The sequence below is a fragment of the Streptomyces sp. NPDC002499 genome (assembly GCF_053595415.1).
Genome location: NZ_JBSFXO010000019.1, coordinates 1 through 57671, shown reverse-complemented (window position 1 = coordinate 57671; position 57671 = coordinate 1). Strand labels below are relative to the sequence as shown.

Below are 57671 nucleotides of genomic sequence, written 5' to 3'. Positions count from 1 at the left end.
CCAGTCCGCCGGTTTGGCGATCTCCGTCCGGGTCGGCAGGGTGTTCGGGGAGGTCCACACGCGGTTGAAGCCGTCCATGCCGACCTCGTCGACGACGGCTCGTACGAAGCGCTCGCCGTCCCGGTACTGCCTGAGCTTGGCGTCCAGGCCGAGCAGCTTGCGCAGGGCCGTGTCCAGCCGGGAGGCGCCCTTGGCGCGGCGCTGCTGGAACTTCTCGCGGATCTCGGCGACCGACGGCACCACGGCAGGGCCGACGCCGTCCATCACGAAGTCGGCGTGCCCCTCCAGGAGGGACATCACGGCGGTCAGGCGGGCGAGGATCTCGCGCTGCGCCGGGGTCTGCACGATCTCCACGAAGGAGCGTCCGCCGTCGTCCTCCTCGGCCTCGGGGCGACCGCCCGCGAGGGACTGGGCGGCTTCCCGGATGCGCTCCAGGACCGTCATGGGGTCGACGTCGGTCTCCCCCAGGAACGACTGGATCTCGCCCTCCAGGTGGTCGCGCAGCCAGGGCACCGCGCTGAACTGGGTGCGGTGCGTCTCCTCGTGCAGGCAGACCCAGAGACGGAAGTCGTGGGGCTGTACGTCGAGTTCGCGCTCCACGTGGACGATGTTCGGGGCGACCAGGAGCAGTCGGCCGCCGCCGTGCTCGCCGGCCGGGAGTTCACGGGTGGCCGGGGCGAAGGTCTCGTACTGGCCCAGCACGCGGGAGGACATGAAGGACAGCAGCATGCCCAGTTCGACGCCGGTGACCTTGCCGCCGACGGCGCCGAGGACCGCGCCGCCGGGGGTGTTGCCGCGCCGTTCCTGCATCTTGTCGAGGAGGGGCTTGAGGATCTCCCGGAAGCCGGCGACGTTCGCCCGGACCCAGCCCGGTCGGTCGACGACGAGGATGGGGGTGTCGTGGATGTCCTCCGAACCCATCCGGGTAAATCCGCGGACGTGTTCCTCGGAGGCCTTCGCGTGCCGGCGCAACTCCGCCACGACATCCCGGGCCTCGTCACGGCTCACCTCGGGGCCCGGCCGCGCGAGCCGCGTCGCGGTCGCCACCGCGAGATTCCAGTCGACCATCTCTGCACCACCGATGCTCGTCATGCGTCAACGGTACGTGAGCGTTCCCACTTGGGGCAGGCCGTGGGGGTTGGTGGGGTTGGCGGTCGGTTTGGATCGGCGGCCGGCGTTGATGCTGAGGCGATTGCGTCGGCAGGGGTTCAGGCCGGTCCGGCCGCGCCCGGCGCTGCAGGCTGTGCCCACCCGTTCCGCCCTGCGGAACGACTGCCCACAGCGGAAGCCGGGCGGTCGGCTGCTGCCCGCGGCGGCGGATCGGCCGACGCGGCCGTCAACTCGCTAGTGGCAGCCGCACGCCGCCAGGGCCGTTGCCGTGCGGTCCAGGGCTGATTGGGCCGCGGAGGCGCTCGTGGTGTCGGAGGTGAGGAAGGCGAAGGCCAGGAGGTGGCCGTCCCGGTCCACGACCGTGCCCGCCAGGGTGTTCACGCCCGTGAGGGTGCCGGTCTTGGCTCGTACGACTCCTGCCGCGCCGTCGGCGTAGCGGGTGCTCAGGGTGCCGGTGAAGCCGGCCACGGGGAGGCCGGTGAGGACGGCGCGGAGTTCGGGGTGGGCGGGGTCGCCGGCCTTGACGAGGAGGGCGGTCAGCAGGTCGGCGGTGAGGCGGTCGTCGCGGTCGAGGCCGCTGCCGTCGTTGAACCGGGCCCCCTTGAGGGGCAGTTGAAGCTTCTTCAGGACGCTCGCGATGGCCGCGGCGCCGCCGTCGAAGTCGGCGCGCTTGCCGGTCGCGACGGCCGTCTGGCGGGCCAGTGCCTCCGCGATGTCGTTGTCGCTGTTGGTCAGCATCCGCTCGACGATCGACGACAGGGGCGGCGAGGAGACGGCGGCGAGCGCCTGCGCGCGGGACGTCGCTTTCGAGGGACCGGGGGACGACGTCTTGATGCCGTGCTCCGCCAGGAAGCCGGCGAACTTCTCGGCCGCGTCCCCCGCCGGGTCGGTGTCCCGGGTGACGGGGCCGCTCGTCGAATCGTTCGGACGGGCCTCGTCGGCCATCAGGGAGGTGACGAGGGCGAGGTTGCCGTCCTCCCCGATGGGGTGAAGTTCGGAACCGGCGAACAGGGTGGTGTCGTAGGAGAGCGTGACGTCCTTGATGCCGCGCTTCTTCAGGGCGGCGGCCGTCCGGTCGGCCAGGGTGCGCAGGCTCGCCCAGCCCTCGGCGTCCTTGTGCGCGGTCAGGGTGGGGTCGCCGCCGCCGACCAGGACGAGTTCGCCGGTGTCGGGCTCCAGGGCGGTGCGGGTGGTGAGGCGGTGGTCGGCGCCCATCGCGGACAGCGCGGCGACGGCGGTGGCGATCTTCGTGGTGGACGCGGGTGTGAGGGCGTCGTCCGCGCCGGTGCCGTAGAGGCGCTTGCCGTCGGTCAGGTCGACGACCGCGGCGGTGCGCCGGGCGCCGAGCGCGGGGTCGGCCAGGAGGGGCCCCAGGACGTCGGCGAACGCCTTTCCGGTCGGATCCGACTTCACGGTGTTCGCGGCGCCGCCGAGGCCCCTCAGGACGGACGCGGCGCTCGGGGCGGCGTCCGGCGCCGAATCGGCCGTACCGGATGCACCAGAATGACCACCGTGATCTGCGCCACCCGTGCCGTCCAGGGCGGCTGCCCGGTCCCGCTCGGCCGTACGCTGACCGGTGGAGTCCCAGGGACCTGCGGTGACCACCACCAGGACGGCCAGTGCCACACCGGCGCCGGTGGCGCCCGCGGTGTAGCGCCGCAGCCCGCCGGGCTTCGGCCTCGTGATCCGCGCGAGCTGCGGTTTCGCAGCGGCCACGGCTTTCGCGAGCCGCGGTCGCAGGGCGCCCGCGGCCCGTTCGAGATGTGGTTGTACGGCGCCCGCGGCCCGTGCCAGACCTGGTCGTACGGCGTTCACGACCCGCACCGCATGCGGTCTCGCGGCCCGCCACGGCCTCAGCTCTGGCACGAACACCAGCCCCTTTCGCGATCACTCCCGTGCGTGAGGGACACTTAACCACCAGAACTATGTGTTGATCATGGAGGAGCCACCGGTGGAGTTCGACGTCACGATCGAGATCCCGAAGGGTTCGCGGAACAAGTACGAGGTGGACCACGAGACCGGTCGGATCCGCCTGGACCGTCGCCTCTTCACCTCGACCGCCTACCCGACCGACTACGGATTCGTCGAGAACACCCTCGGCGAGGACGGCGACCCGCTGGACGCGCTGGTCATCCTGGACGAGCCGACCTTCCCGGGCTGCCTCATCAAGTGCCGCGCGATCGGCATGTTCCGGATGACCGACGAGGCCGGCGGCGACGACAAGCTGCTGTGCGTACCGGCGACGGACCCGCGCGTGGAGCACCTGCGGGACATCCACCACGTCTCCGAGTTCGACCGCCTGGAGATCCAGCACTTCTTCGAGGTCTACAAGGACCTGGAGCCCGGCAAGTCCGTCGAGGGCGCCGACTGGGTGGGCCGCGTCGAGGCCGAGGTCGAGATCGAGCGGTCCTACAAGCGCTTCAAGGACCAGGGCGGGCACTGACCCTCCGGCAAGTCCCGTGATCGGGCCGTACGCGTGCGCGTGCGGCCCGTTCGTGTGCCTGTGCGCATACTGAGGGCCACAGGAGGTGTCGTACAGGGAGTGTTACGCACGTGACGGACACGGAGGACCGCAAGCCGCAGTCGGACGAGGTCAGGATGGCGTTCGCGCCGCCGGCCGGGGTCGAGGTGACGGACAGCGAGTCGGAGACCACGTCGGAGTTCGCCGTCCCGGCGGGGCTCGACGTGACGCACGCGCCCGTGCCCGAGGCGGAGGGCTCGGCGTTCGACGACCCGCGCGGCTACAGCGCCAAGGACTCCCTGGCCGCGTTCACCCCGGCGACCGGCATCCCCGTGGTCAGCCTGACCAAGGACGCGCCCTGGCAGGACCGCATGCGCACCATCCTGCGGCTGCCGGTGACCGAGCGGCCCGCGCCGGAGCCGGCCCAGAAGCCGGACGACAGCGGCCCCGCCGTCCCGCGCGTGCTCGATCTGACCCTGCGTATCGGCGAGTTGCTGCTCGCGGGCGGTGAGGGCGCCGAGGACGTGGAGGCCGCGATGTTCGCGGTCTGCCGGTCCTACGGCCTGGACCGCTGCGAGCCGAACGTCACCTTCACGCTGCTGTCCATCTCGTACCAGCCCTCCCTGGTGGACGACCCGGTGACGGCGTCGCGCACGGTGCGCCGCCGGGTCACCGACTACACCCGCCTCGCGGCCGTGTTCCGGCTGGTGGACGACCTCAGCGACCCGGAGACCGAGATCTCCCTGGAGGACGCCTACCGGCGCCTGGCGGAGATGCGCCGCAACCGGCACCCGTACACCACCTGGACGCTGACCGCGGCCAGCGGGCTGCTCGCGGGGGCCGCCTCGGTGCTCGTCGGCGGTGACGTGCTCGTGTTCGTCGCGGCCGCGCTGGGCGCGATGCTCGGTGACCGGCTGGCGTGGCTGTGCGCGGGGCGCGGGCTGCCGGAGTTCTACCAGTTCACGGTCGCCGCGATGCCTCCGGCGGCCATAGGGGTCGCGCTGACGGTGGCCCACGTGGACGTGAAGGCGTCCGCGGTCATCACCGGTGGACTGTTCGCGCTGCTGCCCGGGCGGGCCCTCGTGGCGGGCGTGCAGGACGGGTTGACCGGGTTCTACATCACCGCCTCGGCACGGCTCCTGGAGGTGATGTACCTCTTCGTGGGGATCGTCGCCGGGGTGCTGGTCGTCCTGTACTTCGGCGTCAACCTGGGCGCCAAGCTCAACCCGGACGCGGCCCTGGGGATCGCCGAGCGGCCCTGGTGGCAGATCGGCGCGTCGATGCTGCTGTCGCTGACCTTCGCGGTGCTGCTCCAGCAGGAACGGTCCACCGTGCTGTGGGTGACCCTCAACGGCGGGGTCGCGTGGTCGGTGTACGGCGCGCTGCGCTACCCGGGCGAGCTGTCGCCGGTCGCGTCCACGGCGGTGGCGGCCGGACTGGTCGGTCTGTTCGGGCAGTTGCTGGCGCGCTACCGGTTCGCGTCGGCGCTGCCGTACACGACGGCGGCGATCGGGCCCCTGCTGCCCGGCTCGGCCACCTACTTCGGGCTGCTGTCGATCGCCCAGAACGACGTGGACAAGGGGCTGGTGTCCCTGGCCACGGCCGCGTCACTGGCCATGGCCATCGCCATCGGGGTCAACCTCGGCTCGGAGATCTCCCGCATGTTCCTGCGGATCGGCTCCCCGGAGAAGCGCCGGGCCGCCAAGCGGACGAGGGGCTTCTAGCCCCTCCGGCCGCCCTAGTAGCCCTGGTTCTGTCCCGGGCCCTGACCCTGTCCCTGGCCCTGATTGCCGTACGGGTACTGCTCGTTGGGCCGGCCCCCGTACTGCTGCTGTTGCTGCGGGTACGTCTGCTGGGGGTACTGCTGCTGCGGGTACTGCTGGGCGTAGTAGTTCTCGGGTGGGGTGGGCTGCTGCGGCGCCTGCTGCTGGTAGGGCTGGTCGGCCGATGGGATGCGGCGCAGCTGGGTGGTCGCGTCGTCGATCACCGGGGGCTGCTGCTGTCCCGGCAGGGGCTGCGCGGGGTTCTTCTTCGCCTTGGAGCGGGCCCGCATGAACTCGATGATGATCGGGACCACCGAGATGAGGACGATCAGGATGAGCATCGCCTCGATGTTGTTCTTGACGACGTCGATCTTGCCGAGCCAGGAGCCGAGCAGGGTGACGCCGGCGCCCCACAGGACACCGCCGATCACGTTGAAGATCACGAACGAGCGGTACTTCATGCCGCTGACGCCGGCGATGATCGGCGTGAAGGTGCGCACGATGGGCACGAAGCGGGCCAGGACCAGCGACTTGGGGCCGTACTTCTCGAAGAACTCGTGCGCCTTGACCACGTTCTCCTGCTTGAAGAGGCGGGAGTCGGGGCGGCTGAAGAGCGAGGGGCCGACCTTCTTGCCGAACATGTAGCCCGCCTGGTCGCCGAGGATCGCGGCGACGCAGATCAGGGCGATGGCACCCCACAGGGGGAAGTCCAGCTGGTTCGAGGTGATCAGCAGGCCGGCTGTGAACAGCAGCGAGTCGCCCGGCAGGAAGAACCCGATGAGCAGGCCCGACTCCGCGAAGACGATCAGGAGCAGGCCCCAGATGCCGAACGTGTCCAGCAGTTGGTTCGGATCGAGCCAGCTCGGGCCGAGGGCGATCGTCGTCACGGTTCCGGTGCTCCTGAGGGGTGGAGGGAGGTACGGCGTCCTGCTGCGGGCGCCCAAAGCTATCAACGCAATGTGTCCGCCCCAGGTTCCACCGGTGACTCCAGGGTGCACTGTGCGCCGGCTGGGGCGAAGCTGTGAGGCTATGGGCATCGAAGAATACGGCGGCGGCCAGGGGCCGCAGGCCGACGTACTGGTCGTGACGACGAACGACGTACCCGGTCACCGGGTCCAGGAGGTCATCGGGGAGGTCTTCGGGTTGACCGTGCGCTCACGGCATCTCGGCAGCCAGATCGGGGCCGGACTGAAGTCGATGATCGGCGGCGAGCTCAAGGGGCTCACCAAGACGCTCGTGGAGACCCGCAACCAGGCCATGGACCGGCTCATCGAGCAGGCACGCGCGCGTGGTGCCAACGGAGTGCTGGCGTTCCGCTTCGACGTGACCGAGGCGGCGGACGTCGGGACGGAGGTGTGCGCGTACGGGACGGCGGTGGTCCTGGTCCGCGAGTAGCAACGCCCGGACCAGGCCACCAGGACCCGGCACGCCCCCTAGGAGGCGTGCCGGGCCGCGTTCGCCGTGATCGCGTCCCTGAGGTGCTCGGCCAGACCCGGCCCCATGGAGTCGTAGAACGCCTTGAAGCGCTCGTCGGAGACGTACATCCCGGCCAGGGACACGTGCATCTCGTACGGGCAGTCGTAGAACCACGTGGTGATGTGCCGCCGGTGTTCCTCCGCGAGGTCCATGGCGGCCTCACCGATGGCGGGTTCGCCGGCGGTCACCAGGGCGGCGTAGCGCTCGCCCCAGGCGTCGACCTCGGCCTGCATGCGTTTCCAGTCGTCCTTGGTGTAACGGGCGGCCCGGCGCTGCGACTCGGCGTAGGCCCCGGTGCCGCCCCAGCGCGCCTCCGCCTCCTCGGCGTACTGGTCGGGGTCCTTGTCACCGAAGACCTCGAAGCGTTCCTCGGGCGTGAGATTGATGCCCATTCTGCGTGCCTCCATGGCGTGCTCCACGGCCTCGGCCATCTTCTGCAGCTTCTCGATCCGGGCGGTCAGCAACTCGTGCTGGCGGCGCAGTTGCGCGCGCGGGTCCGCCTCCGGGTTGTCGAGCAGGGCCGCGACCTCGTCGAGCGGGAAGCCGAGCTCCCGGTAGAACAGGATCCGCTGCAACCGGTCGAGGTCGGCGTCGCTGTAGCGCCGGTGGCCCGCGTGGCTGCGCTCGCTCGGGGCGAGCAGGCCGATGTCGTCGTAGTGGTGCAGGGTGCGCACCGTGACGCCGGCGAAGCCCGCGACCTGTCCTACGGAGTAGCTCACTTCGTCCGCTCCCTTCTGGGTACGCGCTCCACGGTGGGTCCTCACGCCGCGTGAGGTGCAAGCCTGTTTTTCGAGGTGCTACGCCGGTTCTCTCCGGATGTCGCGCCCGATTTGTCCGCTTATCGTGGGCGCGTGGCCCAGGACCCCGCGCTCAAGGCGCCCGCCGACCGGGCGAAACCGGCGACTCCCGCGCGCGTGCTGCTGCCGTCGATCCTGCCCGCCCTGGTCGTGGGCGTGGTCGCGAGCCTGCTGTTCCTCGGGGTGAGCGCGCTGGCCGAGCAGTTCCAGCACGTCCTGTGGCGCAACCTGCCGGACGCGCTGGGCGTGGGCCGGTACTCGGTGCTGTGGATGCTGGTCGTGCTCACCGCGACCGGCCTGGCGGTCGGCCTGGTGGTGTGGAAGGTGCCGGGGCACGCGGGCCCCGACCCGGCGACCACCGGCCTCGACGCGCGCGTGCTGCCGCCCGTGGTGCTCCCGGGGCTGCTCCTCGCGACCGCGCTGATGCTCGCGGGCGGGCCGAGTCTGGGTCCCGAGAACCCGATCATCGCCGTCAACGTGGGGCTCGCGTTCTGGCTGGGCACCCGGTTCGTGCCCCGGATGCCGGGCGCGATGTGGCCGGCGCTCGCGGAGGCGGCGACGATCGGCGCGCTGTTCGGCACGCCGGTCGCGGCGGCGCTGGTGATCTCCGAGGCGCTGGCCGGGCGGTCGCTCAAGGCGCCGCTGTGGGACAACGTCTTCCCGCCCCTGGTCGCGGCGGCGGCCGGCGCCCTGACGACCACCCTGGTGGCCCATCCGAGCTTCGACCTGCATCTGCCGGAACTCGGCCGGCCCGGCTGGGGCGATCTGCTGTCCGCCCTCGTGATCGCCTCGCTGGCCGCGCTGCTCGGCATGTGCGCGGTCCGGGCCTTCCCGTACGTCCACGGCGCCTTCCAGCGCCTCGGGCACCCCATGCTGGTCCTTCCGGCGGGCGGGCTCGTGCTGGGCCTGCTGGCGGCCCTGGGCGGGCATCTGACGCTCTTCAAGGGGCTGGACGAGATCGCGGAGCTGGCGCGCGATCCGGACGGCTGGTCGGCGGGCGAGTTCGCGGTGATGACGGTGGTGAAGCTGGCGGCGCTGCTGGTCGCCGCGTCGAGCGGGTTCCGGGGCGGGCGGATCTTCCCAGCGGTGTTCGTCGGCACCGCCTTCGGGCTGTGCGCGCACGCCCTGGTCTCCGGGGTCCATCCGGCCGTCGGCGTCTGCGCGGGCGTCCTCGGCATGCTCCTGGCCGTCACCCGGCAGGGCTGGGTGAGCCTGTTCACGGCCGCCGTACTGGCGTCCTCGGGGGCGATGCTCGCGCTGCTGTGCATCGCCTCGCTGCCGGCCTGGCTGCTGGTGACCGGGCGTCCGCAGATGCAGTTGCGCGAGGACGGAACTCCGGTGCGCTGACAGCCGTTCGATATCCGTTGATCGTCCCAGGAGGCAGGCCCATGCCGTTGCACAAAGGTCCCGAGCAGCCCGACGAACGCCCGCTGTCCGTCAACCCCTTCTTCGGGGAGGCGAATCCGGTCGGCGGCATGACCGAGGCGCCACCGAAGCACCGGCTGCCGGACGCCCCGATGTCACCGTCGTCGGCGTACCAGCTGGTGCACGACGAGCTGATGCTGGACGGCAACTCCCGGCTGAATCTGGCCACGTTCGTCACCACCTGGATGGAGCCCCAGGCGGGCGTCCTGATGGCGGAGTGCCGGGACAAGAACATGATCGACAAGGACGAGTACCCGCGCACCGCCGAGCTGGAGAAGCGCTGCGTGGCGATGCTGGCGGCGCTGTGGAACGCGCCGGATCCGGCCGCCGCCGTGGGCTGTTCGACGACCGGTTCCAGCGAGGCGTGCATGCTCGCCGGGATGGCCCTCAAGCGCCGCTGGACGCAGCGCAACGCCGACCGCTACCCGTCCCGGGACGCCCGCCCCAATCTGGTCATGGGTGTCAACGTGCAGGTCTGCTGGGAGAAGTTCTGCAACTTCTGGGAGGTGGAGGCCCGTCAGGTGCCCATGGAGGGCGACCGCTACCACCTCGATCCGCAGGCCGCCGCCGAGCTGTGCGACGAGAACACCATCGGAGTCGTCGGCATCCTGGGCTCCACCTTCGACGGGTCCTACGAGCCGATCGCGGAGCTGTGCGCGGCCCTGGACGCCCTCCAGGAGCGCACCGGACTCGACATCCCGGTGCACGTCGACGGCGCGTCCGGCGCCATGGTCGCGCCCTTCCTCGACGAGGACCTGGTCTGGGACTTCCGCCTCCCGCGCGTGATGTCGATCAACACCTCGGGGCACAAGTACGGGCTGGTCTACCCGGGCGTCGGCTGGGCGCTGTGGCGCGACAAGGAGGCGCTCCCCGAGGAGCTGGTCTTCCGCGTCAACTATCTGGGCGGCGACATGCCCACCTTCGCCCTCAACTTCTCCCGCCCGGGCGCCCAGGTGGTCGCGCAGTACTACACGTTCCTGCGCCTGGGCCGGGACGGTTTCCGGGCGGTGCAGCAGACCACCCGGAACGTGGCACGGGGGCTCGCCGACCGGGTGGCGGCCCTTGGCGACTTCCGGCTGCTCACCCAGGGCGACGAGCTGCCCGTCTTCGCCTTCACGACGGGCCCCGACGTGACGGCGTACGACGTCTTCGACGTGTCCCGGCGGCTGCGCGAGAGCGGCTGGCTGGTTCCCGCGTACACCTTCCCGCCGAACCGGGAGGACCTCTCCGTGCTGCGGGTGGTGTGCCGCAACGGCTTCTCGGTCGACCTCGCCGACATGTTCATCGAGGACCTGACCCGGCTGCTGCCGGAGCTGCGCCGCCAGTCGCATCCGCTGACCAGGGACAAGACCGTGGCAACCGGTTTCCACCACTAGGGGCTGATTCGCGCCTGCCCGACGAAGGACGGCAGCTGTTCACCGGACGTTCGAACAGCGGACAGTTCATACGGTCATCAGTGAGCACATGCCACTCATGGCCACCGCACAAGCATCCGACAGCAATCCGGTCGAACTCGAAGACGTAGCCGGCTGGTTTCCGCCCCTGGACCAGATCCTGTTCACCTGGCTCCTGGAGCGGCAGGAGGCGCAGGGCTGCCGGGGCGACCTGCTGGAGCTGGGCGCGTACCTGGGCAAGAGCGCGATCCTGCTCGGCCACCACCGGCAGCACGGCGAGGAGTTCACGGTCTGCGACCTCTTCGGCGGCGAGGCGCCGGACGGGGCCAACCGGGCCGAGACGAGGAAGTCGTACTCCTCGCTCACCCGGCAGGCCTTCGAGCGGAACTACCTCGCCTTCCACGACACCCTGCCCAGGGTGATCGAGGCCCCCTCGTCCGTGATCCGGACGGAGGTGGCCCCCGGGACCTGCCGGTTCGTCCACATCGACGCCTCGCACCTGTACGAGCACGTCCGCGACGACATCGGCGCGGCTCGCGACCTGCTGCTGCCCGACGGGATCGTCGTCCTGGACGACTTCCGCTCCGAGCACACCCCGGGCGTCTCGGTCGCCACCTGGGAGGCGGTGCTCAACCGCGGACTGCGCCCGATCTGCCTCAGCACCCAGAAGCTGTACGGCACTTGGGGCGATGCGGAGCCGGTCCAGGAGGAGCTGCTGGCGATGCTCAGGGAGCGGGCGGACTGCGGGCTGAGCGTGCAGCCGGCCGCGGGCCACCGGCTGATCCGCACCCGCGCCCACAAGGACCTCCGGCCGCCGCCCTTCCCGCCCTCCCGGTACCACTCGGCGCCCGAGACCCCGCAGCAGGCGACCGCCGCCCCGGCCTCCGCTCCCCCGCCGCGCCGCCCCCGGTCCCGCTCCCGTCGGATCGCGGTGGACCTGCTGCCGCCGATCGTGACCCGGGCGGTACGGCGGGCCCTTGCCGCTCGTCCGGCCCGCCCGGCGCGTCGGAGCCCTATCGGCTGAGGCGGGCGAACCTCCGTACCGCCAGCGGGAAGAACACCGCGAGCAGGCCCAGCGGCCAGACCACGGCCGCCCAGATGTGCCCCGTCTCCCCGCCGGGGCCGCCCAGCAGATCCCGTACGGCCGTCGCGGTCTGGGACATCGGGTTCCACTCGACGACCGTGCCGAGCCAGCCGGGCATCGAGGCGGGGTCGGCGAACGCGTTGGACAGGAAGCCGACCGGCCAGACCAGGATCTGCACGGCCTGGACCATCTCCGGTTTGCCCGCGACCAGGGCCAGTTGGATGCCGATCCAGAGCATGGCGAACCGGAAGAGCAGCAACAGGCCCATGGCGCCCAGGAATTCGGCCGGCGTGCAGTGCACGCGCCAGCCCAGCGCGAACCCGACGCCGACGAGGATCGTCAGGCCCAGCGCCGACTGGAGCATGTCGGCGGCCGAACGGCCCACCAATACCGCGCCGTTGACCATCGGCAGCGAGCGGAAGCGGTCGATCACGCCCCGGTCGAGGTCCTGGGTGACGGCGAGCATCGTGCCCTCCAGGCCGAAGGCCATGGTGAGCGCGAGCATGCCGGGGACGAGGAAGTCCACGTAGTCGCCCTCGATGCCGCGTCCGCCGCCGACCAGGTAGCCGAACATCAGCAGCAGCATCACGGGGAAGACCAGACCGACCAGCACCTGCACGGGCTGCCGTGCCCAGTGGGCGAGTTCACGGCGGGTCATGGTCCAGCAGTCGGTCAGCGCGTACGCGGTCATGCGGCGGCCCCCTTCGCGACGGACTCCTTCTTCGTGGCGGACGCCGTCGTGGTGACGGTCTTTGAACGGTCGTCGTCCTGATCCGTCAGCCGCAGGAACACCTCGTCCAGGGTGGGCCGGCGCAGGGCCACGTCCTCCGCCTCGATGCCGGCGTCCTCCAGGGCGCGTACGACGCCGGAGAGCGCGGCCATGCGGTCGGTGACCCGGGCGCTGAGCAGGCGGCGGTCGGGGTCGACGGAGACGTCGTCCTTGGGGACCGGCAACAGGGCGACGGCGGCGCCCAGTTGACCGGCGTCCCGGAGGACGACGTCGATGCGGTCGCCGCCGGTGGCCGACTTCAGTTCGTCCGGCGTGCCGTCGGCGATCACCCGGCCGCCGTCGACGACACAGATGCGGTCGGCGAGCTGGTCGGCCTCCTCCAGGTACTGGGTGGTCAGCAGCACCGTCGTACCGCCACCGGTCAGGGAGCGGACCGACGCCCACACCTCGGCGCGGCCGCGGGGGTCGAGGCCGGTCGTCGGCTCGTCCAGGAACAGCACCTCCGGGTCGGTGATCAGGGAGGCGGCCAGGTCGAGGCGGCGCCGCATGCCGCCGCTGTAGGCGCGGACCTGTTTGCGGCCGGTGTCGCCGAGGCCGAAGCGCTCCAGGAGTTCGTCGGCACGCGCGCGTGCGTGACGGGCGCCCAGGTGGTGGAGGCGGCCGAACATCTCCAGGTTCTGCCGGCCGCCGAGCTCCTCGTCGAGCGCCGCGTGCTGGCCGAGCAGGCCGATGCGCGAGCGGACCGCGCGGGCCTCGGTCACGACGTCGTGGCCGGCCACCTCGACGCGTCCGGCGTCGGGCCGCAGCAGGGTGGACAGGATCCGGACCAGGGTCGTCTTTCCCGCGCCGTTGGGGCCCAGGACTCCGTGCACCGCGCCGCGGGCGACCGTGAGGTCGAGCCCGTCCAGCGCGGGTTTACCGCCGTAGGCCTTGCGGGCTCCGTCGACGGTGATTGCGGTGTCGGCCACTGCCACTCCCTCTCCCCCAGCCGCCCCTGCCCGGTAGCGCTCAGCCAGGCAGGGACATCTAATCAAACTTGACTACTTCATCGACAGTAACGCCGCCGAGCCGATTGGTCAAACTTGATTAGCGGTCGTCCTCCGGATGCCGGTCCCCCGTCGCGTACGGGTTCTCCTGGCCCTCGACGAGGACGCCGACGAAGGGCTCGCCCTCACCGGTGAAGGTGTAGGCGCCGCCCTCGATGCGGTCGATGAGCCCTTGGGTCCAGGCCGAGTCGGAGTCGGCCGTGTGGACCCAGAGGTTCATGATCTCGCCGATGTGGCCGAGCTGTTCGGGGCCGTCCTCGGGGATGTAGTGCTCGGTGACGGCGCCCCGCCAGGCCCCGATCCGGCGGATGCGCTCCTTGAGGAGGGTCACCGCCTCGTCCCGGGTCAGCTCGACCAGGAAGCCGATGGCCGCCGACTGGATGTCCATCTTCTGGTCGTAGGCGACCAGGGACTCCCGCAGCAGCCGGAAGAACTCCTCGGTGCCCCAGTCGGTGATCTCGTACTCGGTGCGCGGCGGTCCGCCGGACGTGGACGGCGCGATCTCGTGCGCGTGCAGCAGTCCCTGCTTCGCCATCTGCTTCAGGGCGTGGTAGATCGAGCCGGGCTTGGCGTTGGACCACTCGTGCGCGCCCCAGTACTCCAGGTCGTTGCGCACCTGGTAGCCGTGGGCCCGCCCGTGCTGACGGACCGCACCGAGCACGAGGAGACGGATCGCTGACATGGGGCCAGCGTAGGACCAGCCAGGGGCCGTCCCTGGGTCAGCCCCAGCTTGCGCCCTGCTCCTGGGCGACCAGTTCGAAGGCCGTCTTTCCGTCGAGGGACTCGCGGATGATGTCGGCGTGGCCGGCGTGCCGGGCGAGCTCGCGGATCAGGTGCAGACAGAGCCAGCGCACCGAGACACGGCCCTCCGGCGGGAACCAGGGGTCGTTCGGGAGCGGGAAGGTGTCGTCCAGGCTCGGCACCGAGCGGACGTACGCCTCGGTCTCGGCGGCGACCTTCTCCCAGTAGGCGAGCTGGGACTCGACGGTCTCGCCGTCGACGAGCCGGAAGTTCTCGTGCCAGTTGGTCTCGTCCCGCTTGACGGCCGGCGGCTCCTGCTTGGCCCGTGCGATCCAGCCCTGCTCGACCTCGGCGACGTGCTTGAGCAGGCCGGAGAGGGTGAGTTCGCTGGCGCTCGGCCTGCCGGCGGCCTGCTCGTCGGTCAGCCCGAGCAGCGCCCTGCGGATGCCGCCGCGCTGCTCCTCGATGAACGCGAGCAGCGCGCCGCGCTCGTCGCCCTGGGCCTCTGCGGGAACGTGAGTGACCATGACCGGCCGCCTTTCGTCGGGTCTGTTCAAGGATTCCCCCTGACACCGACGAAGCTACGGGCCATTGAGGTCAGCTTCTGTCCTCAATGGCCCGCGCCCGAAGAGCTAGAACGGGAAGCCGCTGCGGCCGTGCTGGACCGAGATCCACTTCAGGGTGGTGAAGGCGTCCAGGGTCGTCTCGCCGTTCAGACGGCCGAGGCCCGAGCTCTTCTCGCCGCCGAAGGGGACGAGGGGCTCGTCGTGGACAGTGCCGTCGTTGACGTGGAACATGCCGGTGTCGATCTGCTTGGCGAAGGCGACGCCCCGCTCGATGTCACCGGTGTGGACGGCGCCGCTCAGGCCGTACGGCGTGTCGTTGACGAGGCGGACCGCCTCCTCCTCGCCGTCGAAGGTGATGAGGAACGCGACCGGACCGAAGACCTCCTGCTGGAGCAGGGCCGAGTCGGCCGGGACGTCGGCCAGGACGGACGGCGCGACCAGATTGTCGGTGGTCGTGCCGTGCAGCAGCGCCGTCGCGCCCTCGGCGATCGCCTGCTCGACGACGCCCGAAATGGCCTCCGCCTGCGAGGAGTTGATGACCGGGCCGATGACGGTCTGCGGGTCGCGCGGGTCGCCGACCTTGAGGGTCTTCACCTTGGTGACGAACTTCTCGGTGAACACGTCGGCGATCGAGCGGTCCACCAGCACGCGGTTCGCGGCCATGCAGACCTGGCCCTGGTGGACGTACCGGCTGAAGACCGCCGCGTCGACCGCGTAGTCGAGGTCGGCGTCGTCGAGGACCACGATCGCGCTGTTGCCGCCGAGTTCGAGGACCGAGCGCTTGAACTGGGAGGCGCAGACCGTGGCGACGTGGCGGCCGACCTTGTCGGAGCCGGTGAAGGAGATGACCTTCGGGATCGGGTGCTCGATGAAGGCGTCGCCGATCTCCGCGATGTCCGTGACGACGACGTTCAGCAGGCCGCCGGGCAGGCCCGCTTCCTCGAAGATCTTGCCGACCAGGGTGCCGCCGGCGATCGGGGTGTTCTGGTGCGGCTTGAGGACGACCGCGTTGCCGAGCGCGAGGGCCGGGGCGACCGACTTGATCGACAGCAGGAAGGGGAAGTTGAAGGGGCTGATCACACCGACGACGCCGACCGGCTCGCGGTAGACGCGGTTCTCCTTGCCGTCGATCGGCGACGGGAGGATCCGGCCCTCGGGGCGCAGTGCGAGGTGGACCGACTCGCGCAGGAACTCCTTGACGAGGTGCAGTTCGAAGCCGGCCTTGAGGTACGTGCCGCCGAGCTCGGCGATGATCACCTCGGTGATCTCCTGCTCGCGCTCCTCGATCACGCGCAGCGCCTTCTCGAAGACGGCACGGCGGGCGTAGGGGTTGGTGCGCGCCCACTGCTTCTGGGCCGCCGCCGCCGACTTGTAGGCCTCGTCGACCTCGTCGACCGTGGCTATGGTGATCGAGGCGAGCTTCTCGCCGTCGTACGGGTTGAAGTCGATGATGTCCCAGGAACCTGTACCCGGGCGCCACTCACCGTCGATGTACTGCTGAGCCAGGTCGGTGAAGTAGGACGACATGTGATCCCTCAATCGCTAGCAGACACCTGCACCACGTCACGGTCTGATCACGTGTCATCGTACTTGTGCGCTAAGCGAGTTGGGGACGGAGAGCAATCTTCTGGGGAGAACCCTGGGAGGGTCTGGGGAGATCCCTAGGAGAGCTGGAGCAGACCCCTCAGGAGGTCGCGGCTCTCGTCGGGGCCCGGGCTGTCCTGCTGGAGCTCCTTGAGGGCCTTCTCGTACTGCGCCACGTCCTCCTGTTTGTCCAGGTACAGGGCGCTGGTGAGCTGCTCCAGGTACACGACGTCCGACAGGTCGGACTCGGGGAACGACAGGACCGTGAACGCGCCGCTCTCGCCCGAGTGCCCGCCGAAGCCGAACGGCATGATCTGTAGCCGCACGTTGGGCCGCGCGGAGATCTCGATCAGGTGCTGGAGCTGACCGCGCATCACATTGCGGTCGCCGTAGGGACGGCGCAGGGCGGCCTCGTCCAGGACGATGTGGAACTCGGGGGCGTTGTCCGCGGACAGATACTTCTGCCGCTCCAGACGCAGCGCCACGCGCTTCTCGATGTCGGCCGGGCTCGCGCCCTTCATGCCGCGCCGCACGACCGCGCGCGCGTACTCCTCGGTCTGTAGCAGACCGTGCACGAACTGCACCTCGTAGGCGCGGATCAGCGACGCGGCGCCCTCCAAGCCCACGTAGGTGGGGAACCAGCTCGGCAGGACGTCCGAGTAACTGTGCCACCAGCCCGCGACGTTGGCCTCCCGCGCGAGGGAGAGCAGCGACATGCGCTCGGCCTCGTCCGTGATGCCGTACAGCGTCAACAGGTCCTCGACATCGCGTGTCTTGAAGCTCACCCGGCCCAGCTCCATCCGGCTGATCTTCGACTCCGAGGCGCGGATCGAGTACCCCGCCTGCTCTCGCGTGATGCCCTTCGCCTCACGCAGTCGCCTGAGTTGCGAGCCGAGCAGCATGCGCCGCACCACCGATCCTGGCTCTCCCGCGCTCACGTTCGCCAGCCTCCCCAACCGTCTTCAGGGGCCGCAGTCTGCCACTAAAACACTTCGAGCAGTACTCGTCCGATTACAGAGACGGCAATAAGTCAAAGATTCTGCACAGGTAAGGGGGAGGTGTTGGCAAGTAGGTCGCCGGAAGATGGCGGAAAAAATGGCCAACAAGCGGTACGGGAGGGTCCAATTCGGTCGCGTGCACGTGCATCTGCCCTTGCATCTGCCCTACGCATCCGAAACCATGGTCTCGCGCCACCGCTGCATCGCAACGACCGCGAATTCCCGGGAGTGCCTCGCATGGGGACGAATGGATCGACCATGCTCGAGCCGTTACGGCAGGGCCTTCCGCCGCTTGATCCCGCGGCCGTGTCCGACGCCGCGTCGTGTTCGCTGCCCGCCCGCTACGAAGCGGTGGGGGACGCGAGACGCTTCACGCGCCGGACACTGGACCAGTGGGACACGGGCGAGCGGTTCGACGACGTCTGCCTGGTGGTCTCCGAGCTCGTCACCAACGCCCTGCGGCACGCCCTGCCGGCGACCTGCGTCCGGGTGGACCACGCGCCGCCCGTGCGACTGCACCTGATGCGCTGGACCGAGCGGCTGGTGTGCGCGGTGCGCGACCCCAGCCAGGACTCCCCCGTGGCCCGCGAGACGGACGACTTCTCGGCCGAGTCGGGCCGTGGCCTGTTCCTCGTCGACTCCTTCAGCGACAGCTGGGGCTGGCACCCGCTGGCGGGCACGCTCGGCGGCAAGGTGGTCTGGGCGCTGTTCCAGCTGCCGGCCACGCCCGCGCCCACCACCGAGTGAGGCACCGCGGCGCTTTTTCGCGCCGCGGTTCTACGCGCGTCAAAGGTCCGGGCGTTCCCGATCGCCCGGAATCACCTCAGGGCGGGCAGTGCGTCAGCCCGCGACCAGGTGGTCGAACTCGCCGTCCTTGACGCCGGCCAGCATGGCCTCGATCTCGGCGCGGGTGTAGACGAGGGCGGGCCCGTCGGGGAAGCGCGAGTTGCGCACCGCGACCTCGCCGCCGGGCAGCCGGGCGAACTCCACGCAGGAACCCTGCGAGTTGCTGTGCATGCTCTTCTGCCAGGCCACCCCGTTGAGATCCGTGGCAGCCATGCCGTTGTACACGTCCCGGTCCACAGGTCGCTCCCCGGTGGTGCGGTGGCCCCTGGGGCCATTGATGCAGTGGTCAACTGATCCGGATCATAACCCTGTTCACGTGCAAATGCATGAGCAGATGCACGTGCACGCGGGGTGTTCTCTCGGTTACAGCTTTGACGACCCCTTTGCCGGAGTTGAACCGACGTGTGCCCCGGGGTCCCCGGACCATGCGATGCGGTTCACCGGGATCGAATCCCCCGTGCACTAGGAAGAGACGCAGACCGGGCCGTTCCTGTTCCAGGGTCCGTGAATCGATCCAGTGCGCGAGGCGTGGACGTTCGGGTGGGGCCGGTGACCGGGAAGTCTGTTCAGCGACCTGAACCGTAACTCACCTGCTGGTATACGGCAGCAGCGCCATCTCCCTCGCGTTCTTGATGGCCCGCGCCAGCTGCCGCTGCTGCCGAGCCGTGACCCGGGCGACACGGCGGCTGCGGATCTTGCCGCGATCCGAGATGAACTTCCGCAACAGGTCGGTGTCCTTGTAGTCGATGTACGTGATCTTCGCCTGGTCCAGCGGATTGGGGCGGCTGCCCGCACTCCTGCGGTCGGACCTGCGGTCGGTGGTGCGGGGCATCAGACCTCCAGAAAGGCGTCGAAGGCGGGCGGGAGCCGCTTCCAGGCGGTGCGGCCGGCGGCGTACTCGGTGTCGGTCAACAGGCAGGACTCCAGCAGCTGTTCGAGGCCGTCGCGGTCCAGGCCCGGCGAGGTGAAGACCAAGTGCTGGCAGCAGTCGCCGTGTTCGGCGTGCCAGTCCAGCGCGGCGGCTGCGCGGCGCACCGGCGGGACCATGTCCCAGGCCGCGTCGGGCAGCGAGGCCAGCCACGGACCCACGCTCTCCACGCACAGCGCGCCGCCGGCGGCGTCCCAGTGCAGCAGCACGTCGGGCTTGTCGGCCAGCCAGAACCGGCCCCGGCTGCGGGCGGCCGCGCAGGTCAGGTCCTCCAGGGCCGCGAAGAGCCGCTCCGGATGGAAGGGCCGGCGCCGGTGCCACACCAGGGTCGACACCCCGTGCGCGTCGGCCTCGGCGGGCAGCAGCGCACAGGCGGGATGCTGGGCGGCGGCCGCGGCCTCCACGTCGAAGCCGGCCAGGGCGGCCCGGGCGAGCGGGGAGGATCGTGCAGGTCGTGCGCCTTCCGATGCAGGTGCAGGTGCACCGGAGGGCCGGGGCGCCGGATCGGCGGATGGCTGGAAAACGCCCGTCACATCCCCGGAGTGGCCGCCCCGGACGGGGACTTGACGGGCTGTCGGATGCAGCTGGGCGAGCAGCTCGCGGTCCTCGTCGTCGGCCTCCGGGGAGTCGAGGACGGCGAGGACGGGGGCGTACTCCAGCTGGCGGGCGAAGGTGTCGGCGACCGTGCGCTGGTCGGTGGCGGCCGCGGCGAGGCCGCGTTCGGCGAGGTCGTCGCCGTTGCCGAGGTAGGGCAGCAGCAGCGCCGGGTCCACGGCGGTGATCACGCCGGTGACGGTCAGCCCTCCGGCCGCCACCACCTCGGCCATCGCCTTGGGCTCGACGGAGTCCCACAGCTCGACGACGGCGAGCCGGGTCAGCCCCGCGTCGGCGAGGCGGCGCAGCTCGGGGACCAGGTCCTCGCGCAGGGCGCAGCAGGCGCAGTCGTTGACGAGGGGCGCCTCGCCCGCGGAGAGCAGCCCGGTGGCGTCGCTGATGGTGCGAACCACCGTGCCCGCGGCGGCCGTTGCGAGGTCGTGGTGGAGTACGACACTGCCCGGCACGTCGGCCAGCAGCCGGGCGACCGTCGCCCTGCGCGCCTCGGCGTGCAGCCCGCCGACGATGACGACGGACAGACTCACGACGCCCTGCCCCGCTTCCCGAACCGTCGCTCGAAGCGCTCCACGCGCCCGGCGGTGTCCAGCACGCGCGCGGTGCCGGTGTAGAAGGGGTGGCTGACGTTCGAGATCTCGACGTCGACGACCGGGTAGGTGCGGCCGTCCTCCCACTCGATGGTCCGCCCGCCCGCCGTCGCCTCGTCCGCCAGCGTCGAGCGGGTGAGGAAGGCGTGGCCGGCGGCCCGGTCGCGGAAGACGACGGGACCGTAGGAGGGGTGGATTCCGTTGCGCATGGGGGTCAGCGCTCCTCTCGGAAGTCGACGTGGCGGCCTGCGACCGGGTCGTACTTGCGCAGGGTCAGGCGGTCGGGGTCGTTGCGCCGGTTCTTGCGGGTCACATAGGTGAAGCCGGTCCCCGCGGCGGACCGCAGCTTGATGACCGGGCGGAGTTCGTTGCGTGCCATGGTGCTACCTTACTGAAAATGAATTCCATTAACACCACTCGTGGTGACAACGATCGAGGAGAGGTACGTCACCCATGTCCGCGCACTGCATGCTGACCGGCGCCCGCCCCGGCTTCGGCAACCGCATCTCCCACTCGCACCGGCGGACCTCCCGCCGCTTCGACCCCAACATCCAGACCAAGCGCTACTGGCTGCCGAGCGAGGGCCGGCACGTCCGGCTGCGGCTGAGCACGCGCGGGATCAAGACCGTCGACGTGATCGGCGTCGAGGCGGCCGTGGCCCGGATCAGGGCGCGGGGGGTGCGGGTCTGATGGCGAAGAAGAGCAAGATCGCGAAGAACGAGCGGCGCCAGGAGCTCGTCGCCCGGTACGCCGGACGCCGCGCCGAGCTGAAGGAGATCATCCGCAGGCCGTCCTCGACGGAGGCCGAACGGCTCGCCGCCCAGCGGGAGTTGCGCAGGCAGCCGCGCGACGCCAGCGCGACGCGGGTGCGCAACCGCGACCAGACCGACGGGCGGCCCCGCGGCTACTTCCGCGCCTTCGGGCTGTCCCGGGTGTCTCTGCGCGGGCAGGCGCATGCCGGGTATCTGCCGGGGGTGCGCAAGTCCTCCTGGTAAGCCTCACAGCTGCTCCCCATGGCAGGAAGAGCGAGGGCTGGTAGCTTGCTGCGGGCGTTGCGGCCAACCGGCCACGGCTTGCCCGGGCCCGCGCGTCCGGGTCCTTTTCGAGCCGGGCCGGCTGTGCCGCGGGGTGCGTCCGGGCCGAGTCGAACGGGGTCCCGTGCGGTGGCTGCGCGTGCCGGGGCCGGTCTGCGGTCAGGGTCGGTCCGCGGTCAGGGTCGGCTCCGGAGGCGGGCCGCCGCTCGGCCGAGCCGTGCGGGCCGGGTCCCGCGACGCCGAGCTGATCCGAAAGACCGGTCCTAGAGCTTGGGAGTTACCAGTGACTTCGGCGACTACGAAGGTGCGGATCGTGGCCGCGGCCGCGGGTCTGGCGGGCGCGCTCGCGCTCACCGGGTGCAGCGACGGCGGTTCGGACGACGGCGCCTCGTCGAACCCCAGCGCGTCCGCGACCTCCACGGCGACCGCGGACACGGGCGGCGGCTCCGGCGACTCCAGTGCCTCCGCCTCCGGTGATTCCGACGGGACGACCGCGTCCGACGGTCTGCAGGGCAGTTGGCTGGCCACCACCGACGGCAAGGCCGTGGCGCTGGTGGTCAACGGCAAGCAGGCCGGGCTCTTCTCGACCGGCGGGACCGTGTGCAGCGGGACCGCGGGCGAGGAGGCGGGCATGCAGATGATCCACCTGACCTGCACCGACGGCAGCAAGCAGCGGGCGACCGGGATGGTCGACTCCGTGAACAAGTCCGCCCTCGCGGTCACCTGGTCGGGCAGCCTCGGCAAGGAGACGTACGCCAAGGCGGAGGGCGGACAGCTGCCGTCGGGGCTGCCGACGGCGAGTCTGGGGCAGTAGCGCGGCGGCAGGCCATCGGCTCGGTGGTCAGCCGGCGGTCCGCCGACGGTCGGTCTGTCGGCCGCGATCCGCTGCGATCCACCGCGGTCCGGGCGGGGGGCGGGCAACCGGCTCGCACATTCGTGCGTGATGATCCATGCACGCGTCTCATCGACGTCACTCCCCCGAAGCACCCGAGGACCCTCATGCGCGCCACCCGGATCACCGTCGCCGCCTTCGCCGCGGCCCTCCTTCTGACCGCCTGCGACGACGGTGGCGGTGACGGCGGGAGCGACAGCGGCGCGAGCAAGGCCGCCGGTGGCGGCTGCACGCTCGACTCCGTCGGGGTGCAGGTCGACGCGAGCCCGGCCCCGGCCGCCGGCGACAGCGGCAACGTCACCGTGACGATCACCAACCGCGGCTCCCGGTGCACCCTGGACGGCTACCCGGGCGTCGACCTCACCGCCGGCAAGACCTCGGCCAAGGTCCCCGAGGACAAGGCCTCCGCGGCCGAGAAGCTGACGCTGGCCAAGGACGCGACGGCCTCCTTCACGATCACCTACGTGCGCGGCGAGGCGGGCGGCGCGAAGAGCCTGGCGGTGAAGACGGGCACGTTCACTCTGCCCGGCGCCGACGCCGACCACGGCTTCGCGTGGTCGTACGGCGAGGTCGCGCTCAAGGGAGACGCGGGCACGCCGGACGCCTCGGTGACGGCGTTCACGCAGGCGGGCGACTGACGGCGGAGGCGGGGGTAAGGGTCGGCGAGGCACCGGCGGGGGTGCCGGCAGGCGGAGCGCCCGCGGGACGCCTCCGTCGTACGTCGCTCACGGGAGCCGGGGCCGGGCGCCGACCTGGGCCCGGTCGGCCGCCTCGGCGCCCTCGGTCCAGCCCGCCGCGTCGGTCACGCCCCGCAGCCGGGTCGTGGTCGTCTCGGGGAACATCCGGTCCGCCTCCGCCGTGACCGCGACCTCACGCGTCGCCAGCACCGGGAGCAGGTCGTCGGTCACCTGGGTCTCGGCGGCAGCCGCGAGGCGGGTGCCTATCCGGTGCGCGTAGGCCGCGAGGAACGACTGCCGGAAGCTCTTCGTACGCCGCCGGCCCCCCGCGCGCTGCGCCGCCTCCGCCTTCGTCATGGCCGTCTGGGCCTGGACCAGCAGGGAGGCGTAGAGCAGTTCGACCACCTCCAGGTCGGCCTCGAAGCCGACGACGGTGGAGAAGGCCAGCGGTTCGTTCCACACGGCACGGCAGTGGTTCGCGTCGGCGACCGCGTCCAGCAGCACCGCCTTGGCCTGCTCGTACGGCGGCTCGACACCGATCCGGCAGGCGCCGGGCGCGTCCTTCGCGGGCCCCTGCGCGGCGAGCAGCGCCTCGTCGATGCTGTGCCGGGCGGTCAGCTCCTGCGCCTTGGCGGTGAGCGCCTCCGCCTCCTCGGGGAACCCGGTCGCCTCGGCCTTGGCCAGCAACGCCCGGATACGGGTGAGCATGCGGGACTCGGGCCGGGGCCGACCGCCGGCCCGCTGATCGGGTCTGCCGTGCTGCTCGTCGAGGGGTTCGAGGCTCGGCAGGCGCAGCAGCAGGCGGTACAGCTCCAGGACCGCGGTGGCGTGCGAGAAGCGGTCGGCGCGGGGCGGTGCGTCGCCGGGGCCCGGGAGCGACTCCACCTGCGCGGTCCAGCGAGGCCCGCGCGGGCGGTCGTCCGGCGCCTGCTCACGGATCAGGGCCGATACGAGGTGGATGTGTACGTCGTCCAGCTCCCGGCGGACGATCCGCACGACGTCGGCGGGCTGCCAGCCGCGCCGCCAGGCCGCTGCCACGAACTCCCGGCCCCGACGGGCGAGTTCGGCGTCGGCCGCCGGGTCCGCGGCCAGCACGGACGCGCCCGTGTCGAGGGCGGAGTCGGCATCGGCGGCGTAGAGGGCGGCCGCGAAGGCGCGCTCGACGGGGCTGGTCGGCGTACTGGTCACGCTTCGATCGTGACACGGGGCACTGACAGGGCGGCGCCGGGTCAGCCGCGGTGGAGCGCCAGGGCCGTGGGAACGGCGGCCGCCGGGTCGAGGTGGAGGAGCCAGGTGGCGTCGGAGTGGCACATGAGCCGCAGGTGCGCATCGCCATTGGCCGACTGGAGGTCGGCGGTGACCAGGGCGCCGAGTTCCACCGCGCTCGCCACGTCGTACGCCCCCTCCGCCAGGCGCCGGCGGAGCAGCACGGCCAACTGCTCGGCGACGTCCGGGAACCCGTAGTGCTCGGTGAGCAGCCGGGCCGTCGCGTCGACGATCTCGGTGGCGGTGTTCGTCGTCAACGTACGCATGGCAGCCGAGTCAACCACCGTCGGCCGGAGCCTCACACGGTGTTCTTCAAAAGAGGAGTCCCCTTTCTGTCAACCCGAGGTTGACACCTTCAGACTGTCAACCTACGGTTGACACATGACGACGAAACCGACCATCACGTCCTCCGTACGTCTCGACGACATCATCGACGCGATCAAGAGGGTGCACGTCGAACCCCTCGACCAGCTCCAGGACGCGGTCATCGCCGCCGACCACCTCGGCGAGGTGGCCGACCACCTCATCGGCCACTTCGTGGACCAGGCCCGGCGTTCGGGCGCGTCCTGGACGGACATCGGCCGGAGCATGGGGGTCACGCGGCAGGCCGCGCAGAAGCGGTTCGTGCCCAAGGAGTCGACCGACCTCGACCCGAACCAGGGGTTCGGCCGGTACACCACACGCGCGCGCAACGTCGTGGTGGTCTCGCACAACGCGGCCAAGTCCGCGCGCAACTCCGAGGTCGTCCCGGCCCACCTGATCCTCGGCCTCACCGCCGAACCGGACGGCCTGGCGGCCAAGGCGGTCGTGGCCCAGGACGTCACCCTCGACGCACTCGTCGAGGCCGCGACCGCGGCGCTGCCGGCCGGCGTCGAGTCGCCCCCGGAACTCGTCCCCTACGCCTCCGACGCCAAGAAGGTCCTCGAACTCACCTTCCGCGAGGCCCTGCGGCTCGGCCACAACTACATCGGCACCGAGCACATCCTGCTGGCCCTGCTGGAGTTCGAGAACGGCACGGGCGTCCTCTCCGCCCTCGGCATCGAGAAGACCCCCGTGGAGGCCGCGCTCAGCAAGGCGCTCGCGGGGTATCTGAAGGCGCCGGGCGGGGTGAGCGAGGAGGACTGAAGGGGCTGACGGGGGCTGACGGGGGCTGAAAGGAGGGGCACAGGGCTCAGGGGGCGGTTGATCGCGAGGGCGTTGTCAGAGGCGGCTGCGACACTCGCAACCATGACCGATCGCTGGGCGCTCGCTCCGGCCGAGGGTGGTGGCGTGGAGGCCGCGCCCCTCGGTCCCGACGGGGTGCTCGCGGGGCCGGCGCGCCGGGAGGCGGAGCCCGGGGCCCTCGTGCGCGGGCTGCCGGAGGTCACGCGGTGGGTGTGGCGGTCCACCGCCGAGATGTATCCGCGGCTGCTCGCCGCCGGCGTACGGGTCGAGCGGTGCTACGACGTCGAGGACGCCGAGACCCTCCTGCTCGGCCACGAGGGGCGGTACGGGGAACCCCGCTCGGCCGCCGCCGCCCTGGCCCGGCTGCGCGGCGGCCCCGTACCCGCCGACCCGCCGACCCGCTCCGCCGAACCCAACGCCCAGTCCCCGCTCTTCGAGCCGCAGAGCATCAATCTGCCGCTGCCCGACCTCGCCGCGGTCTACGCCGAGCAGCAGCGACGGCACGACACGACCGCGCACCCGGACCGGATGCGGCTGCTGACGGCGGCCGAGTCGGCGGGGATGCTGGTGGCCGCCGAGATGAACCGCTCGGGGCTGCCGTGGAGCGCCGAGGTGCACCGGCAGATGCTGCACGAGCTGCTGGGCGAGCGGTACGCGGGCGGTGGCGAGCCCCGGCGCCTCGCCGAGCTCGCGGACGAGGTGTCCGCCGCCTTCGGGCGCCGGGTCCGGCCGGATCTGCCCGCCGATGTCATAAAGGCGTTCGCACAGGCCGGCATCAAGGTCAGGTCCACCCGCCGCTGGGAGATCGAGTCCGTCGACCACCCGGCCGTGAAGCCGCTGGTCGAGTACAAGAAGCTGTACCGGATCTGGGTGGCGCACGGCTGGTCCTGGTTGCAGGACTGGGTGCGTGACGGGAGGTTCCGGCCCGAGTTCCACGCGGGCGGCACGGTCACCGGACGCTGGGTCACCAACGGCGGGGGCGGGTTGCAGATCCCCAAGGTGATCCGGCGCGCGGTGGTCGCCGACCCCGGCTGGCGGCTCGTCGTCGCCGACGCCGACCAGATGGAGCCGCGGGTGCTGGCGGCCATCTCGCGCGACCCCGGCCTCATGGAGGTGGCCGGCCGGGAGACCGACCTCTACCAGTCCGTCTCCGACCGCGCCTTCTCCGGCGACCGCGCCCAGGCCAAGCTCGCCGTGCTCGGCGCGGTCTACGGTCAGACCTCCGGCGACGGCCTCAAGAACCTGGCCGCGCTCAGACGCCGCTTCCCCAAGGCGGTCGCGTACGTCGACGACGCCGCGCGGGCCGGTGAGGAGGGCCGGCTGGTGCGGACCTGGCTCGGGCGGACCTGCCCACCGGCGGCGGGGGCCGACGAGGACGCGGAGGAGGCGGGCATCCCCGTCGGGGACGACGACTCCGACGCCCGCCAGTGGACGCCGGGTTACGCCTCCACGGACGCCCGCGCCCGAGGCCGCTTCGCCCGCAACTTCGTCGTCCAGGGCAGCGCAGCCGACTGGGCCCTGCTGCTGCTCGCCGCACTGCGCAGGACCTGTGCGGACATGGCGGCCGAGCTGGTCTTCTTCCAGCACGACGAGGTGATCGTGCACTGCCCCGAGGAGGAGTCGGAGACGATCGTGGCGGCGATCCGCGAGGCGTCCGACCTGGCGGGACGGCTGACGTTCGGGGAGACGCCGGTGCGGTTTCCGTTCACGACGGCAGTGGTGGAGTGCTACGCGGACGCGAAGTGATCAGTGAGGTGATCAGTGGGGGCCGGGTTCGCGGGCGGTTTCGATCACGGTTTCGGTGACGGTCTCGGTGACGGTCTCGGTGCCGGTTTCCACGCCGGGGGCGACGGCCAGTTCGCGGGCGAAGTCGCGGACCAGGTCGTGGGGGGCGTAGCGGCCGTATGCCGTCTCCTCCAGGAGGGCCACGTCCACGAGGCGGTCGAGGGCGGCCTCGGCGCGGCGGGCGTCGATACCGGCCAGGCGGGCGAGGAGGGGTGCGCCGTACGCGGGGAGGTCGAGGGTGCCGATGCCGCGCAGTACGAGGGCCGCGTCCCGGTCGGCCCGGCGGGCGGAGGCGGCAAGTGCGTCGTGGGCCACGGCCAGGGAGCGGCGGACGCTGAGGTCGTCGTACTCTAGGTGGTTCAACCGGCCCTGTTCGTCGGCCAGTTGGCCGGCCAGGGCGTCCGGGGTGAGGGCGCTGCGGGCGGCCAGTCGGGCGGCGACCACGCGCAGGGCGAGCGGGAGCCGGCCGGTGAGTGCGACGAGGGGGTGGGCCGCGTCGAGGCCGGCGCGTCCGCTCACCGCGCGCAGCAGCGCGGCACTCTCCTCGTCCGACAGCGGTGCGAGCGGGAAACGGTGGGCACCGTCCAGCGCGGTCAGCGGCGAACGGCTGGTGACGATCACCGCGCAGTCGGCTCCGCCGGGCAGCAGCGGTCGTACCTGCGCGGCGTTCACGGCGTCGTCCAGGACCAGGAGGGTGCGGGTGGGGGCGAGGAGTGAGCGGAGCAACGCGGCTGCCGCGTCCGGGTGTTCGGGGATGCGGCGGGGGTCGGTGCCGAGGTCGTGGAGGAGGGTGGTGAGGGCTTGGGTGGGGGTGAGGGGGGTCATGCCCGGGGTGGCGCCGTGGAGATCGACGTAGAGCTGACCGTCGGAGAAACGTTCCTTCAGGGTGTGGGCGAGGTGGAGGGCCAGGGCGCTTTTGCCTATGCCGGCCATGCCGTTGATGACGGTGATGGTGGGGGCGGGGGCTAGTACAGGGGCGGTGGGGGTGGTGAGCCCGTCGGGGGTGTCGTGCAGGGCGTTGCGCAGGGCGGCGAGGACGGCGGCCCGGCCGGTGAAGTGGGCGGGGGCTGGGGGAAGTTGGGCAGGTGGGGGTCGGTCTTCGCGCGTAGAGAAGAGGACCGTGCCAGTGGTGGCTTCCCTGAGGACCTCCACGTGGGCCTCGCGTACCGTCGGGCCCGGTTCCACGCCGAGTTCCTCGATGAGGCGGGTGCGGAGGTCGCGGTGGACGGCGAGGGCTTCGGCCTGTCGGCCGGTGCGGTGCAGGGCGAGCATCAACTGGCGGTGGTACGCCTCCCGTAGCGGGTGCTCGCCGGCCAGGGCCGCCAACTCCGGTACGAGGGCGTCGAGTCGGGGGCTGCCGACGGCCAGTTCGGCGTCGTAGCGCCATTCCAGGAGCAGGAGCCGGGCCTCGCGGAGCCGTCGGACGAAGGCGTATCCGCTTGTCTCGGCCGGCAGGCCGCTGAGCGGGGCGCCTCGCCAGAGTGCGAGGGCCGCCGTGGATTCACGGATCGCTCGCACCCAGTCGCGGGTGGTGTGCGCGTCACGGGCCGCGGCGAGGTGCTGCTCGAAGACGTGGACGTCCAACTCGCCCTGTTCGACGCGCAGTACGTAGCCGGGTGGTGCGGCTCGTAGGCGGTCGGGGTCGTGGAGCAGTCGTCGTAGGCGGGCCACGTGGTTGTGCAGGGAGGCCTGTGCGGAGGGGGGTGGGGCGCCGCGCCACAGAGCGTCCTTGAGTGCCGGGACGGAGACGACCCGGCCGTTGTCGATCAGGAGGGTGGCGAGCAGGGCGCGGATCTTGGGACTGCTGATGGGAGTGAGAACTGGAGCACTGAGATCGTCGCTGTGGGAGTCGAACAGCACCGGCGTACCCAGCAGTCCGAAGCGCAGACCGTGCCGCATCACGCCGTTCACTGCCCTTCCTGCGCCTCAGCTCCTGGGCTTCGGCGCCGCGCTCGCTCTCGGCGGGATTCCGCCCACCGTCGCGGCTTGTCTTCCTTGTCGCCCTTGTCGTCCTCAGTCTTTCTTGGCCAATGTTAGCGATCTGTTGGCGCGGCCTGATGTGATCACTACATCGGATCTGGCCCCGGGGGTGCGCGCGTACGACGCGTTGCTCGGGGGAGTGACGCCGCCGCGGCCGGATCCCGATGCCGTCAGATGACGGGCGGGCGGCCGAGGCGTGAGAGCTGCCATACCGTGCGCCAGCGCATCGGACGCCGTTCGCCGGCCGGTTCCCGCAGCCCCTCCACGAAGCCGCCGAACCAGGCCCGCAGGCCGGGTCCCGAACGGGTCCGTACGAGGGTGAGCAGGGTCCATACGCCCAGGTGAACCGGTATGAGGAGCAGGGGCAGCCGACGGCGGACGAGCCAGACGCGGTTGCGGGCGGTGACGCGGTGGTAGATGGCGTGGCGGGCGGGCGAGGTCTTCGGGTGGCGGAGCAACAGCTCGGGGGCGTAGCGGATCCGCCAGCCCGCGTCGGCGGCGCGCCAGGCCAGGTCGGTCTCCTCGTGCGCGAAGAAGAACGCGGCGGGCCAGTCGCCGATCTCGTCGAGCATGGCCGTGCGGAAGGCGTGGCCGCCGCCGAGGAAACCGGTGACGTATCCGCCGCGCATCGGATCGGCGTTGCCGACTCTGGGCACGTGGCGCCGTTGGGTCTCGCCGTTCTCGTCGGCGATCCGGAACCCGACGATGCCGAGCCGCGGTTCGGCCTCGAAGAGGTCCCGTACGCGTCGCAGTACGTCCACGTCGACGAGGAGTCCGTCGTCGTCCAGTTCGACGACGTAGTCGATGTCGTCGAATGCGCGTAGTTCGCGGAGCGCGATGTTGCGGCCGCCGGGGCAGCCGAGGTTCTCGTCGAGTTCGAGTTGGGTGACTTCGCCGGGGAGGGCGAGGCGGGTGGCGTAGTCGGGGAGCGGGCAGCCGTTGCCGACGATCACGATCCGCGCGGGTGCGAGGTCCTGCTTGGCGACCGACTCCAACAGCGCGTCGACCTCGGCGGGACGGTTCCCCATCGTCACCACGGCGACGGCGATCCTCGCCGACGCCTCCGGGCCAGCCAGGTCACCCATGCCCTCACCCCATCCCGACCGGCAGCATGACGCGCGATGCTAGCCGTTCACGGTAAGGACTTCTTAAGCACCCCGTCGATTTCCCTCAATACCCGGGATTTCGCTCCGTATCCCGACGGTTCGTGCGGGCGTCACGAGGGCGTGGCTTCGCGCCCTACCGATTCGCCGTGGCGCCCGCACGGTTCTCCTTGCGTCGTACGAACTTCAGCCCCGACCAGTCCTCCCCCAACGCGGCGACCTTCACATCGACGATGCCCAACGGGAGGAAGAGGTCCCGCAGATCGTTCTCAGCAATATCACTGACGTGGCCGGCGGCTTTACGAGGCCAGGCGATCCAGAGCATGGCGCTGTCGGCGAGGGCGCCGACGAGGACGGGGGCTTCGGCGGCGAGAGTGGCGTGGGTGCGGAAGAAGGCGAGGGTGATGTCGGCGGGGTGGGATTCAGGGTGCCGGTGCCCTTCGGAGGCGGGGGTGAGGTCTACGTCGTCGGGAAGATCGGGAATGTCGAAGGAGTCCGGGGCGTGCAGCAGGCGTACCCGGTGGCCGGGCTTGATGCCGATCTTCTTGGCGAGCGGGGTGCCGGAGTAGCCACCGCCCGTCGCGTTGTCACTGTGACCGGCCATGTCGCGGCTCCTCGGTGAGGGGGGTGAATCGGTGGGACATCATCTTTGCGCGATCAAGGTCTGAATCTCTGGCACGGCAGACGCGGCCGGGACGGGAACGCCGCGTTCCTCGCTTCGCTCAGGGACCGCCCCAACCCGTCGTCTCGTCGTCCGGGTCCTCGGTGGCGTAGAAGGTGGGGCCCAGGTGGGTCGCCAGGGTGTCGCCCGGGATGGCCGTTCGGGTCACGGGGCCCGTTCCGTCGGGTGGCTGTGTCAGCTGGGCGTAGTAGCCCAGGGTTCCCCAGTCCGTCGGGCGGTGGAAGGTGAAGTCGACCTTGTCGTGGGGGTATTCGGCGCGGAGCAGGGGGAGCACCGTCTCCAGGTCGTACTCGGCGTCGGGGCCGCTGAGCACCACGGTCACGTGATCCGGGGCCGTTCGCCATACCCGTACGTGGGCGTTGCCGGACCAGGTGTGGGGGTGGGTCGGTCGCCAAGGGTGCTCGTCGCGGATCAACTCGGGGTGGACGTGTTCCTCGGGCATGGCGGTGAGTTCCCCTCCTCTTCTTCCCGGCGCGACGGCGACTTTCGCGTGGGCGCTCCCGTAGTAGCGTCGACACAGGGTAGAGACGTAGAGACGTGGCGGCACAGGCATACGGGGACCGGGAGCAGCGTCGGCGGCGGAAGGCGGACGGGCGGGTGAGTGGGGCGATGAACTGCGAACCTGAGCCCGAGCTGCCGCGATCCGACCTGCTGCAACCCGAGTTGCCGCGACCCGAGTTGCTGCGACGACCCGAGTCGCTTCGGCCTGAAGCCGCTATTCCGCTCGCGCCCCTGCCGGGGCTGAAAGGTGTCGCGCGGCGGTACGGGACCGGGCTCAAGGGGCCCGAGTTCGCCGAGGCGCAGCTCGTCGGGGCCGGCTGGGCTGCCGTGCCGGTCGTGGTGGCGTTGCTGGGGCTGCTCGTGCCGGGGGTGCGGAGCGCCGCGTTGGTGTGTGCGGTGGTGCTGGGGGCGGCCGTGCTGGCCCGGTCGCTGCTCCTGGTCGTCTTCGAGCGCCGCCAACACGCCTACGAGCCTTGCTGGTTGGCGGACCGGACCGCCGACCTGCGTACCCACCACTTCCCCCTCCTGCGCTGCGCCGTACGCTCCGACGAGGTCCCGGGGCCGCCCGAGGTCTATGACCTGACCCGGGGCAACCAGGTCGGCGAACTGCTCAGGCGCCGGGAACGGGACCGGACCGTCGGCACCTTCTCCCAGGCCACCCTTCAGTTCGTCTGTGCCGTCGGCCGCGACGAACTCGCCGTGCTCGCCGAAGTCCGCCGAGAGCTCGACGAGTTGGACTTCCAGCCGGTACGGCCCGGCACGCCCCAGGCCTGGGTCCGCTTCCCCGCGGCCAGCTATCTCGCACTGCCCGACACCGGCCGCAGGCCCGCCCGCCGGGCCTACTGGGTGCTGTCCGGGCCGGTGTTGGTGTCGGCGGTGGAGGCGACGGCCCGGGCCGGCTCGGCCAGATGACGCTGGAGCAGCTGGTGCCGGAACTCGTAGTGACCGTTCATCTGCCGTAGTACTTCCCGCCGTTGGGCGTCCTCCATGAACGCCATCAGCCGCCGCGGAGTGTGCCCGCGCACCGCCAGCCACCCGCGGGTGGCCACGAACCGCCCCCACGAACTGGACCCGAGCGCCATCAGCCCCAGTCCGGTGGCGCTCAGCAGCGCCCCGCCGGCCGCCCCCATCAACGCCTCGACCGCGGTGGGCAGTTTGTCGATCAGGGTGACGTCGTCGAGCTGCGGGGTGCGCCGGCCCGCCTTGATGGAGCCGCCGAGGTAGGCACCGGTGAGCGCCCCCGCCACGGCGCCGGCCAGCCAGGCGTAGAGGACCGTGGCGCGGTCGGAACGCAGCAGCGTGGTGGGGGTGATGGCCTCCATGAGGTCGCTCGGTTCGCTGAAGTAGCGGGCGGCGGCGAACGTGATACCGCTCAACACCCCGCCGATCACCACGTATTGAGGTCTCTCGTAGAGGAACGCGACGATCACCGCGCAGGCGGCGCCGCCCACCACCCCGAAGCCGAGCACCCGTTGCAGCGCGTGCGAGGAGGGCGGTCGTACGGATCTCAGCCGCGGTTTGGCCCGGCGCGGATCGTCCCCTGGCACCAACTCCACCACCAGCGCCCCGACCAGCGCCGCGCCCAGCCCGATCCACAGGCCCAGCAACGGGCGCCCGAACAGGGCGAACAGGGCGACCGTCGGGATCGAGCAGCCGATCGCCGCGTTGACCAGGGCAAGCGTCAGATGCACCCACTGCGGTACGGCCCGGTGCAGCTGCCACCAGGCCAGCCGCCCTGTGTCGGGGTCGACGTTGCGGGCGAGGAAGGTCAGATGGCGGCGGGCGTCCTCGGCGCTGTAGTGCGGGGCCTTGTCGCGGGGCCGGAGGTAGGCCTGGGTGATGAAGGCCCCCAGCAGCCGCTGCCCGATCCGTTCCTCGGCCTGGGCCTCCGCGTCCGCCCCATCCCCATCCCCATCCCCATCCCCAGCTGGAGCGCCATCCCCAGCCCCCGCGTTCGCGTTCACCCCGCCCGCCGAGAGGATCTCCCGCGGCAGCGATCCGTCCAGCGACACGGCCAGGGAGAGCATGAACGGCGTCTCCAGCACCCGCGCCAGCGGCCCGTCCGGCCGTTCCTCCAGGGCGGCGAGCAGCGGTTCCAGGACCGGCCCGGGGCGGGCGGTCTCCAGAACTCCGCGCGCCTCGTCCGCCCGCAGCGGCTGCAGTCGTACGACGAGCGTCTCGCGCAGCATCCCGTCGGCGTCGAGGGCGTCGAACTCCTCGGTACGGCAGGCCAGTACGAAGGAACGGCCCTCCAACCCCGTAGCGACACCCCGCAGTAGGGCGGCCCGGTCGGCGGCCTGGTCGAGTCCGTCGAGGACCGGCAGGACGTGGTGCCGGACGAGTTCGGCGCAGATCAGGCGGTTGCGCGTCCGGTCGGTGGAGGCCGGATGGACCGCGGTGAGTTCGTCCGTCATCCAATCCATGAGCGGACGGGCCGGGTCCCAGGAGGAGATCTGGAAAATCACGGGCACCAACGGGCCGACCGGCTCGGCGAGTTCGAGGGTGGTCAGCACACAGACCGTCGTCTTGCCCGCCCCCGGGTTCCCGGTCACCACCAGCCGGGACAGACCGCCCGCCCGCACGCGTCGGGCGAACGTGCCGGTCAGTTGGTTGAGTTCACCCTCCTCGGGCAGTTCGGCCGCCAGCCGCGAGAACCGCTCCGAGCCGGGCCGCCGCCGCCAGCGCACCGCCATCCGGCGGTCCTCGAAGAGACCGCGGTTCCTGCTCTCGGCCACCCACGCCTTGCGCATGCTCCGCGCCAGCGCGGGCACCTGCGCGGCCACCGCCTCGTCCAGCGTGGCGGCGGGACGCAGACCGCTGTACAGCACGGTCGTCACGATGGCGGCGACGGCGAGCACGACGGGAATCAGGGAGACCCACAGGTCCAACGGCTTGAGATCACCGCTCCTGAGCCCCTGTACGCCGACGACGACCGTCGCCACCAGGACCGCGCTCAGCACGACGGAGAGGCCGACCTTGAGCGCGCGCCGGCCCTTCACGACCGGGTCTCCGATCCGGCCGGCGGGAGGGCGTCCGTGCTGCGGGCGAAGACGGTCAGTACGGCGGATCTCCCGGCGGCCCGGCTCGTCAGCCGACCGAGGACGGGGAGCGTACGGCCCACCCACGCCTTGAGGAGCAGGAAGGAGAGCATCCCGCAGTACTGCCGGGCGGCCCGCCTGCCGTAGCACGCCACCAACCGCGGCCGCATGCCCCGCAGTTGCCCCACGATGTGCGCCAGGGTGACCACCCCGAGGGTGGCGAGGGTGGTCACGCCGTGCGCGCGATCGGGGCCCACGTCCATGTAGTCGTCGAGGGACTGAAGTGCTTCGCCCAGATCCATGACGAGGTCGCGTTCGGTGGGCCCCAGCCCCGGTTTGACGATGCCGCACAGGATCAGATGGGCCGAACTGCCCTTTCCCCGCGTGATCTTCTCCAGCACGTCGACGGGAACGTCCGCCTCCCGCTGCCGGCGCGACAACACCTGGAACTCGTGCAGCGAGGCGATCGCCGCGAACACGTCGTCGCCGGGTGTGTACCCGAGCCTGTGCTCCAGTTCCCGCACGATCCGCCCGAGCAGCAGTTCGGCGTCCGTCCCCGCGGTGAAGGGCCGGTTGCCCATCAGGTCGGCGAGCCGGGCGTCGGCGGCGGGATCGGTCTCGCCGTCGATGAGATCGTCGTAGAGGCGGGTGACGGCACCGGCCAGCACGGCGACGTCGAGCGGGAGCGTACGTCCGGTCAGACGGGCGTAACCGAGCATCGCCAGACCGAACTTGACGCTCATCGCACGCAACGACCCGTCGGCGCGGGCACGTTCACGCGCGTCGGCGAGGCTCTCCACCAACAAGGGCGCGACGACCTGCTCGTACGCCGCACCGAGCCCGGGCAGCGCACGGTAGGAGGCCACGACGGTCGAGGGCAACCCGGCAGCCATCCCCAGCGAACGGACCAACGCCCCGCCCCCCGCGCGTCTTTGCCCCATCCGCACTCCCCCCGGCCCGTGCCATCCGAGCGTGACACACGGGTGAGCAGGCGGTAAATAGCTGGGCCGGCACGTGCCGGTGCGACGTGCGCGCGGCCCCAACCGGGCGGAGGGGAGGCCTACGGCGATCCCTACGGAGGGGCTTCCCGGCACCTCCGTACCTCTGCGCTTCCGCACTTCCGTACCTCTGCGTCTCCGCCCCGCCGATCCGCCCCCCTCCCCTCACCCTCTCCGCATCACCCCTCAGCCCCTCCGCATCTCCCCTCAGCCCCTCCGCATCTCCCCTCAGCCCCCAGCCTCCCCGATGGCGTGGACGCGGCAGGCGGTGAGGCGGCCGGCGCGCGACTGGGCGAAAACGTAGGTCTCGTCGCCGACCGCGGCCAGGACGACCTCGTGGACGACACGGGCGAAGGTGGCCAGGGTGGTGAGGTGGTCACCCGTCACCGCGTCCCACATCCGTACGGCGCCGGAGCTGTCGCCGGTGACCAGCAGGTCGCGGTCGCCCATGGTAGCCAGGGAGAGACAGGTCACCGCGGCTCCCAAGTTCTCGACGGTCGACAGGAGTTGTCCGCCGGCGGAGTCGCGGATCAGTACCCGCCGGCCGGAGGCGGTGGCGTGGACGTCGTGCCCGGCGACGGTGCCGAGGGCCAGACCGGCCGCACCGCACGGGAAGTTCCTGAGGGCCCTGACCTTGACCGGGTCCCACAGCGTGAGCGATTCACCGTGGACGGTCGCGAGAACGGTCCGCCCGGCCACCGTCGCGAAGCCGAGCGCGGTCAGCCGCCCGTAGGCGTCCACGGTGCCGATGACCTCCCCGGTGGCCGCGTCCCACACGGTCACCGGCCCGCTGGTGTCCGCCTCGGCGAGGAGGGCGACACGCTTGGCGGCCGCGGCGGGTCTGCCGGGCAGCAGGACGCGGCGCCCGGTGTCGCCGAAGGCCACGAACCGCGACCAGGACGTCGGATGCCCGCGCAGCTCACGCACCACCGCGCCCGTCGCCGGGTCGCACAGGGAGACACCGTGCCCGATGCCGGCGACGGCGAGCAGCGGGCTGCCGTCGACCACGCCTGAGGCGACCGCGACTCCTCGGCTCTGCCCGTGCTTGTGGTTGTCGCAGAAGGCCGGGGAAGTACGGGCAAGCGACCGGCCGGTGACCGGATCCCTGACGTCGACCTCGTAGGTGCCGCCGACCAGCAGGACCGGTTGCCGCCCGTCGGTACCGAGCGCCAGCCCGCCGGCATCACGCTCGCCCGTCCCCGCGTACCGGGCGGCGGCGGGAACGTCCAGCAGCACGATGTCGTGGCCGCCCTGTGGCGTCCGGTCGAAGCCACCCGTCCTGGTGGTGGCGAGCACGGTCGTGCCGCCGACGGTGCCGAAGGCGCCGGTCAGAAAGTGACCGGTGTGGGCGGCCACGCCCGTGACCGCCCGGCCGTCGAGCGTCCTGACCCAGACGCCGACGTCATCGCTCCACGCACCGTCGGACCGAGGGGAGACGGTGGCCAGCACGGTCTCTCGGGCAGTTTCACGCGAAATTTCGCCACCCTCGCCACCGTCGCCTCCCTCGCCTCCCGTGCTCGCGAAACCCGTGCGCCCGAAGGCGAGCACCGACTCCGACTCACCCAGACCGAAGCGCTTGACCAGCCTGCCCGTGGGGCCCGCCGAGGGGTCCCACAGGAACACGGACTGCTGCCACTCACGGTTGTCCCACCCGGTCCCCTCCTCCTCGGCGACCAGGGCCAGCACCTCACGCCCTTTCCAGTCGACGGTGGCGAGGGGCCCGACGAACGGCGGAACGTCGAAGTCCACCTGCCTGTCGGACCACTGGGCGAGGAGCTCGCGGGTGGTGGCGTCCCACACCCGCACCGCGTCGCCGCACAGCGCGGCGACGGCGGATCGTCCGGCGACGGTGAGGGCGACCACGCCCAGCACCACCTCGTCGCACGCCAACAGTTGGGCGAGCCGCGCCCCGGTGAACGGATCCCACAGATCCACACCGCCGGCATCGTGGGCGTACGCGTCGCTTGGCCGCCCGGATCCGTCGTCCGCCTCGAATCCGGAGGCGACCGCAAGCGCCCACCGACCGTCGTCGAGCGGGACGAACGCGGCCGCCCGCGCGTGTCCCGCGGGGACGGAGAAGACCGCCGGCGATACGCCCGTGAGCGGATCCCAGATCCGTACCGTGCCGTCCCTCGATCCACCGACCAGCACCGGACGGCCGTCGACGATGCCGAACTCCAGCAGCACGGACGCCGATCGGAGAGGCGTACCGAGCGTGGACAGCAGTTCGCCGGTACGCGCATCCCAGAGCCGTGTCTCACCGTCGCGGCCCCCGCTCGCGAGCACCGTCCGGTCCCCGATCGTGCCGAACGCCAGCGCGTCCAGCGGCACTTCGTCCCGCGTCGGATCGTCTCCGTGCCCCAGCAGCCGCCGATGGAACGCCGTACGGCCGCGCTCCCCCGCCCACGCGGGCGCCCACCCGGCCGCGTCGGCGAGTTCACTCACCCTGGGAGCATCGAGCGCCTCCGGCTCCTCGCAGTGCACCATCGCCTGGAGTACGGCGGACCGGTCGGCCGGTGCCGCCGCGCGCAGCCGGTGCAGGGCCCGCCAGTACGCACGCAGCAGAGGTGAGCGGGAGCGGTCGACCCGGTGCAGTACACGGGCGAGCCGATCGGGATCGGCGAAGGCCAGGAACCCGGCGTCGCCAGCGAGTTCCGCCAACCGCCCCGCGGCCGCCGCGTGGGTCGCCAGATGGTCCCGCAGATAGAGGTCGACGCCCTGCCAGCTACGGCGACCGTCGCCGTCCAGCGGAACCAGACCCAACAAGGCGTCGACGACGGAAACCGCGCGTCCCGGATCGGCCTCGCCGCAACCGGACCGCGGACCGACGACCACGAACACCCGCCGCCCCGCCCGCTCACGCTCCTCCAGGGCGCCCCCGGCCGCCCGCACCAGCGCGCTCAAGTCCCGTTCCCGGTAAGCCTGTTCAACCGACCGCACCCCGTTGACGAGGGCGAGCAGCACCTCGCCGGACACCTCGTCCCCGACGGCACAGTCCAGCGCGGCGAGCACATCCCGTTCCATGGAGCACCTCGTCGTGTGCCGGATCAGTTCCACGCACCTGGGGGCGCCGGATTCTGCACCTTAACGACCCACGCTCAGCCCCACGGCCACATCCGAAAAAAGCAAAAGCCCCAGGTCACGGCGAGTGAGTCCTGAGGCTTCCACAGAGCCGCCTTCGGGATTCGAACCCGAGACCTACGCATTACGAGTGCGTTGCTCTGGCCATCTGAGCTAAGGCGGCACGCTGGTCACACCATGGTGCGATCAGCAACGTCGGAAAGTCTACACAGTTTCGAGGGGTGCTCCGTACCGGCCCCGGAGCAACGCCCCCCGAAGCCGGTCAGAAGCCGACCGCACCCACTATGAGCAGCGCTTTCCCTCCGCCGGAGGCGTCCCGTGGAGCAGGTAGGTGTCGATCGTGGAGTCGATGCAGTCGCTGCCGCGGCCGTACGCGGTGTGGCCGTCGCCCTCGTAGGTGAGCAGGCGCGCCGAGGAGAGCTGGCGGGACAGCGCGCGAGCCCAGCCGTACGGGGTCGCCGGGTCCCGCGTGGTGCCGACCACGACGATCGGGGCCGCGCCCTTCGCCACGATCCGGTGCGGCTCGCCCGTGGGCTTGACCGGCCAGTACGCGCAGCTGAGAGAGGCCCAGGCCAGGCCCTCGCCGAAGACCGGGGAGGCCTTCTCGAACGCGGGGAGCGCCTCCTCCACCTGGTCCGGGGTCGAGAACGCCGCCGGCAGGTCGAGGCAGTTGACGGCGGCGTTGGCGAACATCAGGTTCGAGTAGTCGCCCTTCGCGTCCCGCTCGTAGTAGCTGTCCGACAGCACCAGCAGCCCCGCCCCGTCCTTCTCCTTCATCGCCATCGTCAGCGCCTCGCGCAACTGCGCCCACGCGCCCTCGTCGTACATCGCCGCGATCACACCGGTCGTGGCGAGCGCCTCACCGAGCTTGCGGCCGTCCGCGTCACCGGCCGGGATCGGGTGCCGGTCCAGCGTGCGGAAGAAGGCCTTCAGGTTCTTGCCGACCTGCGCGGGCGTGGTGCCCTTGCGCCCGAGCGGACAGTCCGGCTGCTGCACGCAGTCCTTCGCGAAGGACTGGAACGCCGTCTCGAACCCCGCCGTCTGGTCGAGGTTCAGCCGCCGCGCGGGCAGCGACGGATCCATCGCCCCGTCCAGCACCAGCCGCCCCACCCGGTCGGGAAACAGACCGGCGTACGTCGCCCCGAGGAACGTCCCGTACGACGCCCCCACATATGTCAGCTTCCGGTCCCCCAGCACCGCCCGCAGGATGTCCATGTCCCGCGCCGCCTCGACGGTGGAGACATGCCTCAGCAGCTCCGCCGAACGCTCCCCGCACCCTTCCGCGAACTCCTTGTACGCGTCGACGAGTTCACCGGTCTCCTTCTTGTCGTCCGGTGTGGTGTCCGTCTGCGTGTACGTGTCCATGTCCCGCCCGTCGAGACACTCCACGGGCTCGCTGCGGGCGACACCGCGCGGGTCGACGGCGACCATGTCGTACCGGGCCCGCACCTCGGCCGGGTAGCCGATCCCCGCGTACTGCTGCAGGTAGCCGATCGCCGAGCCGCCCGGACCACCCGGGTTCACCAGCAACGACCCGAGCGGCTTGCCCTTCCCCGTCGCCTTCTTGCGCGCGACGGCCAATCTCACGTCACCGGCGGTCGGCTCGGCGTAGTCGAGCGGCGCCTTCATCGTGGCGCACTCGAAACCGGGAACCCCGCAGCTGCGCCAGCTCACCTTCTGCGCGTAGTACGGCGCGAGCGTCGCCGGCGTGGCCCGCGGCAGCGCGGCCAGCGCCACGGACGCGGCACCGTCGACGGAGTTCGCCGAGCCGGAGGACGAACAGGCGGAGGCGAGCAGGGCGGTGGTGGCAAGGAGAACGGCGGCGGTTCGTGATCGACCGGGGCGGATGCTGCGGCGCCTGAAGTGCATCACGCGAGCGTAACGCTGCGCGATGCGATGAACGCTCTCCGTGTGCGATGAACCTCGTACGAGTTACGTCGTCAACCTCCCGTTGATCGCCGGGTCCGTCCAAAAGGAACGGCGCCCGAGAGCAGCCCCCAGCTCGCCTCAGCCCGCTCTGAGCGCCATCGCCATCGCCTCCACCGCCAGCAGCGGAGCCACGTTCCGGTCGAGGGCGTCCCGGCACGCGGCGATCGCCTCGATACGCCGGAGGGTCGACTCCGGCGAGCCGGCGCGGGCGAGGCGGTCGAGGGTGTCGCCGGCGTCCGCGTTGGCGATGGCGACGCGGGAGCCGAACTGGAGGGCGAGGACGTCGCGGTAGAAGGACGTGAGGTCGGTCAGGGCGAGGTCGAGACTGTCGCGCTGCGTACGCGTACGGCGCCGCTTCTGCTTGTCCTCCAGGTCCTTCATCACCCCCGCCGTGCCACGCGGCATCCGGCTGCCCTGGCCCCCGCCCATCGCCGCCTTCAGCTCCTCGGTCTCCTTGCCGTCCACTTCCTCGGCGAGCTGCTTGGCGTCCTCGGCAGCCGCGTCTACGAGCTCCTGGGCGGCCTTGAGCGCGCTGCCGACCTCGTCGATCCGCAGCGGCAGCTTCAGCACCGCGGTGCGCCGCTCGCGAGCGGCCGGGTCGGTGGCGAGACGGCGGGCCCGGTCGACATGCCCCTGCGTGGCGCGGGCCGCGGCGGCGGCGACGGCCGGCTCGATCCCCTCCCGCCGTACGAGCATGTCGGCCACGGCGTCCACGGAAGGCGTCAGCAGGTTGAGGTGCCGGCAGCGGGAGCGGATGGTGGGCAGCACGTCCTCCAGCGAGGGCGCGCAGAGGAGCCAGACCGTGCGGGGGGCGGGTTCCTCGACTGCCTTGAGGACGGCGTTGGCCGACTTCTCGTTCAGCCGCTCGGCGTCCTGGACGAGGATGATCTGCCACCGGCCGGTCGCCGGTGACGTGAACGACTTCCGGACGGTGTCCCGCATGTCGTCGGCGAGGATCTGCGTGCCCACGGCGGCGACGGTGGTGACGTCGGCGTGCGTGCCGATGAGCGCCGTATGACAGCCCTCGCAGAACCCGCAGCCCGGGGATCCGCCGAGCGCGCGGTCCGGAGACACGCACTGCAGGGCGGCGGCGAACGCCCGTGCCGTCTGCGTGCGCCCGGCACCCGGCGGGCCGGTGAAGAGCCACGCGTGCGTCATCTTCGACGCCTCGGGCGGCGGGGTGTTCGTGCCGGCCGCCGTGACCAGCGCGTCGGCGTCCCGGGCAGCGGCGGCGAGCTGCTCGGCCACCTTCTCCTGGCCGACGAGGTCGTCCCAGACGGTCATGCCTCACCCCGCCCTTTCGTCACGTTTCGCGATGCGGCTTCCATTGTGCGGGCCACCACTGACAACGGGTTCCGAGCGGGGCGCTGCGCTGCCTCCGAACGGGGCTCCGAGCCGCCTCGAACCAGGCCGCCGACCCGACAACCGGCCGAACGACCGGGACCCATCCTCAGCCCAGGAGCCGGCGCCGAGCCAGCGACTGAGCCCGAGCCGGCGAGGGCAGCGGCCGACTGCCACGCAGCCGGCCGAACAACCAACGTCAACCCAGGCCCCCGCAGACAGCGGCCTCAGCCCCGCCGTCCCCAACCGCGCCGTCCACGCCCGTCGTCGATCTCGTCGTCGTCCCGCGGGCCGAGCAACTCGTCCGCCAGCGACGGCAGATCGTCCAACGGCGTCTCCTCGGCCCAGTCCGACCGCGGCCGCCGCTTGGGCGCGCCCTCGGCGTCGACCTGGGGCATCTCCCGCGTACGGTCCTCACCCGGCTCGGACGGCGCCTGCGCCTGCTCCTCCCGGAAGAACCCAGGCGGAACCCGGTCCGCAGGCTGGTCGCCCCGAACGGGCGGCAGGACGGCGGTCTCGTCGGCCGCACCCGGCGTCACGGGCGGCAGCACAGCCGTATCGTCCGCCGCACCCGACCCGACCGAAGGCAGCACAGCCGTCTCATCAGCCGCACCCGGCGGCACCGGCGGCAGCACAGCCGTCTCGTCGGCGGCCCCCGCGGGAGCCGGCGGCTGCGGCAACTGCGCCGTCACCTCGGACGCGGACTCCTTGCCGGCAGAACCGCCCGAGCCCTGCTCATCGTCCCGCGCGTCCTCACGCACCGGCCGCAACACGGCCGTATCGTCCACCGACCCACCGGACTTGGCCGGCCCGCCAGAAGCCTTCGCCCCGCCCGACCCCTTGGACGCGTCCGCGGCCTCCGTCGGCGACACCACCGGCGTCGGCACAGTCGTCGCCTCCGGCCGCGCACCCGAAGGCTCCGGCCTCGACTTGGGCCCCGCCTCCGCCGCAGCCGCGGCCCGCTCCGCCAGCCGCCGTGCCTCCTCGGCCCGCATCAGGGCCTCTTCCGCCCTGCGCTGCTTCTCCAGGCGCCGGGCCTCGGCCTCGGCCTGCAACCGGGCCTCTTCCTCGGCCTGCTTGCGGCGCCGCTCCTCCTCGACCTTGCGTCGGGCCTCTTCCTCGGCGCGGGCCTTCTCCTCCGCGAGGAGCCGGACGCGCTCCTCCTCGGCGCGACGGCGGGCCTCCTCGGCACGCAGCCGGGCCTCCTCCGCCTGCCGCTCGGCCTCGCGCCGCTGCGCCTCCTCCAGCTCGCGCCGCTTGCGCTCCTCCTCCTCGGCGCGCAGCCGCTCCAACTGCTCCTGGCGCTCGCGCTCCAGCCGCTCTTCCTCCGCCTTGCGCGCGGCCTCTTCCTCCGCCCTGCGCCGGGCGTCCTCCTCGGCCTTCTTCCGCGCCTCCTCCTGGGCCTTCACCTCGGCCTCGGACAGGGGCAGCATCTGGTCGAGCCGGTGGCGTACGACGGTCGTGACGGCCTCGGGCTCCTGGCCCGCGTCCACGACGAGGTAGCGCCCGGGGTCGGCCGCGGCCAGCGTGAGGAAGCCGGAGCGCACACGCGCGTGGAACTCGGCGGGCTCGGACTCCAACCGGTCCGGCGCCTCCGTGAAGCGCTCGCGGGCGATGTCCGGGGACACGTCCAACAGGACGGTCAGATGCGGTACGAGGCCGTCGGTCGCCCAGCGGTTGATGCGGGCGATCTCCGTCGGGGACAGGTCACGCCCTGCGCCCTGGTAGGCCACCGAGGAGTCGATGTAGCGGTCCGAGACGACCACCGCGCCGCGCTCGAGGGCGGGCCTGACCACGGTGTCCACGTGCTCCGCGCGGTCCGCCGCGTACAGCAGCGCCTCCGCCCGGTGCGAGAGTCCCGCGCTCGACACGTCCAGCAGGATCGACCTCAGGCGCTTGCCCACCGGCGTCGCCCCGGGCTCGCGCGTCACCACGACCTCGTGGCCCTTGGCCCTTATCCACTCGGCGAGCGCCTCGGCCTGGGTGGACTTCCCGGCGCCGTCGCCGCCTTCGAGAGCGATGAAGAAGCCGCTCGCCGCGGGGACCGTCACCGGGTCGTCGCCGCCGAGCAGCGCGTCGCGCAGGTCGTGCCGCAGCGGCACCCCGGCGCGGTCGTCGGCCTTGGCCAGCACCATCGCGGCCAGCGGCAGCAGCAGCGCGCCGACCAGCATCAGGGTGAAGGCGGCGCCTCCGTGCGCGAACACGAACTTGCCGTTCTCCAGCCGGTGCGGCCCGATCGCGGCGGCGACCAGCGGGGCGATCACGGCGCCGAGCGCCACGAAGACCCGTACCACCGCGTGCAGATGCTCGGTGGTGCGGGTGCGCCGGTAGTCCTCGGCCTCCTGGTCGAGCAGGGTGTGTCCGGTGTTGGCGGCCACGCCCGCGCCGACGCCGGCCAGCGCGACGATCAGCAGCACCGTGGTGACGTCAGGGACGAGACCGGCGGCCAGCAGGGCGACGCCGGTGAAGGCGATCGCCAGCGCGAGCAGCCGGCGCCGCGACAGCGACACCAGCATCTTGGGCGCCGTACGGATGCCGACGACGACACCGCCGGTCAGCCCGAACACCAGCAGTCCGTACGTCACCGGTCCGCCGCCCAGGTCCTTGGCGTGCAGCACGGACACGGAGACGGCCGCGGCGATCGCGCCGGCGATAGCGGCGGTGGCCGGCACCAGCAGCGGGATGGCTCCGGTCCGGCCCTTGTCGACGCCGGTGCCCGTCTTGGGGCGGCGCAGGCCCTCCAGCGGTGAACGCGCGCGTGGCGTACGGGCGTCGGGCAGCTCCAGGAAGGTCACCACGGACAGGGACGCGGCGAACAGTCCGGCCGCGACGTAGGACGCGAGGGCCGCCTGGTGCTGCGCGAACCACTCGATCCCGGTGCCCAGCAGGTTGTTGACGAGCCCCGCCACGACGAGCACGACGGCGGCGGCGGGGACCGCCACGAAGGTCGTGCGCAGCGAGAGGCGGCGCAGCGCGTCCATGTGGTCCGGCAGCGGTCGTACCGTCGCGCCCTCCAGGGGCGGGGCCGGCAGCAGCGCGGGCGCCGCGCTCTCGCGGCACACCGTCCAGAAGCGCTCGGCGACACCGGTGACGAAGGCGGTGACCAGGAGGACGGCCAGTGCGTCGTCCGGCGTCCAGTCGATCCACAGGGGCGCGACGATGAGCACCAGGGCGCGCAGTCCGTCGGCGCCGACCATGGTCCAGCGGCGGTCCAGCGGGCCCTCGTGCGAGGTCAGCGAGGTGAGCGGGCCCAGCAGCACGGCGCCGAAGAGCAGTGTCGCGAGGACGCGCACCGCGAAAACGGTCGCCACTGCGAACGCCACGCCTCGGTAGCCGCCGCCGAACGAGCCCTCGGCGATGGCCGCTTGCAGGGCGAGGAGCACCAGCGCCAGCAGCGCGAGGGTGTCGCCGACCGACCCCACGAACTGTGCGCTCCACAATCGCTTCAGCTGCGGTTGCCGCAACAGGGCGCGGACGGCGCGCTCGCGGGAGTCCGCGACAAGGGCGTCGTCGGGGGCCGGGTGGTGGGCCGTTGGCTGCTCGGCTCGCGTCATGCTTTCAGCCTATCGGGACGGACTGACAGCACGCGGCGCCCACCCGAACGTGCGCACGCCCCGACACCAAACTGATGCCGAGGCGTTCGTTTCGCGAACAGAACGTGAAGGTCGGGGCCGATTGCGGGCCCCGCCCCGAACGTCTCTCAGTCGTCCGCCGAGTTCGAAGCCGTCGCCTTCTTGGCGACCGTCTTCGTGGCGGCCTTCTTCGTGGTCGTCTTCTTGGCGGCCGTCGTCGTCTTCTTCGCCGCGGTCTTCTTGGCCGCCGTCGCCTTCTTGGCCGGTGCGGCCTTCTTGGCGGGCGCCTTCTTCGCCGTCTTCTTGGCGGGCGACTTGGCGCGCTTCTCGGCGAGCAGCTCGTAGCCGCGCTCCGGGGTGATCTCCTCGACGCTGTCGCCGGAGCGCAGGGTCGCGTTGGTCTCCCCGTCGGTGACGTACGCCCCGAAGCGGCCGTCCTTCACCACGACCGGCTTCTCGCTGACCGGGTCCACGCCCAGTTCCTTCAGCGGCGGCTTGGCGGCCGCGCGGCCCCGCTGCTTGGGCTGGGCGTAGATCGCCTGCGCCTCTTCCAGCGTGATCGTGAAGAGCTGGTCCTCGGCCGTCAGCGACCGCGAGTCCGTGCCCTTCTTCAGGTACGGGCCGTAGCGGCCGTTCTGCGCGGTGATCTCCACGCCGTCCGCGTCCGTGCCGACGACGCGCGGCAGCGACATCAGCTTGAGCGCGTCGGCCAGCGTCACCGTGTCGAGGGTCATCGACTTGAACAGCGAGGCCGTACGCGGCTTGACGGCGTTCTTCCCGGTCTTCGGGGTGCCCTCGGGGAGCACCTCGGTGACGTACGGGCCGTAGCGGCCGTCGCGGGCGATGACCTGGTGGCCCGACTCGGGGTCGGCGCCCAGTTCGAAGTCGCCGCTCGGCTTGGCGAGCAGCTCCTCCGCGTGCTCGACGCTCAGCTCGTCCGGCGCCAGGTCCTCGGGCACGTCGGCGCGCTGGTGGTTCTCGGAGTCCTTCTCGCCGCGCTCCACGTAGGGGCCGTAGCGGCCGACGCGCAGCATGATGTCGTTGCCGACCGGGAAGGACGACACCTCGCGGGCGTCGATGGCGCCCAGGTCGGTGACGAGTTCCTTGAGGCCGCCCAGGTGGTCGCCGTCGCCGTTGCCGGCCTCGGCGGCGCCCGTCGCCTCGCCCTCGCCGAAGTAGAAGCGCCGCAGCCACGGCACGGCCTGCGCCTCGCCGCTGGCGATGCGGTCGAGGTCGTCCTCCATCTTGGCGGTGAAGTCGTAGTCGACGAGCCGCCCGAAGTGCTTCTCCAGGAGGTTGACCACGGCGAAGGAAAGGAAGGACGGCACCAGGGCCGTGCCCTTCTTGAAGACGTAGCCGCGGTCGAGGATCGTGCCGATGATCGACGCGTACGTCGACGGGCGGCCGATCTCGCGCTCTTCGAGCTCCTTGACGAGGCTGGCCTCGGTGTAGCGGGCCGGGGGCTTGGTGGCGTGCCCGTCGACCGTGAGTTCCTCGGCGGTCAGCGCGTCGCCCTCGGCGACCTGCGGCAGCCGGCGCTCGCGGTCGTCCAGCTCGGCGTTCGGGTCGTCCGCGCCCTCGACGTAGGCCTTCAGGAAGCCGTGGAAGGTGATCGTCTTGCCGGAGGCGCTGAACTCGACGTCCCGGCCGTCGGCGGCGGTGCCACCGATCTTCACGGTGACGCTGTTGCCGACCGCGTCCTTCATCTGGGAGGCGACGGTCCGCTTCCAGATCAGCTCGTAGAGCCGGAACTGGTCGCCGGTCAGGCCGGTCTCGGCGGGCGTGCGGAAACGATCACCCGAGGGGCGGATCGCCTCGTGCGCCTCCTGCGCGTTCTTGACCTTCCCGGCGTACACGCGCGGCTGGGCCGGCAGGTAGTCGGCGCCGTACAGCTGCGTCACCTGCGCGCGGGCGGCGGTGATCGCCGTCTCGCTCAGGGTCGTGGAGTCCGTACGCATGTAGGTGATGTAGCCGTTCTCGTACAGCTTCTGCGCGACCTGCATCGTGGCCTTCGCGCCGAAGCCGAGCTTGCGGCTGGCCTCCTGCTGGAGCGTCGTCGTACGGAAGGGCGCGTACGGCGAGCGGCGGTACGGCTTCGACTCGACGGAGCGGACGGCGAACCGCGTGTTCTCCAGGGCGGCGGCCAGCGCGCGGGCGTTGGCCTCGTCGAGGTGGAGGGTGTTCGCGGTCTTGAGCTGTCCCAGGGAGTCGAAGTCGCGGCCCTGGGCGACCCTCTTGCCGTCGACGGCCTGGAGGCGGGCGACGAGGGACGACGGGTCGCTCGCGTCACCGGCCCGGCCGGTTCCGAAGGTGCCGGTCAGGTCCCAGTACTCGGCGGAACGGAAGGCGATGCGCTCACGCTCCCGCTCCACCACGAGCCGGGTGGCGACGGACTGGACACGGCCGGCCGACAGGCGCGGCATGACCTTCTTCCACAGGACCGGCGAGACCTCGTAGCCGTAGAGACGGTCGAGGATGCGTCGGGTCTCCTGGGCGTCGACCATCAGCTGGTTGAGGTCGCGCGGGTTGGCCACGGCGGCGCGGATCGCGTCCTTGGTGATCTCGTGGAACACCATGCGCTTGACCGGGACCTTGGGCTTCAGGACCTCCAGGAGGTGCCACGCGATGGCTTCGCCCTCGCGGTCCTCATCGGTGGCCAGGAAGAGTTCGTCGGAGTCCTTGAGCAGGTCCTTGAGCTTCTTGACCTGGGCCCGCTTGTCGGCGTTGACCACATAGATCGGCTCGAAGTCGTGCTCGACGTCCACGCCGAGCCGGCGGACCTCGCCCGTGTACTTCTCGGGCACCTCCGCGGCGCCGTTGGGAAGGTCGCGGATGTGCCCGACACTCGCCTCGACGACATATCCGGGGCCAAGGTAGCCCTTGATCGTCTTCGCCTTGGCGGGCGACTCGACAATGACGAGTCGGCGGCCGCCGTGTGCGGTCTCGCTGGTCGGGGACAACTTCGCTCTTCTCTCCGGTCGACGCTGGGGCCTCCCCAGGCGTTCCAGCCGGGGTCGGGTCATGGTGACGCTGCGGAGTGTGACGGTACATCCCGCCCCCGTGTCAAACGGGAAAAGCCCGCAACGGCCACTCGAACGGTAACCCGACTACCGCCATTCCTGCCGCCCGGAGTACCCACCGGCTCTTTCGCGCCTGACCGGAGGATCACCTCCCAGTTGTCGGAGTCCCAGCTCCGGGCCCGCTTTCAGACCCTCGTGAAGCACCAGACCCCGAGAATCAGCGCGATCAGTGACGTGAGACTCGCGATCGTCACCGATGCGACCGGACTCACACCCTGCGCGACCGGTTCTCCCTGCCGCGCCCGGCTCACCGTCCACACCAGCAGCCCGCCTCCGAACAGGGCGAACACCACTCCCGCAAAGATCGCAGGTCCGCTCTCCATGGCTTGCCTCGCCCCATTTCTCCCGTCCGCGCGTGCCCGGCCCGTGGAGGCTGACACGAACGGACGGCGCACAGACGAACCCCAGGTGAACGCGGGGCCGACGTGCCTGTGGACTCACTGGACGGCCGTCCCGCACCCGGCTCATACGGAGCCGGGCACAGGTATCTTTCCGGTCGTCTTCGTGTTGTCCGAGCGACTCACCGTGCACACCACTTTGCTGAAGCCCCGGTCCCAGTCGTCCTGATCGGCCACCCAGCCGTACACGACCCGCTCCGACCCCGGCGCCCAGGTCGACTCGAACTTGTTGCCGCAGAGCTTGGTCGCGTTCTCGGACCCCTGCTTGAAACTCATCTTCTCCGGGGCCTGGACAGCACCTATGACCTGGTCGGTATGCGGTTTCACGCAGTCGGTGAGCGGCGCCTTGTAGCCGTCGTCAACCTCCACGTACTCCCAGCAGTCACCGACGCTCATCTGACCGACCCACAGGTTCGAACCCGCGTCCCGGAAACTGCCCACCTCGCCGCCGATCGCCGCATGCCGCCCCAGTACGAGACACGCCGTACCGCTGTCGGCCGCCCCGAACCCCTCCTTCGTCGGTACGACGGCGTATCCGGCCGCGTCCGGCAGCGCGTCCACGACCGCCCTGCTCTGGCTCTCGCAGCGCCGCGCGCCCTGAGCGCCGGCGTCGGCGAAGTCGGTGGCCGTGTCGACCGCCACGACCTGTCCGTCGGGCCAGTCGTTCGCGCAGTCCACCACGCCGAGGTTCGGCGCCGATGCGAACGGCGTCCCCGACCAGACCGCCTTCACACAGTCCCCGGTCTCCAGCGGCCGGCTGAGCCCCACCACATCGCCGTACGGCAGCACCGGCCCGGTCGGCGCCACCGAACTCCGCGACGCGCTCGGCGACGCGGACTTCTTCGTCGCCGCGCTGTTCTTGCCGTCATCGCCGTCGCCGCCGATCAGGGAGGCAACCCCCCACGCACCACCGGCGATGACGAGAACGATCCCCACGACAAGCGCGACAACCGCCAGCCGCCGCTTCCCGGCCGACCCCGGAGACAACGCCGCCCCACCACCACCGGGCCCACCCGGACCACCGACCCCATGAGCGGTGGGGGCAGCCGCGCTCCAGTAACCACCGGAGCCGGGGCTCGCGTTGGTCGGTGGGGCGCCGCCGCCCGGGTAGGCCGGTGTCGCGCCGCCACCTTGGTACGGCGGTGGCGCAGCGCCTTGATACGGCGGTGGAGCGCCCGCACTCCCGTAGGCACCCGCGCCACCCTGCGGGTACGCCGGCGGAGCGGCACCCCCGCCGTACGGCCCCGAACCGGCACTCCCCGATGCGGACCCCGGAGCCGCGCCCCCGGCATACGGTCCGGAACCCGCGCTCCCCGGAGCGGACGCCGGGGTGTTGCTCCCGGCGTACGGCGCCCCACCCGCGCCTCCGGGCGCCCCCGCCGGCGTGGACCCTCCCGCGTACGGCGCCTGACCGCCACCACCCGCGTACGGGGTGCCGGGCGGCGGCTGCGCGTACGGATTGGCCGGATCCACCGCGCGCTGCTGGGTGGGCGGCGCCCACATGTCGTAGGCCGATGCCCCGGGCGGCGAGCCTGGCGTGGCACCGGGCGTGGCCGGACCGGCGGGACCGCCCGCCGGAGTGTGCGGTGTCCGCGGGGAGTCGGGGTCCTGGTGCGCACCCGGAGTCTGCGGCGCCGCTGCCCCCGGACCGCCGCTCCAGCCGGCGGCGTACTCCGGCGGCTGACTGCTGACGTAGCCGGGCGCGGGCCCGCTGACGTAGCCAGGCTCCGGACCGCTGACGTACCCCGGTGGCGGGCCGCCGACGTACCCGGGAGGCGCACCCTGGACGTACCCGACCGGTGGCCCGAATCCCACGCCCCCGTCGGCCGCCCCTGGCGGAGCCCCCCGCACCACGCGCTCCAGCCCCCGCGCGGCCGTCTCGGGCGACGACCTGCGGACGGGGTCCTTGACCAGCAACCCCTGGAGCACCGGCGTCAGTTCACCGGCCCGCTCCGCCGGGGTGGGTTCCTCGCCGAGCAGGGCCGTCAGGGTGGCGTAGTCGCCGTGGCGGTCGAAGGGGCCGCGGCCCTCGACGGCCGCGTACAGCGTGGCGCCCAGGGAGAACAGGTCTGCGGCCGGTGTCGGCGGCTCGCCCCGCGCGCGCTCCGGGGCGAGGTAGCCGGGCGTGCCGAGGATGCCGGCGGTCGCGGTCAGGCGCGGCTCGCGGGACTCGGGCTGGAGCGCGATGCCGTAGTCGGTGAGCAGCACGCGCGCGTAGGGGTCGCCCGAAGCGTCCGACGCCAGAAGGATGTTGGCCGGTTTCACGTCCCTGTGGAGGATGCCGATGCGGTGCCCGGCGGTCAGCGCGTCGAGCACGGCGAGCCCGATGCGGGCCGTCTGGACGGGCGACAGCGGCCCCGTCCGCCGTACGAGCGCCTGGAGGTCGACCGCGTCCGGCACGTACTCCATGACGATCCAGGGCAGCCCCTCGTGCATCACCACGTCGTGCACCGTCGCCACGTGCGGGTGGCCGCGCAGGCGGGCCGCGTGCCGGGCCTCGCTGCGGGCGCGCGCGATGCGCTGCGAAGGCGCGCTCGGGTCCGTCGGCACGTCCGCGAGCGCGATCTCCTTGATCGCGACCTCGCAGGCCAACTCCTCGTCGTACGCGAGCCAGACGCGGCCCATGCCGCCCGCACCGAGCGTCCGCGTCAACCGGTACCGGCCGTTGATGATCCTGTCTTCGCCCTGATCCGGCGTCTCCCCCGCCATCACGCCTCCCCCGAGACAGCGCGCCTCCCCCGAGAACGCGTGCGGCCCTGTCCCTCGAAGATAGCTTCGCACCCACCACTGACAGCAGACCTTTTCGGGGCCAATCACATCAGGTCGGACACAGGGGCATCAGGGGTGCGGGCGTGCCCCAGCCGTGACGCGCGCCCGGCGTACGCGGACCCGGAACGGACCGGAATCCGGCCGGATCCGGGGCGGACTTCAGGACAGCCTTCAGGACGGCGACAGCCCTCAGGCCGGTTCGAGGAAGCCCTGCTCCACCAGGAGGCGGATCTGGGCGGGCGTGCGGTCGCGCAGCAGGACGGGGTCCTCGCCGACCAGTTGGGCGATCGCGTCCAGGATGCGACCGGCGCTCAGCGAGCCGTCGCACACGCCCGCGAACCCCGCGCCGACGGTGTCCACCTTGGTCGCCCGGCGCATCCCGCGGTGCTGGCGCAGCACCACGTGCTCGGGGTCCTCGGCGCCGGGCAGCCCGACCTGCTCCTGGATGACCTCCGCGGACAGCCTGAAGTGCTCCTCGAGCAGGGCCGCGTCATCGTGCGCCCGCAGGTAGTCGAGCCGCTCGAAGTGCGCCCGTACGGCGTCCCCGAGCGGCTGCTCGACCGGGTGCGGCCACTCCTCCGCGAGGACCGAGGGCTCGGCGGCATCCGTCTTCCGCAGGGTGATCCAGCCGAAGCCCACGGCCCGCACCTTGCGTGCCTCGAACTCGTCCAGCCACGCGTCGTACCGCGCCTGGTACTCGGCCGGCTCCTCGCGGTGGTCGCCGGCGTCCCGCAGCCACAGCTCGGCGTACTGCGTGACGTCCTGGACCTCGCGCTGCACGATCCAGGCGTCGCAGCCGCGCGGCACCCACGACCGGAGCCGGTCCTGCCAGTCCTCCCCCTCCACGTGCTGCCAGTTGGCGAGGAACTGCGCGAACCCGCCCTCGGTCAGCCGCTCCCCCGCCTGCTGAACGAGCGTGCGGCACAGATCGTCCCCGCCCATCCCGCCGTCGCGGTAGGTCAGCCGCGCGCCCGGCGAGATCACGAACGGCGGGTTCGACACGATCAGGTCGTACGTCTCCCCGTCCTTGACCGGCTCGAACAGCGAGCCCTCGCGCAGCTCGGCGGCGGGCGCGCCGGAGAGCGCCAGCGTGAGCGCGGTGATGTGCAACGCGCGCGGGTTGACGTCGGTAGCCGTCACGCGCGTGGCGTGCCGCGAGGCGTGCAGCGCCTGGATGCCGGAGCCGGTACCGAGGTCGAGGGCGGCCGGGACGGGCGTACGCACGGTGATGCCCGCGAGGGTCGTGGACGCGCCGCCGACGCCCAGGACGACGCCCTCCTCGCGGCTGCCGATCCCGCCGGCGCCGCCGACCGCGCACCCCAGGTCGGACACGATGAACCAGTCCTCACCGCCGGGCCCGCCGTACGGCCGCACGTCCACGGTCGCGGCGACCTCGTCCGCACCGACGGCGACGAGCCACCCGGCCTCCAGACACGCGGCGACAGGCAGAACGCCCTCCACGCGTGCGTGCGGCACGGGCTGCTGCAACAGGAACAGCCGTACGAGCACCGCGAGCGGGGTGTCCCCTCTGGTCGCCCTGAGCGCGGGCACGGTCTCGCTACGGGCCAGCGCCGCATAAGCGGGGGCCCCGAGCAGATCGAGCAGCCCGTCGGCGGTGAAGGACGCGCCAAGCAGGGCATCCCGCAGCCGAGCGGCAACATCGGAACGATCGGAATCGGGCAGAGTGGGCAGGCCTGAATTACTCACGCCCCCATTGTGTCCGGGCAGCCGACTGATCGCGCAGTAGTGCGCCCATGACAGCCCTGCCCCCCTACCCGCTACTGCTGTGGGCAGTCGTTCCGCAGGGCGGAACGGGTGGGCACAGCCTGCAACGCCGGGCCCGGCTCAACCCGCTCCAGCCTCAGCGCCGACCCCACCCGCACCCGTATCCGGTACAGGCCTCAGCTGGCCGTGGACGAGGAAGAAGCCGACGCACTCTTGCAGGTGGCCTGCTTGGCCATCGCCTTCCCCACGTCACCCTCCTCCAGCGTCTTCAGCGCGTCGTTCCCGCTCTGCCCCAGCTTGTCGAGCGAGGTGGCGATGTCCTTGAGACCATCGGCGAACTTCGCCTGGTCCTTGGTGTCGAGCTTGTCGACCTGCGTCTTCAAGGAGGCGTACGACGTCGCGATCCCGTCGAGTTCCTTCACCGCGTTCGTCTGCTTCTTCGCACCGTCGTCGACATCCGGCGCCCCGGCCTTCTCCACGGCGTCGCCGATCGCCTTGTACGCGTCGGACATGTCCTGGAAAGCCTGCGCGTCGGTCTTCTGGACGTCCTCCGGAGTGCTGTTGTCCGAGGTCTGCTGCTGGATCGCGGCGTTGGCGGCCTCGATCTTCTTGGCCTGCGGCTGCACCGCGTCACAGACCTGCTTGGCCCAGGCATCCAGCTTCGCGTTGCTGTCGTCGCTGCTGCATCCCGACAGCGCCAGTACCAGTACCGCACCGCCGGACAGCGCGGCCGTGAGCTTCTTGTTCACCGGATTGGTCCCTTCCATGGCTCTCGGCCCCGGAACATACACGCCGCACAGACGTCAGCCGTATGCCGGGCATCCACTACAGACGCTTTTGAAGCCATTTGCACCAGGAGAGAGAAGGCTCACGAAAAGGACGCACACACACGAGAGCGGGCGGTCGACGCGTCAACGCGCGCCTCCCGCCCGCCCCTTGGGTCGGACCTGGGCCCGGCCCGGTCGGACCGTGTCGTGGGACCGCCTACGAAACCACCGCGGGATCCGGCGACTTGGTCTTCTGCTCCCCGTCCTCCTCCTCGTCGCCCATGGTGATGCCGCGCCGCTTGGAGATGTAGACCGACCCGACGATGACCAGGAACGCCAGGACCGCGATCGTGATCCGGACGCCGAGGTTCTTGTCGGCGCCGTAGCTGAACTTGATGACCGCGGGCGCGATGAGCAGCGACACCAGGTTCATCACCTTCAGCAGCGGGTTGATCGCGGGTCCCGCGGTGTCCTTGAAGGGGTCGCCGACCGTGTCGCCGATCACGGTGGCGGCATGGGCCTCACTGCCCTTGCCGCCGTAGTTGCCGTCCTCGACGAGTTTCTTGGCGTTGTCCCACGCGCCACCGGAGTTGGCGAGGAACACCGCCATCAGCGTGCCCGCGCCGATCGCGCCGGCGAGATACGAACCGAGCGCGCCGACACCGAGCGTGAACCCGATGAAGATGGGCGCCATCACGGCGAGCAGACCCGGCGTGGCCAACTCCCGAAGAGCATCCTTCGTACAGATGTCGACGACTCGCCCGTACTCCGGCTTCTCGGTGTAGTCCATGATCCCGGGGTGCTCGCGGAACTGCCGCCGCACCTCGTAGACCACCGCGCCCGCCGACCGCGACACCGCGCTGATCGCCAGCCCCGAGAAGAGGAAGACGACCGCGGCGCCGGCGATGAGGCCGACGAGGTTGTTGGGCTGCGAGATGTCCATGGAGAGGGTCAGTGGCGCACCCGCTCCGGTGAGTTTCTCGCCCACGTCCGCCACGTTCGTGGTGATCGCGTCCCGGTACGACCCGAAGAGCGCCGACGCGGCCAGGACGGCGGTGGCGATGGCGATGCCCTTGGTGATGGCCTTGGTGGTGTTGCCGACCGCGTCCAGGTTGGTGAGCACCTGCGCGCCCGCGCCCTCGACGTCGCCGGACATCTCCGCGATGCCCTGCGCGTTGTCGGAGACGGGTCCGAAGGTGTCCATGGCGACGATCACACCGACCGTGGTGAGCAGGCCGGTGCCGGCCAGCGCGACCGCGAACAGCGCGAGCATGATCGACGTACCGCCGAGCAGGAAGGCGCCGTAGACGCCCAGGCCGATCAACAAGGCGGTGTAGACGGCCGATTCGAGTCCCAGCGAGATTCCGGCGAGGACGACGGTGGCGGGCCCCGTGAGCGAGGTCTTGCCGATGTCGCGCACCGGGCGGCGGGTGGTCTCGGTGAAGTAGCCGGTCAGCTGCTGGATGACGGCCGCCAGCACGATGCCGATCGCCACCGCGACGACCGCGAGGATCCGCGGATCGCCGTCCTTGGCCCGGATCGCGGCATCGGTGACGCCATCCAGGTCGGAGTACTTGCCGGGCAGGTAGACGAAGACGGCCACCGCGACGAGTACGAGTGAGATCACCGCGGAGATGAAGAAGCCGCGGTTGATCGCGGACATGCCGCTGCGGTCGGTCCTGCGCGGGGCGACCGCGAAGATACCGATCATGGCGGTGACGACGCCGATCGCGGGCACGATCAGCGGGAAGGCGAGTCCGGAGTCGCCGAAGGCGGCCTTGCCGAGGATCAGCGCGGCCACCAGGGTCACGGCGTACGACTCGAAGAGGTCGGCCGCCATGCCCGCGCAGTCGCCGACGTTGTCGCCCACGTTGTCGGCGATGGTCGCGGCATTGCGCGGGTCGTCCTCCGGAATGCCCTTCTCGACCTTGCCGACCAGGTCGGCGCCGACGTCGGCGGCCTTGGTGAAGATGCCGCCGCCGACACGCATGAACATCGCGATCAGCGCGGCGCCGAGGCCGAAGCCTTCGAGCACCTTCGGCGCGTCGGCCGCGTACACCAGCACCACACACGAGGCGCCCAGCAGACCGAGCCCCACCGTGAACATGCCGACGACGCCGCCCGTACGGAAAGCGATCTTCATGGCTTTGTGCGAGACGGTGATGAGATCCTTTTCCGGTTCTCCCTCCGCCGGGGTCGCTTCCCGGGCCGCCGCGGCGACCCGCACATTACTGCGCACGGCGAGCCACATGCCGATATAGCCGGTGGCCGCCGAGAACCCCGCGCCGATCAAGAAGAACACCGATCGTCCGGCGCGCTGATTCCAGTCGTCCGCGGGCAGCAGCATGAGCAGGAAGAAGACCACGACGGCGAATACGCCCAGTGTGCGCATCTGTCGGGCCAGATAGGCGTTGGCGCCTTCCTGGACCGCCGACGCGATCTCCTTCATCTTGTCGGTGCCCTCGCCTGCCGCGAGCACCTGGCGTACCAGGACGCCCGCGACCACGAGCGCGGCCAGGGCGACCACCGCGATCACGATCACGATGACCCGGTTGCCGTCGGTCAGTACCGCTGCTGCGAGGGTTGTGGGGTGATCCAACTGCTGAGGGGTAGAAAGCCCCGCCATTCGTCCTCCTTGACGCCTGTGCTGAGCTCAAGATGTGGACGGATTCTAGGTACCCGCACCTGATCAAAACAGAGCGCGGTAAACGGAATTAGCCTTCACATGCCCTACAGCAAATGATCGACAACGCGCCACGGAACCCGAATGGAGTAATGCCCCGAAGGCATTGACGCCTGCACCGGCGCTTGATCGAATTATCGGGCCATTGATCGTGAATTGATTCACGAATTCCCGGGGTGCGACTGAAAAACACCAAGGGCCCTGCTCAGCAGGGCCCTTGAAGATCGTACGAGAGTTAGTTCAATGGCTGAACTGGGGTGAACTCAGGAGAGGACCGCGGCCGGCGGCGTGGTCGGCCAGGTCATGCGGATCAATCCGCCGTGCTCTCCTGCGGTCACCTCGACATCGTCGACGAGCCCGCTGATGACCGCGAGACCCATCTCGTCCTCTTCGATGTCCACATCGTCGCCCGCCGATCCCGAAGCGCTGTCACCGGGGGCCGCATGCGGCGCCTCGTCGCCGACCTCGATGGAGAACTGCTTCTCCTCCTCGATCAGCAGCACCTTCACGGGGGCGGTGATGCCACCGCTCTGGTGCAGCCCCACGGCACGGGTGCAGGCCTCGCCGACCGCGAGTCTGACCTCGTCGAGGACGGCCTCGTCCACTCCGGCCCTGCGCGCCACCGCTGCCGCCACCAGTCGGGCGGTCCTGACGTGCTCGGGCAGCGCGCTGAAGCGGAGTTCAACGGTGGCCATGCATCCCCCTAAGACTTCGGGCGTGCTGTCGGGGGACCGGGCCGCCGAAAGCCCGGACCCCCTGTTGGTACTTCTTCCGTCCTGGAGCGGTCCTTTCCCGCTCCGTGGGACGGTGGTCAGTCGGTGGCCGCCACCGCTTCCTCGACCGAGGTGTGGATCGGGAACACCTTGGTGAGGCCGGTGATGCGGAAGATCTTGAGAATGCGCTCCTGGTTGCAGACCAGGCGCAGCGAGCCCTCATGGGCACGCACCCGCTTCAGGCCGCCGACCAGCACGCCGAGCCCGGTGGAGTCGAGGAAGTCGACGCCCTCCATGTCGACGACGAGGTGGAAACTCCCGTCGTTCACCAGCTCGACCAACTGC

The 57671-nt window shown here is 71.3% G+C and carries 48 protein-coding genes, 1 tRNA gene and 1 pseudogene (1 of these 50 running past the window's edge); 14 read left to right on the top strand and 36 right to left on the bottom strand.

The annotated features are described in order from the left end of the window. On the bottom strand, positions 1-1092 hold the 5' portion of the coding sequence (locus ACWD5F_RS43270) for a zinc-dependent metalloprotease (protein ID WP_401718721.1). It extends 33 nt beyond the left edge of the window; 1092 of the gene's 1125 nt are visible here — the first part of the coding sequence; it begins with the start codon at positions 1090-1092; its stop codon lies beyond the left edge, outside the window. Positions 1093-1344: 252 nt separating this feature from the next. Continuing rightward, entirely contained in the window at positions 1345-2982 is a 1638-nt protein-coding gene (dacB, locus tag ACWD5F_RS43265; protein ID WP_451261638.1) for a D-alanyl-D-alanine carboxypeptidase/D-alanyl-D-alanine endopeptidase, read from the bottom strand. 79 nt (positions 2983-3061) lie between these two features. Here dacB and ACWD5F_RS43260 point away from each other — a divergent pair, with 79 nt between their 5' ends. Continuing rightward, positions 3062-3553: an inorganic diphosphatase gene (locus ACWD5F_RS43260; protein ID WP_401718727.1), complete on the top strand. Its 492-nt coding sequence runs from the start codon at positions 3062-3064 to the stop codon at positions 3551-3553. A gap of 110 nt (positions 3554-3663) precedes the next feature. Then, positions 3664-5295 (top strand): threonine/serine exporter family protein, encoded by a 1632-nt coding sequence (locus ACWD5F_RS43255; RefSeq protein WP_401718730.1) that lies wholly within the window; start codon positions 3664-3666, stop codon positions 5293-5295. Between the two features lie 14 nt (positions 5296-5309). Here ACWD5F_RS43255 and ACWD5F_RS43250 read toward each other — a convergent pair whose 3' ends face one another. Further along, positions 5310-6221 carry a DedA family protein gene (locus tag ACWD5F_RS43250; protein ID WP_451261636.1) on the bottom strand — a complete coding sequence of 304 codons (912 nt, stop codon included), beginning with the start codon at positions 6219-6221 and terminating at the stop codon, positions 5310-5312. Between the two features lie 142 nt (positions 6222-6363). Between ACWD5F_RS43250 and ACWD5F_RS43245 the strand changes: the two genes are divergently transcribed. Beyond that, positions 6364-6729, top strand: coding sequence for a YbjQ family protein (locus ACWD5F_RS43245; protein WP_123998621.1), 366 nt, complete (start codon positions 6364-6366; stop codon positions 6727-6729). 38 nt (positions 6730-6767) lie between these two features. On the opposite strand, the gene ACWD5F_RS43240 is transcribed toward ACWD5F_RS43245, so the two are convergent. After that, positions 6768-7529, bottom strand: a complete 762-nt coding sequence (locus ACWD5F_RS43240) for a MerR family transcriptional regulator (RefSeq protein ID WP_451261635.1) — start codon at positions 7527-7529, stop codon at positions 6768-6770. A gap of 132 nt (positions 7530-7661) precedes the next feature. On the opposite strand from ACWD5F_RS43240, the gene ACWD5F_RS43235 reads away from it, so the two are divergent. The 3 genes from ACWD5F_RS43235 to ACWD5F_RS43225 all read left to right on the top strand — a co-directional run bounded on the left by ACWD5F_RS43235 (position 7662) and on the right by ACWD5F_RS43225 (position 11450). Then, a complete protein-coding gene (locus ACWD5F_RS43235; RefSeq protein WP_451261634.1) occupies positions 7662-8954 on the top strand; it encodes an ion channel protein in 1293 nt (430 codons plus the stop codon). A 41-nt stretch (positions 8955-8995) separates the two neighbouring features. Next, positions 8996-10408 (top strand): glutamate decarboxylase, encoded by a 1413-nt coding sequence (locus ACWD5F_RS43230; protein ID WP_451261633.1) that lies wholly within the window; start codon positions 8996-8998, stop codon positions 10406-10408. Positions 10409-10505: 97 nt separating this feature from the next. Continuing rightward, entirely contained in the window at positions 10506-11450 is a 945-nt protein-coding gene (locus tag ACWD5F_RS43225) for a class I SAM-dependent methyltransferase (protein ID WP_451261632.1), read from the top strand. On the opposite strand, the gene ACWD5F_RS43220 is transcribed toward ACWD5F_RS43225, so the two are convergent. From ACWD5F_RS43220 to ACWD5F_RS43195, 6 genes are all read right to left on the bottom strand, one after another. Beyond that, positions 11440-12201, bottom strand: a complete 762-nt coding sequence (locus ACWD5F_RS43220) for an ABC transporter permease (protein ID WP_451261631.1) — start codon at positions 12199-12201, stop codon at positions 11440-11442. The two genes, ACWD5F_RS43225 and ACWD5F_RS43220, sit on opposite strands and share 11 nt — an antisense overlap. Further along, positions 12198-13208, bottom strand: coding sequence for an ATP-binding cassette domain-containing protein (locus tag ACWD5F_RS43215; RefSeq protein WP_451261630.1), 1011 nt, complete (start codon positions 13206-13208; stop codon positions 12198-12200). Before ACWD5F_RS43215 ends, ACWD5F_RS43220 begins: the two co-directional genes overlap by 4 nt. 118 nt (positions 13209-13326) lie before the next feature. Then, complete coding sequence (locus ACWD5F_RS43210; RefSeq protein WP_451261629.1) at positions 13327-13968, bottom strand: PadR family transcriptional regulator; 642 nt, start codon at positions 13966-13968, stop codon at positions 13327-13329. 37 nt (positions 13969-14005) lie between these two features. Beyond that, on the bottom strand, positions 14006-14554 hold the full coding sequence (locus tag ACWD5F_RS43205; RefSeq protein WP_451261628.1) for a DinB family protein: 549 nt from the start codon (positions 14552-14554) through the stop codon (positions 14006-14008). A gap of 105 nt (positions 14555-14659) precedes the next feature. Next, entirely contained in the window at positions 14660-16120 is a 1461-nt protein-coding gene (locus tag ACWD5F_RS43200) for an aldehyde dehydrogenase family protein (protein ID WP_451261627.1), read from the bottom strand. 134 nt (positions 16121-16254) lie between these two features. Next, on the bottom strand, positions 16255-17079 hold the full coding sequence (locus ACWD5F_RS43195; protein WP_401719612.1) for a helix-turn-helix domain-containing protein: 825 nt from the start codon (positions 17077-17079) through the stop codon (positions 16255-16257). 354 nt (positions 17080-17433) lie between these two features. On the opposite strand from ACWD5F_RS43195, the gene ACWD5F_RS43190 reads away from it, so the two are divergent. Beyond that, positions 17434-17922: an ATP-binding protein gene (locus ACWD5F_RS43190; protein WP_451261626.1), complete on the top strand. Its 489-nt coding sequence runs from the start codon at positions 17434-17436 to the stop codon at positions 17920-17922. Positions 17923-18015: 93 nt separating this feature from the next. Here the strand turns inward: ACWD5F_RS43190 and ACWD5F_RS43185 are convergent, their stop codons facing one another. From ACWD5F_RS43185 to rpmG, 5 genes are all read right to left on the bottom strand, one after another. After that, positions 18016-18234, bottom strand: a complete 219-nt coding sequence (locus ACWD5F_RS43185) for a DUF397 domain-containing protein (RefSeq protein ID WP_401719615.1) — start codon at positions 18232-18234, stop codon at positions 18016-18018. Positions 18235-18607: 373 nt separating this feature from the next. Continuing rightward, on the bottom strand, positions 18608-18853 hold the full coding sequence (rpsR, locus tag ACWD5F_RS43180) for a 30S ribosomal protein S18 (RefSeq protein WP_451261625.1): 246 nt from the start codon (positions 18851-18853) through the stop codon (positions 18608-18610). Beyond that, positions 18853-20088, bottom strand: a complete 1236-nt coding sequence (locus tag ACWD5F_RS43175; protein ID WP_451261624.1) for a CobW family GTP-binding protein — start codon at positions 20086-20088, stop codon at positions 18853-18855. The genes rpsR and ACWD5F_RS43175 overlap by 1 nt, the downstream gene beginning before the upstream one ends. After that, complete coding sequence (locus ACWD5F_RS43170; protein WP_451261623.1) at positions 20085-20357, bottom strand: type B 50S ribosomal protein L31; 273 nt, start codon at positions 20355-20357, stop codon at positions 20085-20087. Before ACWD5F_RS43170 ends, ACWD5F_RS43175 begins: the two co-directional genes overlap by 4 nt. A gap of 5 nt (positions 20358-20362) precedes the next feature. After that, the gene (rpmG, locus tag ACWD5F_RS43165) at positions 20363-20527 is read right to left on the bottom strand and encodes a 50S ribosomal protein L33 (protein ID WP_451261622.1); all 165 of its coding nucleotides are present in this window, start codon (positions 20525-20527) and stop codon (positions 20363-20365) included. A 74-nt stretch (positions 20528-20601) separates the two neighbouring features. On the opposite strand from rpmG, the gene rpmB reads away from it, so the two are divergent. The 4 genes from rpmB (at position 20602) to ACWD5F_RS43145 (ending at position 22712) form a co-directional block, all read left to right on the top strand. Further along, positions 20602-20838, top strand: coding sequence for a 50S ribosomal protein L28 (gene rpmB / locus ACWD5F_RS43160; protein WP_401718769.1), 237 nt, complete (start codon positions 20602-20604; stop codon positions 20836-20838). After that, a complete protein-coding gene (rpsN, locus tag ACWD5F_RS43155; RefSeq protein WP_451261621.1) occupies positions 20838-21143 on the top strand; it encodes a 30S ribosomal protein S14 in 306 nt (101 codons plus the stop codon). The genes rpmB and rpsN overlap by 1 nt, the downstream gene beginning before the upstream one ends. A 322-nt stretch (positions 21144-21465) precedes the next feature. Further along, positions 21466-21996 (top strand): hypothetical protein, encoded by a 531-nt coding sequence (locus ACWD5F_RS43150; RefSeq protein WP_401718774.1) that lies wholly within the window; start codon positions 21466-21468, stop codon positions 21994-21996. A gap of 185 nt (positions 21997-22181) precedes the next feature. Next, positions 22182-22712 carry a DUF4232 domain-containing protein gene (locus ACWD5F_RS43145; protein WP_451261620.1) on the top strand — a complete coding sequence of 177 codons (531 nt, stop codon included), beginning with the start codon at positions 22182-22184 and terminating at the stop codon, positions 22710-22712. Positions 22713-22799: 87 nt separating this feature from the next. Here the strand turns inward: ACWD5F_RS43145 and ACWD5F_RS43140 are convergent, their stop codons facing one another. Further along, entirely contained in the window at positions 22800-23939 is a 1140-nt protein-coding gene (locus tag ACWD5F_RS43140) for a DUF2786 domain-containing protein (RefSeq protein WP_401718780.1), read from the bottom strand. Positions 23940-23980: 41 nt separating this feature from the next. After that, positions 23981-24274: a hypothetical protein gene (locus ACWD5F_RS43135; RefSeq protein ID WP_451261618.1), complete on the bottom strand. Its 294-nt coding sequence runs from the start codon at positions 24272-24274 to the stop codon at positions 23981-23983. 124 nt (positions 24275-24398) lie between these two features. On the opposite strand from ACWD5F_RS43135, the gene ACWD5F_RS43130 reads away from it, so the two are divergent. Next, complete coding sequence (locus ACWD5F_RS43130) at positions 24399-25142, top strand: Clp protease N-terminal domain-containing protein (RefSeq protein ID WP_451261617.1); 744 nt, start codon at positions 24399-24401, stop codon at positions 25140-25142. Between the two features lie 102 nt (positions 25143-25244). Beyond that, a complete protein-coding gene (locus tag ACWD5F_RS43125) occupies positions 25245-26927 on the top strand; it encodes a bifunctional 3'-5' exonuclease/DNA polymerase (RefSeq protein ID WP_451261616.1) in 1683 nt (560 codons plus the stop codon). A gap of 45 nt (positions 26928-26972) precedes the next feature. Here the strand turns inward: ACWD5F_RS43125 and ACWD5F_RS43120 are convergent. The 4 genes and pseudogenes from ACWD5F_RS43120 to ACWD5F_RS43105 all read right to left on the bottom strand — a co-directional run. Further along, positions 26973-28865: pseudogene (locus ACWD5F_RS43120) on the bottom strand (BTAD domain-containing putative transcriptional regulator); the annotation flags it as partial. 251 nt (positions 28866-29116) lie between these two features. Continuing rightward, positions 29117-30031 (bottom strand): glycosyltransferase family 2 protein, encoded by a 915-nt coding sequence (locus tag ACWD5F_RS43115; protein WP_401718791.1) that lies wholly within the window; start codon positions 30029-30031, stop codon positions 29117-29119. Between the two features lie 154 nt (positions 30032-30185). Further along, positions 30186-30653, bottom strand: coding sequence for a DUF3052 domain-containing protein (locus ACWD5F_RS43110; protein WP_451261615.1), 468 nt, complete (start codon positions 30651-30653; stop codon positions 30186-30188). A gap of 118 nt (positions 30654-30771) precedes the next feature. Then, on the bottom strand, positions 30772-31173 hold the full coding sequence (locus tag ACWD5F_RS43105) for a hypothetical protein (protein WP_451261614.1): 402 nt from the start codon (positions 31171-31173) through the stop codon (positions 30772-30774). 167 nt (positions 31174-31340) lie between these two features. Between ACWD5F_RS43105 and ACWD5F_RS43100 the strand changes: the two genes are divergently transcribed. Beyond that, entirely contained in the window at positions 31341-32144 is an 804-nt protein-coding gene (locus ACWD5F_RS43100) for a hypothetical protein (RefSeq protein ID WP_451261613.1), read from the top strand. On the opposite strand, the gene ACWD5F_RS43095 is transcribed toward ACWD5F_RS43100, so the two are convergent. From ACWD5F_RS43095 to bldG, 15 genes are all read right to left on the bottom strand, one after another. Further along, positions 32072-34231, bottom strand: coding sequence for a hypothetical protein (locus ACWD5F_RS43095; RefSeq protein WP_451261612.1), 2160 nt, complete (start codon positions 34229-34231; stop codon positions 32072-32074). The two genes, ACWD5F_RS43100 and ACWD5F_RS43095, sit on opposite strands and share 73 nt — an antisense overlap. Then, the gene (locus ACWD5F_RS43090; RefSeq protein WP_451261611.1) at positions 34228-35136 is read right to left on the bottom strand and encodes a hypothetical protein; all 909 of its coding nucleotides are present in this window, start codon (positions 35134-35136) and stop codon (positions 34228-34230) included. Before ACWD5F_RS43090 ends, ACWD5F_RS43095 begins: the two co-directional genes overlap by 4 nt. Positions 35137-35496: 360 nt before the next feature. Continuing rightward, positions 35497-38292, bottom strand: coding sequence for a WD40 repeat domain-containing protein (locus ACWD5F_RS43085; protein ID WP_451261610.1), 2796 nt, complete (start codon positions 38290-38292; stop codon positions 35497-35499). A 146-nt stretch (positions 38293-38438) separates the two neighbouring features. After that, positions 38439-38512: transfer RNA gene (locus ACWD5F_RS43080), tRNA-Thr, on the bottom strand. Between the two features lie 119 nt (positions 38513-38631). Beyond that, positions 38632-40218, bottom strand: coding sequence for an alpha/beta hydrolase (locus ACWD5F_RS43075; RefSeq protein ID WP_451261609.1), 1587 nt, complete (start codon positions 40216-40218; stop codon positions 38632-38634). Positions 40219-40356: 138 nt separating this feature from the next. Then, on the bottom strand, positions 40357-41562 hold the full coding sequence (locus ACWD5F_RS43070; RefSeq protein WP_451261608.1) for a DNA polymerase III subunit delta': 1206 nt from the start codon (positions 41560-41562) through the stop codon (positions 40357-40359). A 284-nt stretch (positions 41563-41846) separates the two neighbouring features. Beyond that, positions 41847-45173, bottom strand: coding sequence for a dTMP kinase (gene tmk / locus ACWD5F_RS43065; protein ID WP_451261607.1), 3327 nt, complete (start codon positions 45171-45173; stop codon positions 41847-41849). A 146-nt stretch (positions 45174-45319) separates the two neighbouring features. Then, the gene (topA, locus tag ACWD5F_RS43060) at positions 45320-48151 is read right to left on the bottom strand and encodes a type I DNA topoisomerase (RefSeq protein ID WP_451261606.1); all 2832 of its coding nucleotides are present in this window, start codon (positions 48149-48151) and stop codon (positions 45320-45322) included. Between the two features lie 245 nt (positions 48152-48396). Next, positions 48397-48594, bottom strand: coding sequence for a hypothetical protein (locus tag ACWD5F_RS43055; RefSeq protein WP_451261605.1), 198 nt, complete (start codon positions 48592-48594; stop codon positions 48397-48399). Positions 48595-48735: 141 nt separating this feature from the next. After that, positions 48736-51378, bottom strand: coding sequence for a protein kinase domain-containing protein (locus ACWD5F_RS43050; RefSeq protein ID WP_451261604.1), 2643 nt, complete (start codon positions 51376-51378; stop codon positions 48736-48738). Between the two features lie 249 nt (positions 51379-51627). Continuing rightward, positions 51628-53145, bottom strand: coding sequence for a DUF7059 domain-containing protein (locus tag ACWD5F_RS43045; protein ID WP_451261603.1), 1518 nt, complete (start codon positions 53143-53145; stop codon positions 51628-51630). Positions 53146-53339: 194 nt separating this feature from the next. Then, complete coding sequence (locus ACWD5F_RS43040) at positions 53340-53930, bottom strand: small secreted protein (RefSeq protein WP_401718874.1); 591 nt, start codon at positions 53928-53930, stop codon at positions 53340-53342. Between the two features lie 217 nt (positions 53931-54147). Beyond that, the gene (locus ACWD5F_RS43035; protein WP_401718877.1) at positions 54148-56556 is read right to left on the bottom strand and encodes a sodium-translocating pyrophosphatase; all 2409 of its coding nucleotides are present in this window, start codon (positions 56554-56556) and stop codon (positions 54148-54150) included. A 320-nt stretch (positions 56557-56876) separates the two neighbouring features. Next, positions 56877-57308, bottom strand: coding sequence for an ATP-binding protein (locus ACWD5F_RS43030; protein ID WP_123998665.1), 432 nt, complete (start codon positions 57306-57308; stop codon positions 56877-56879). 116 nt (positions 57309-57424) lie between these two features. Beyond that, the coding region (gene bldG, locus ACWD5F_RS43025) for an anti-sigma factor antagonist BldG (protein ID WP_451261601.1) at positions 57425-57671 on the bottom strand (247 nt) is incomplete at its 5' end.

Bases quoted from the DNA above. Each gene is read 5' to 3' on its own strand.
- ACWD5F_RS43245 (WP_123998621.1), top strand. From the start codon at position 6,364: ATGGGCATCGAAGAATACGGCGGCGGCCAGGGGCCGCAGGCCGACGTA.
- ACWD5F_RS43230 (WP_451261633.1), top strand. From the start codon at position 8,996: ATGCCGTTGCACAAAGGTCCCGAGCAGCCCGACGAACGCCCGCTGTCC.
- ACWD5F_RS43225 (WP_451261632.1), top strand. From the start codon at position 10,506: ATGGCCACCGCACAAGCATCCGACAGCAATCCGGTCGAACTCGAAGAC.
- ACWD5F_RS43220 (WP_451261631.1), bottom strand. From the start codon at position 12,201: ATGACCGCGTACGCGCTGACCGACTGCTGGACCATGACCCGCCGTGAA.
- ACWD5F_RS43210 (WP_451261629.1), bottom strand. From the start codon at position 13,968: ATGTCAGCGATCCGTCTCCTCGTGCTCGGTGCGGTCCGTCAGCACGGG.
- ACWD5F_RS43205 (WP_451261628.1), bottom strand. From the start codon at position 14,554: ATGGTCACTCACGTTCCCGCAGAGGCCCAGGGCGACGAGCGCGGCGCG.
- ACWD5F_RS43200 (WP_451261627.1), bottom strand. From the start codon at position 16,120: ATGTCGTCCTACTTCACCGACCTGGCTCAGCAGTACATCGACGGTGAG.
- ACWD5F_RS43195 (WP_401719612.1), bottom strand. From the start codon at position 17,079: ATGCTGCTCGGCTCGCAACTCAGGCGACTGCGTGAGGCGAAGGGCATC.
- ACWD5F_RS43190 (WP_451261626.1), top strand. From the start codon at position 17,434: ATGCTCGAGCCGTTACGGCAGGGCCTTCCGCCGCTTGATCCCGCGGCC.
- ACWD5F_RS43185 (WP_401719615.1), bottom strand. From the start codon at position 18,234: ATGGCTGCCACGGATCTCAACGGGGTGGCCTGGCAGAAGAGCATGCAC.
- rpsR (WP_451261625.1), bottom strand. From the start codon at position 18,853: ATGCCCCGCACCACCGACCGCAGGTCCGACCGCAGGAGTGCGGGCAGC.
- ACWD5F_RS43170 (WP_451261623.1), bottom strand. From the start codon at position 20,357: ATGCGCAACGGAATCCACCCCTCCTACGGTCCCGTCGTCTTCCGCGAC.
- rpmG (WP_451261622.1), bottom strand. From the start codon at position 20,527: ATGGCACGCAACGAACTCCGCCCGGTCATCAAGCTGCGGTCCGCCGCG.
- rpmB (WP_401718769.1), top strand. From the start codon at position 20,602: ATGTCCGCGCACTGCATGCTGACCGGCGCCCGCCCCGGCTTCGGCAAC.
- rpsN (WP_451261621.1), top strand. From the start codon at position 20,838: ATGGCGAAGAAGAGCAAGATCGCGAAGAACGAGCGGCGCCAGGAGCTC.
- ACWD5F_RS43145 (WP_451261620.1), top strand. From the start codon at position 22,182: ATGCGCGCCACCCGGATCACCGTCGCCGCCTTCGCCGCGGCCCTCCTT.
- ACWD5F_RS43130 (WP_451261617.1), top strand. From the start codon at position 24,399: ATGACGACGAAACCGACCATCACGTCCTCCGTACGTCTCGACGACATC.
- ACWD5F_RS43125 (WP_451261616.1), top strand. From the start codon at position 25,245: ATGACCGATCGCTGGGCGCTCGCTCCGGCCGAGGGTGGTGGCGTGGAG.
- ACWD5F_RS43115 (WP_401718791.1), bottom strand. From the start codon at position 30,031: ATGGGTGACCTGGCTGGCCCGGAGGCGTCGGCGAGGATCGCCGTCGCC.
- ACWD5F_RS43110 (WP_451261615.1), bottom strand. From the start codon at position 30,653: ATGGCCGGTCACAGTGACAACGCGACGGGCGGTGGCTACTCCGGCACC.
- ACWD5F_RS43105 (WP_451261614.1), bottom strand. From the start codon at position 31,173: ATGCCCGAGGAACACGTCCACCCCGAGTTGATCCGCGACGAGCACCCT.
- ACWD5F_RS43100 (WP_451261613.1), top strand. From the start codon at position 31,341: ATGAACTGCGAACCTGAGCCCGAGCTGCCGCGATCCGACCTGCTGCAA.
- ACWD5F_RS43085 (WP_451261610.1), bottom strand. From the start codon at position 38,292: ATGGAACGGGATGTGCTCGCCGCGCTGGACTGTGCCGTCGGGGACGAG.
- ACWD5F_RS43075 (WP_451261609.1), bottom strand. From the start codon at position 40,218: ATGCACTTCAGGCGCCGCAGCATCCGCCCCGGTCGATCACGAACCGCC.
- ACWD5F_RS43070 (WP_451261608.1), bottom strand. From the start codon at position 41,562: ATGACCGTCTGGGACGACCTCGTCGGCCAGGAGAAGGTGGCCGAGCAG.
- tmk (WP_451261607.1), bottom strand. From the start codon at position 45,173: ATGACGCGAGCCGAGCAGCCAACGGCCCACCACCCGGCCCCCGACGAC.
- ACWD5F_RS43055 (WP_451261605.1), bottom strand. From the start codon at position 48,594: ATGGAGAGCGGACCTGCGATCTTTGCGGGAGTGGTGTTCGCCCTGTTC.
- ACWD5F_RS43050 (WP_451261604.1), bottom strand. From the start codon at position 51,378: ATGGCGGGGGAGACGCCGGATCAGGGCGAAGACAGGATCATCAACGGC.
- ACWD5F_RS43040 (WP_401718874.1), bottom strand. From the start codon at position 53,930: ATGGAAGGGACCAATCCGGTGAACAAGAAGCTCACGGCCGCGCTGTCC.
- ACWD5F_RS43035 (WP_401718877.1), bottom strand. From the start codon at position 56,556: ATGGCGGGGCTTTCTACCCCTCAGCAGTTGGATCACCCCACAACCCTC.
- ACWD5F_RS43030 (WP_123998665.1), bottom strand. From the start codon at position 57,308: ATGGCCACCGTTGAACTCCGCTTCAGCGCGCTGCCCGAGCACGTCAGG.